General features: G+C 67.3%; 51 protein-coding genes and 1 riboswitch (2 of these 52 cut by a window edge). Of the genes, 24 read left to right on the forward strand and 27 right to left on the reverse strand.

The genetic code is table 11. From position 1 onward, the window contains the following. Positions 1–181, forward strand: partial view of a 3-hydroxyisobutyrate dehydrogenase gene (mmsB, locus tag AS25_RS01950; protein WP_035960824.1) — the 3' portion only. 740 nt of this gene lie to the left of the window's left edge; only the last 181 of its 921 coding nucleotides appear in the window; its start codon lies beyond the left edge, outside the window; the stop codon is at positions 179–181. Positions 182–260: 79 nt separating this feature from the next. Here mmsB and AS25_RS01955 read toward each other — a convergent pair whose 3' ends face one another. From AS25_RS01955 to AS25_RS01980, 6 genes are all read right to left on the reverse strand, one after another. Continuing rightward, positions 261–1655 (reverse strand): short-chain fatty acid transporter, encoded by a 1395-nt coding sequence (locus tag AS25_RS01955; RefSeq protein ID WP_035960826.1) that lies wholly within the window; start codon positions 1653–1655, stop codon positions 261–263. Further along, positions 1652–2533 (reverse strand): cytochrome c oxidase assembly protein, encoded by an 882-nt coding sequence (locus AS25_RS01960; RefSeq protein WP_084117953.1) that lies wholly within the window; start codon positions 2531–2533, stop codon positions 1652–1654. Before AS25_RS01960 ends, AS25_RS01955 begins: the two co-directional genes overlap by 4 nt. Further along, positions 2533–3057 (reverse strand): DUF2243 domain-containing protein, encoded by a 525-nt coding sequence (locus AS25_RS01965; RefSeq protein WP_035960827.1) that lies wholly within the window; start codon positions 3055–3057, stop codon positions 2533–2535. Before AS25_RS01965 ends, AS25_RS01960 begins: the two co-directional genes overlap by 1 nt. Before the next feature lie 140 nt (positions 3058–3197). Continuing rightward, on the reverse strand, positions 3198–4388 hold the full coding sequence (locus AS25_RS01970) for an acetyl-CoA C-acetyltransferase (RefSeq protein WP_035960829.1): 1191 nt from the start codon (positions 4386–4388) through the stop codon (positions 3198–3200). Continuing rightward, positions 4385–5062, reverse strand: a complete 678-nt coding sequence (locus AS25_RS01975) for a CoA transferase subunit B (RefSeq protein WP_035960831.1) — start codon at positions 5060–5062, stop codon at positions 4385–4387. The genes AS25_RS01970 and AS25_RS01975 overlap by 4 nt, the downstream gene beginning before the upstream one ends. Next, positions 5059–5853 (reverse strand): CoA transferase subunit A, encoded by a 795-nt coding sequence (locus AS25_RS01980; RefSeq protein ID WP_052160624.1) that lies wholly within the window; start codon positions 5851–5853, stop codon positions 5059–5061. The genes AS25_RS01975 and AS25_RS01980 overlap by 4 nt, the downstream gene beginning before the upstream one ends. A 154-nt stretch (positions 5854–6007) precedes the next feature. Between AS25_RS01980 and AS25_RS01985 the strand changes: the two genes are divergently transcribed. After that, positions 6008–6811: an IclR family transcriptional regulator gene (locus AS25_RS01985; protein ID WP_052160625.1), complete on the forward strand. Its 804-nt coding sequence runs from the start codon at positions 6008–6010 to the stop codon at positions 6809–6811. A gap of 118 nt (positions 6812–6929) precedes the next feature. Here the strand turns inward: AS25_RS01985 and AS25_RS01990 are convergent, their stop codons facing one another. Beyond that, the gene (locus AS25_RS01990) at positions 6930–7679 is read right to left on the reverse strand and encodes a 3-hydroxybutyrate dehydrogenase (RefSeq protein WP_035960832.1); all 750 of its coding nucleotides are present in this window, start codon (positions 7677–7679) and stop codon (positions 6930–6932) included. Positions 7680–7954: 275 nt separating this feature from the next. Further along, positions 7955–8041: riboswitch (SAM riboswitch) on the forward strand. Positions 8042–8055: 14 nt separating this feature from the next. Here AS25_RS01990 and AS25_RS01995 point away from each other — a divergent pair. The 6 genes from AS25_RS01995 to AS25_RS02020 all read left to right on the forward strand — a co-directional run bounded on the left by AS25_RS01995 (position 8056) and on the right by AS25_RS02020 (position 15172). Then, positions 8056–9267 carry a cobalamin-independent methionine synthase II family protein gene (locus tag AS25_RS01995; protein ID WP_035960833.1) on the forward strand — a complete coding sequence of 404 codons (1212 nt, stop codon included), beginning with the start codon at positions 8056–8058 and terminating at the stop codon, positions 9265–9267. 355 nt (positions 9268–9622) lie between these two features. Further along, the gene (locus AS25_RS02000) at positions 9623–11050 is read left to right on the forward strand and encodes an MFS transporter (protein WP_035960834.1); all 1428 of its coding nucleotides are present in this window, start codon (positions 9623–9625) and stop codon (positions 11048–11050) included. 198 nt (positions 11051–11248) lie between these two features. Beyond that, a complete protein-coding gene (locus tag AS25_RS02005) occupies positions 11249–12472 on the forward strand; it encodes a thiolase family protein (protein WP_035960835.1) in 1224 nt (407 codons plus the stop codon). A 79-nt stretch (positions 12473–12551) separates the two neighbouring features. Then, the gene (locus tag AS25_RS02010) at positions 12552–13271 is read left to right on the forward strand and encodes an enoyl-CoA hydratase/isomerase family protein (protein ID WP_052160646.1); all 720 of its coding nucleotides are present in this window, start codon (positions 12552–12554) and stop codon (positions 13269–13271) included. Beyond that, positions 13268–14134 carry a 3-hydroxyacyl-CoA dehydrogenase family protein gene (locus tag AS25_RS02015; RefSeq protein WP_035960837.1) on the forward strand — a complete coding sequence of 289 codons (867 nt, stop codon included), beginning with the start codon at positions 13268–13270 and terminating at the stop codon, positions 14132–14134. Before AS25_RS02010 ends, AS25_RS02015 begins: the two co-directional genes overlap by 4 nt. Positions 14135–14365: 231 nt before the next feature. Then, positions 14366–15172, forward strand: coding sequence for a hypothetical protein (locus AS25_RS02020; RefSeq protein WP_035960838.1), 807 nt, complete (start codon positions 14366–14368; stop codon positions 15170–15172). A 91-nt stretch (positions 15173–15263) separates the two neighbouring features. On the opposite strand, the gene rraA is transcribed toward AS25_RS02020, so the two are convergent. Both rraA and AS25_RS02030 read right to left on the reverse strand, forming a co-directional pair. Beyond that, entirely contained in the window at positions 15264–15731 is a 468-nt protein-coding gene (rraA, locus tag AS25_RS02025; RefSeq protein WP_035960839.1) for a ribonuclease E activity regulator RraA, read from the reverse strand. A 153-nt stretch (positions 15732–15884) separates the two neighbouring features. Beyond that, positions 15885–17354 (reverse strand): XRE family transcriptional regulator, encoded by a 1470-nt coding sequence (locus tag AS25_RS02030; RefSeq protein ID WP_035960974.1) that lies wholly within the window; start codon positions 17352–17354, stop codon positions 15885–15887. Positions 17355–17720: 366 nt separating this feature from the next. On the opposite strand from AS25_RS02030, the gene aceA reads away from it, so the two are divergent. Then, on the forward strand, positions 17721–19007 hold the full coding sequence (gene aceA / locus AS25_RS02035) for an isocitrate lyase (RefSeq protein WP_035960841.1): 1287 nt from the start codon (positions 17721–17723) through the stop codon (positions 19005–19007). Positions 19008–19340: 333 nt separating this feature from the next. Here the strand turns inward: aceA and AS25_RS02040 are convergent, their stop codons facing one another. Continuing rightward, complete coding sequence (locus tag AS25_RS02040) at positions 19341–19823, reverse strand: hotdog fold thioesterase (RefSeq protein WP_052160626.1); 483 nt, start codon at positions 19821–19823, stop codon at positions 19341–19343. 184 nt (positions 19824–20007) lie between these two features. On the opposite strand from AS25_RS02040, the gene paaZ reads away from it, so the two are divergent. Then, entirely contained in the window at positions 20008–22134 is a 2127-nt protein-coding gene (gene paaZ / locus AS25_RS02045) for a phenylacetic acid degradation bifunctional protein PaaZ (protein WP_052160627.1), read from the forward strand. A gap of 310 nt (positions 22135–22444) precedes the next feature. Here the strand turns inward: paaZ and AS25_RS02050 are convergent, their stop codons facing one another. The 4 genes from AS25_RS02050 to AS25_RS02065 form a co-directional block, all read right to left on the reverse strand. After that, positions 22445–22858, reverse strand: a complete 414-nt coding sequence (locus AS25_RS02050; RefSeq protein WP_035960842.1) for a GNAT family N-acetyltransferase — start codon at positions 22856–22858, stop codon at positions 22445–22447. Between the two features lie 545 nt (positions 22859–23403). Continuing rightward, positions 23404–24024, reverse strand: coding sequence for a TetR/AcrR family transcriptional regulator (locus AS25_RS02055; protein WP_052160628.1), 621 nt, complete (start codon positions 24022–24024; stop codon positions 23404–23406). A gap of 267 nt (positions 24025–24291) precedes the next feature. Continuing rightward, complete coding sequence (locus tag AS25_RS02060) at positions 24292–25629, reverse strand: phenylacetate--CoA ligase family protein (protein ID WP_035960844.1); 1338 nt, start codon at positions 25627–25629, stop codon at positions 24292–24294. Between the two features lie 4 nt (positions 25630–25633). Next, positions 25634–26044: a PaaI family thioesterase gene (locus tag AS25_RS02065; protein WP_035960845.1), complete on the reverse strand. Its 411-nt coding sequence runs from the start codon at positions 26042–26044 to the stop codon at positions 25634–25636. Between the two features lie 243 nt (positions 26045–26287). On the opposite strand from AS25_RS02065, the gene paaA reads away from it, so the two are divergent. The 7 genes from paaA to AS25_RS02100 all read left to right on the forward strand — a co-directional run bounded on the left by paaA (position 26288) and on the right by AS25_RS02100 (position 32132). Then, entirely contained in the window at positions 26288–27325 is a 1038-nt protein-coding gene (gene paaA / locus AS25_RS02070) for a 1,2-phenylacetyl-CoA epoxidase subunit PaaA (RefSeq protein WP_035960847.1), read from the forward strand. 2 nt (positions 27326–27327) lie between these two features. After that, positions 27328–27624: a 1,2-phenylacetyl-CoA epoxidase subunit PaaB gene (paaB, locus tag AS25_RS02075; RefSeq protein ID WP_012397288.1), complete on the forward strand. Its 297-nt coding sequence runs from the start codon at positions 27328–27330 to the stop codon at positions 27622–27624. Then, positions 27621–28457, forward strand: a complete 837-nt coding sequence (gene paaC, locus AS25_RS02080) for a 1,2-phenylacetyl-CoA epoxidase subunit PaaC (RefSeq protein ID WP_035960849.1) — start codon at positions 27621–27623, stop codon at positions 28455–28457. The genes paaB and paaC overlap by 4 nt, the downstream gene beginning before the upstream one ends. A gap of 65 nt (positions 28458–28522) precedes the next feature. Beyond that, positions 28523–29044, forward strand: coding sequence for a 1,2-phenylacetyl-CoA epoxidase subunit PaaD (paaD, locus tag AS25_RS02085; RefSeq protein WP_035960979.1), 522 nt, complete (start codon positions 28523–28525; stop codon positions 29042–29044). A gap of 2 nt (positions 29045–29046) precedes the next feature. Beyond that, on the forward strand, positions 29047–30249 hold the full coding sequence (gene paaE / locus AS25_RS02090) for a 1,2-phenylacetyl-CoA epoxidase subunit PaaE (RefSeq protein ID WP_035960851.1): 1203 nt from the start codon (positions 29047–29049) through the stop codon (positions 30247–30249). Positions 30250–30360: 111 nt separating this feature from the next. Further along, complete coding sequence (locus AS25_RS02095; RefSeq protein WP_035960852.1) at positions 30361–31134, forward strand: enoyl-CoA hydratase/isomerase family protein; 774 nt, start codon at positions 30361–30363, stop codon at positions 31132–31134. Between the two features lie 131 nt (positions 31135–31265). Beyond that, a complete protein-coding gene (locus AS25_RS02100) occupies positions 31266–32132 on the forward strand; it encodes a formate/nitrite transporter family protein (RefSeq protein ID WP_035960853.1) in 867 nt (288 codons plus the stop codon). Between the two features lie 97 nt (positions 32133–32229). On the opposite strand, the gene AS25_RS15475 is transcribed toward AS25_RS02100, so the two are convergent. After that, positions 32230–33525, reverse strand: coding sequence for a DUF4232 domain-containing protein (locus AS25_RS15475; protein ID WP_084117954.1), 1296 nt, complete (start codon positions 33523–33525; stop codon positions 32230–32232). 121 nt (positions 33526–33646) lie between these two features. Then, the gene (locus tag AS25_RS02105) at positions 33647–35566 is read right to left on the reverse strand and encodes a penicillin-binding transpeptidase domain-containing protein (RefSeq protein WP_084117955.1); all 1920 of its coding nucleotides are present in this window, start codon (positions 35564–35566) and stop codon (positions 33647–33649) included. A 94-nt stretch (positions 35567–35660) separates the two neighbouring features. On the opposite strand from AS25_RS02105, the gene AS25_RS14060 reads away from it, so the two are divergent. The 3 genes from AS25_RS14060 to AS25_RS02115 all read left to right on the forward strand — a co-directional run bounded on the left by AS25_RS14060 (position 35661) and on the right by AS25_RS02115 (position 39703). Beyond that, positions 35661–36545 carry a LysR family transcriptional regulator gene (locus AS25_RS14060; protein ID WP_084117956.1) on the forward strand — a complete coding sequence of 295 codons (885 nt, stop codon included), beginning with the start codon at positions 35661–35663 and terminating at the stop codon, positions 36543–36545. Further along, positions 36542–37456 (forward strand): serine hydrolase, encoded by a 915-nt coding sequence (locus AS25_RS02110; protein ID WP_144932009.1) that lies wholly within the window; start codon positions 36542–36544, stop codon positions 37454–37456. The genes AS25_RS14060 and AS25_RS02110 overlap by 4 nt, the downstream gene beginning before the upstream one ends. Before the next feature lie 249 nt (positions 37457–37705). After that, on the forward strand, positions 37706–39703 hold the full coding sequence (locus tag AS25_RS02115) for a M13 family metallopeptidase (protein ID WP_035960983.1): 1998 nt from the start codon (positions 37706–37708) through the stop codon (positions 39701–39703). A gap of 60 nt (positions 39704–39763) precedes the next feature. Here the strand turns inward: AS25_RS02115 and AS25_RS14980 are convergent, their stop codons facing one another. Continuing rightward, positions 39764–40207, reverse strand: a complete 444-nt coding sequence (locus AS25_RS14980; protein WP_035960854.1) for a DUF4190 domain-containing protein — start codon at positions 40205–40207, stop codon at positions 39764–39766. Positions 40208–40388: 181 nt separating this feature from the next. Here AS25_RS14980 and AS25_RS02125 point away from each other — a divergent pair, with 181 nt between their 5' ends. Further along, on the forward strand, positions 40389–40781 hold the full coding sequence (locus AS25_RS02125; RefSeq protein ID WP_035960856.1) for a YidH family protein: 393 nt from the start codon (positions 40389–40391) through the stop codon (positions 40779–40781). Between the two features lie 3 nt (positions 40782–40784). Beyond that, positions 40785–41117, forward strand: a complete 333-nt coding sequence (locus AS25_RS02130; protein ID WP_035960857.1) for a DUF202 domain-containing protein — start codon at positions 40785–40787, stop codon at positions 41115–41117. Here the strand turns inward: AS25_RS02130 and AS25_RS02135 are convergent. The 6 genes from AS25_RS02135 to AS25_RS02160 all read right to left on the reverse strand — a co-directional run bounded on the left by AS25_RS02135 (position 41114) and on the right by AS25_RS02160 (position 47049). Next, positions 41114–42541, reverse strand: coding sequence for an amino acid permease (locus AS25_RS02135; protein ID WP_144932003.1), 1428 nt, complete (start codon positions 42539–42541; stop codon positions 41114–41116). The genes AS25_RS02130 and AS25_RS02135 overlap by 4 nt on opposite strands. Positions 42542–42806: 265 nt before the next feature. After that, positions 42807–43550 carry an anti-sigma factor gene (locus AS25_RS14065; protein ID WP_084117957.1) on the reverse strand — a complete coding sequence of 248 codons (744 nt, stop codon included), beginning with the start codon at positions 43548–43550 and terminating at the stop codon, positions 42807–42809. After that, on the reverse strand, positions 43540–44085 hold the full coding sequence (locus tag AS25_RS02145) for an RNA polymerase sigma factor (protein WP_253270436.1): 546 nt from the start codon (positions 44083–44085) through the stop codon (positions 43540–43542). The genes AS25_RS14065 and AS25_RS02145 overlap by 11 nt, the downstream gene beginning before the upstream one ends. Further along, positions 44082–44741 carry a class F sortase gene (locus tag AS25_RS02150; RefSeq protein WP_052160632.1) on the reverse strand — a complete coding sequence of 220 codons (660 nt, stop codon included), beginning with the start codon at positions 44739–44741 and terminating at the stop codon, positions 44082–44084. Before AS25_RS02150 ends, AS25_RS02145 begins: the two co-directional genes overlap by 4 nt. A gap of 52 nt (positions 44742–44793) precedes the next feature. Then, a complete protein-coding gene (locus AS25_RS02155; protein WP_035960860.1) occupies positions 44794–45627 on the reverse strand; it encodes a DUF4397 domain-containing protein in 834 nt (277 codons plus the stop codon). A 135-nt stretch (positions 45628–45762) separates the two neighbouring features. After that, positions 45763–47049, reverse strand: coding sequence for an adenylosuccinate synthase (locus AS25_RS02160; protein WP_035960861.1), 1287 nt, complete (start codon positions 47047–47049; stop codon positions 45763–45765). 283 nt (positions 47050–47332) lie between these two features. On the opposite strand from AS25_RS02160, the gene AS25_RS02165 reads away from it, so the two are divergent. Continuing rightward, positions 47333–51193, forward strand: coding sequence for a S8 family serine peptidase (locus AS25_RS02165; protein WP_035960863.1), 3861 nt, complete (start codon positions 47333–47335; stop codon positions 51191–51193). 117 nt (positions 51194–51310) lie between these two features. Here AS25_RS02165 and AS25_RS02170 read toward each other — a convergent pair whose 3' ends face one another. After that, positions 51311–52489: a polysaccharide pyruvyl transferase family protein gene (locus AS25_RS02170; RefSeq protein ID WP_035960865.1), complete on the reverse strand. Its 1179-nt coding sequence runs from the start codon at positions 52487–52489 to the stop codon at positions 51311–51313. 208 nt (positions 52490–52697) lie between these two features. Here AS25_RS02170 and AS25_RS02175 point away from each other — a divergent pair, with 208 nt between their 5' ends. Beyond that, entirely contained in the window at positions 52698–54191 is a 1494-nt protein-coding gene (locus AS25_RS02175) for an amino acid permease (protein ID WP_253270437.1), read from the forward strand. 94 nt (positions 54192–54285) lie between these two features. On the opposite strand, the gene ald is transcribed toward AS25_RS02175, so the two are convergent. From ald to AS25_RS02190, 3 genes are all read right to left on the reverse strand, one after another. Further along, the gene (gene ald, locus AS25_RS02180) at positions 54286–55374 is read right to left on the reverse strand and encodes an alanine dehydrogenase (RefSeq protein ID WP_035960867.1); all 1089 of its coding nucleotides are present in this window, start codon (positions 55372–55374) and stop codon (positions 54286–54288) included. A gap of 188 nt (positions 55375–55562) precedes the next feature. Then, complete coding sequence (locus tag AS25_RS02185) at positions 55563–55985, reverse strand: DUF3151 domain-containing protein (RefSeq protein ID WP_035960868.1); 423 nt, start codon at positions 55983–55985, stop codon at positions 55563–55565. Between the two features lie 111 nt (positions 55986–56096). After that, positions 56097–57248, reverse strand: the 3' portion of a protein-coding gene (locus tag AS25_RS02190; RefSeq protein WP_035960870.1) for an AbgT family transporter. It continues 483 nt past the right edge of the window; the window shows 1152 of its 1635 coding nt (coding positions 484–1635); its start codon lies beyond the right edge, outside the window; the stop codon is at positions 56097–56099.

A 57248-nucleotide genomic window follows, 5' to 3' on the forward strand; every position in this document is an offset into this window, starting at 1 on the left:
CGTGGGGCTCGCGCTGTCCGCCGGTGAGCAGACGGGCGTGGACCTCCCCGCGGCCGAACTCGCGGCCCAGCGCTTCCAGCGCCTGATCGACGAGGGCTACGGGGACCTGGACTGCAGCCTGATCGTGAAGTACGCGGCCCCGGACGGCAAGGTCCAGGGCTGGAACCCGGACGAGGTCTGACACCCCGGCCACCTCAGCGAGGTGACGTCGAGCGCCGTCGTGCTCCGGGACCGCAGTGCGCCCGGAGCACGACGCGCACTCAGACCCCCGCGCCCACGACCAGCATGGTGGCGGCGAAGACGATGCCGGACACCAGCAACACCACGGTCGTGTAGCCCAGGATGTCCCGGATCTTCAGTCCCGCGATGGCCAGCAACGGCAGGGCCCAGAACGGCTGGATCATGTTCGTCCATTGATCGCCGTAGGACACCGCCATGATTACCACGGCGGGGTCCACGTCCAGGCGGGCGGCGGCATCCAACAGGATGGGCGCCTGGATGGCCACCTGTCCGCCGCCGGACGGGACGAAGAAGTTGACCAACCCGGCGGACAGGAATGCCAGCAGGCCCAGCGTCTGGGGCGATGCCACGGCGACGATCGAGTCGGAGAGCACCTGGATCAGCCCCGTGGCGGTCATGATGCCCATGATCCCGGCGTACAGGGGGAACTGCAGCAGGATGTCACCCACGTTCGACGCGGCGTTCTTGATGAGGCCCATGACCTCGAACGCATTGCGGGACAACAGGAAGATCAGCCCCAGGAACATCCAGTTCACGATGTTCAGGGTGACCGTTCCACCCCCGGCGAAGTGGATGATCAGGTAGGCCACCAGTGCCAACCCCACGAGGGTCGTGGGGATGCGGGAGGCATCCAACCGATCGGCCGGGGCCTCGATCACCGGGCGCTCGATCTCCTGTTCGGACTGGGCGAGTGCCTCGGCCGTGACCGTGTGGGACTCGGGCACGCTGCGCGGTGCCACGAGCCAGAGCGCCAGGGCCACCAGGATCAGGGTGACGACGATCGCGCTGAGATTCCACCACGAGAAAATGGTCTCCCCGATGGGAATGACGTGGCCCACCTGCTTCTCGATGAACGAGCCCGGGGTCGCAGCGGTCAGCGGGCCGGAGCCCGAATACCCCATGTGCCACACCACGAACCCGGAGAACCCGGACGCCACGAGCATCGGGAAGCTCACGGCCTGGCACCTGCGCGCGAACTCTGCGGCGACCTCCCGGGCGAGCAGACCGCCGACCACCAGGCCGAAACCCCATGTGATGAGCGAGGCCACCGCAGCGATGACGAACACGAAGACGTAGGCGCGCAGGGGTGAGCGGGGCACCGAGGCCAACTTGCCGAGACCGGCGCGCACGGGCCGGGTACTGGCCAGGGCATGACCGAGCAACAGCACCAGCGCCATCTGGGTCATGAACTCCAGCAGCCCAGACAGTCCCGTGCCCCATCCCTGGATCACGGCCACGGGCCCGGAATCGGTCAGCAGCAGGGCCATGAGGGCCACCAGGACGGTGAGGACTATGGCGAAGATCAGCGCCGAGGGGATGAACCTCTCCACGGCGGTGTTGAGCGGCCGCATCACGCGGGCCAGCGGCGGTTCGGACCGGGCGGCGGTGGCCTGCGGGGTTCCCGGGGTGCTCATGACAACGGCTCTCGATGGTGGCGAGACACGGGTGGTTCTCCGATCTGGGTCAGGGTTGGGGACATGCGATCGGTTGCCGGGCGCGGGCGCGTGGCCCGGTGGTGGCCCAGGAACAGCAGGACGATCAGCAGGACGTCCACGACGTCGCCGCCGTAGTACATGACCTGCGCGCCCACGTGGGCGTCGTGGGGCGCGACTCCCGCGGGCGGATGCGCGTAGAGCCACTTGGCCAGGACCGAGTGCGCCGCGATGAAGAGCACCAGGACCACGGCGCGCGCCCGGAAGGACGAACGATGCGGATCGGGGTCCGGTCCGGCGATGGCCGCCGTGAACACGTAGCCGGCCAGGAAAATGTGGGTGTGGACGAGCGCGTGGCCCCACGCGGAGGCGTGCATCCAGTGGAACAGCGCGGTGGTGTAGAGCAACCACAACCCTCCGGCATTGAGGACCGCCGCCACCACGGGGTGGGTGACCCAGCGGATGACCGGGAACCGCAGCACCCGCGTGACCCGGCGGGCCCCGGCGGTGGACAGCCCGCGCAGCGCCACCCGCACGGGCGAGCCCAGTACGAGCAGCAGGGGTCCGAGCATCCCCACCAGCAGGTGCCCCACCATATGGGCGGTGAAGCTGGTGTGCCCGGCGTGGGCGAGGGGTCCCATGAGGCCCGCTCCCACGCACAGCAGACCGACGTAGAAACTCACGGGACGCCACGGACCCGGCCCCGTCCTGTGACGGCCCGACCACAGCAACCACCCGTACCCTGCGGCGGCCAGCACCAACACCACCACGACCAGCCACTCGAACACGGGCCATTCGACGGAGGCCGCGGTCTCCGCGTGGTGCATGTGATCCGCGTGGTGGGCGTGGTCCGAGGACATCAGCGGGCCCGGTAGGCCCGCGCGCCGCGCCGCAGCACCAGGAACCCGATGAGCATGAGGATCACCGCGGTGCCGTTCCACACCAGGTCGTACGGCAGGATGTCCACGCCGTAGCGGATCTGGTGGATGCCCAGCAGCTTGTGGTCCACGATGCCGTCGAAGAGCTGGAAGATCCCCACGCCCAGGATCACGGCCCCGATCCAGTGGGGCCAGTGCACCCCACCGCGGCGGCGCACGTCAGCGAGCAGGAACAGACCCCAGATGGTGATGAACCACCCGAAGGCGTGGAAGAACCCGTCCGTCACGAGGGCCACCTCGTGTGTGGAGAGGTCGTAGAAGTGATGCCACTGCAGGCCCAGGTGGAAGATGAACAGGTCGATCATGGAGGCCGCGATACCGCACCCGAACAGGAACCCGGACAGCGCTGCCCGCTTACGGGTGCGCCGGGGGTCCGGCGCGGGCCCGCCCGCTGATCCAGGGCCCTCCGACGATGTCGAGTCCGGTGTGGATGCCGTGTGCGCCATGGTTCCTCCTGAATCGATCCGATCAGCCGGTCCGCTCGCCCCGGCTAGCACCTGGGCCGGTCAGCCGGCTCGAGCCGGGCCGCCCCTGGTGCGGGTCACGCCCGCCCGGGTCCGGGACGGGCGTGGCCCACCTGCAGGGCTCAACGGCTCAACAACAACGCCTCACCCTGACCGCCGCCACCGCACAGGGACACGGCGGCCTTGCCGGAACCGCGCCGTGCCAGCTCCATAGCTGCATGCAGCGCGATCCGCGCACCCGAGGCCCCCACGGGGTGGCCCAGGGCGATCGCGCCACCGTGGATGTTGACCTTCTCGGGGTCCACGCCCAGGTCGCGCACCGACTGCACGGCCACGGCCGCGAAGGCCTCGTTGATCTCGATGAAGTCCAGATCCTCCAGGGTCCAGTCGGACCGCGAGAGCGCGTGCTCGATGGCCCGGGAGGGCTGGGAATGCAGGGAGGTGTCCGGGCCGGCCACCTGACCGGGCTTGCCCACCACGGCGAGCCACTCGAGTCCGTGCTCCTCCGCGTAGCCGCGCGTGGTCAGCACGAGAGCCGCAGCGCCGTCGGAAATGGGGGACGAGTTGCCCGCGGTGATGGCGCCGTCCTTCGTGAAGGCGGGGCGCAGCTTGCCGAGGCCCTCCGCGGTGGAGTCCGGGCGCACGCCCTGGTCCTCGGACACCGTGATCGGGTCGCCCTTGCGCTGGGGCACCTCGATGGGTGCGATCTCGTCCGCGAAGATCCCGTCCTGCTGGGCCTTGCCCGCGAGCTGGTGGCTGCGCGCGGCCACCGCGTCCTGCTCGGCGCGGTCGATCTGGCGCTCGCCGTTGCCGGACTCGGTGAGCTCGCCCATGGGCACGCCTTTCTCCACGTCCACGAGACCGTCGTGCGCGAGCGAGTCCGCGAGCCGCATGTCCCCGTAGGGCTTGCCCTTGCGGGCGCCCAGGGCCAGGTGCGGCGCGTTGGTCATGGATTCCATCCCGCCGGCCACGACGACGTCCGCCTCACCCAGGCGCAGCATCCGCGCCGCTTCCGTGACGGCCACCAGACCGGACAGGCACACCTTGTTCAGGGCGGCCGCCGGGACGGTCTTGGGCAGTCCTGCCTTCACCGCGGCCTGCTTGGCCGGGTTCTGCCCGGTACCCGCCTGCACCACGTTGCCCATGTAGACGTAATCGACGTCCTCGGGGGAGATCCCCGCGCGCTGCACGGCGTGCTTGATCGCGTGCGCGCCCAGGTCCACGGCGCTCAGGTCCGCGAGCGCGCCCAGCAGTTTGCCCTGGGGGGTGCGCGCTCCGTTGACGATCACCACGTCATTGGCGTTCTCTGTCATTTCTCCTCCTGTACGGGCACGGAGTCCGGGGTGACGTCCACGAGCTCAACCCGGTATTCGGCCTCGGTCTTGGCTGCTACTTCATCTTCGGTCACACCCGGGGCGAGGGTCCGCAACACCAGCCCGTGTTCCTCCACGTCGAAGACGCACAGGTCGGTGATGATGCGGTCCACGACCCCGACACCGGTCAGGGGCAGATCGCACTCCCGCTTGAGCTTGGCGGAGCCGTCCTTGGCGACGTGTTCCGTCAAGACCAGCACACGAGGTGCTCCGGCCACAAGGTCCATGGCCCCGCCCATTCCCTTGACCATCTTGCCGGGAATCATCCAGTTGGCCAGGTCGCCGCGCTGCGAGACCTGCATGGCCCCCAGGATCGCCATCTTCACGTGGCCACCGCGGATCATCGCGAAGGACATCGCGGAGTCGAAGATCGCGGCCCCCGGCTGCAGGGTGATCGTCTGCTTCCCGGCATTGATCAGGTCCGGGTCCTCGTCCCCCTCGTACGGGAACGGGCCCATGCCCAGCGCCCCGTTCTCGGTCTGCAGCACCACGCTCACGCCCTCGGGCAGGTTGTTCGCCACGAGGGTCGGGATCCCGATGCCCAGGTTCACGTAGTCGCCGTCATGCAGTTCCGACGCCGCAATGGCCGCCATCTCGTCACGCGTCCAGCTCATGCCACCGCTCCTTCCGCTCCGCCGTTGCCCGCGCCCCGGGCGGCACCACCGCCGGTCCGCTCGTCCGTTCCGCCCTCCGACGACGACGCCGCGGGCCTCGGTCGCGTGGTGCGCTGCTCGATCTCCTTGGGCGCCCCCGAGTACTGCACCACGTGCTGCACGAAGACCCCGGGGGTCACGATGTGGTCCGGGTCCAACTCACCCGGGGCCACGACCTCCTCGACCTCCGCGAACGTGATCCGCGCGGCCGTGGCGCACACCGGGTTGAAGTTGCGCGAGGTCCGTCGGTAGATCAGGTTGCCGTCCGTGTCCCCGCGCCACGCGTGCACCAGGGCGATGTCCGCGACGATCCCGCGTTCCAGGACGTAGGTGCGCCCGTCGAACTCCGCGGTGGGCTTGCCCTCGGCCACGAGTGTGCCCACACCGGTGGCGGTGTAGAACGCGGGGATCCCCGCACCGCCCGCGCGCAGCCGTTCGGCGAGCGTGCCCTGCGGGTTGAACTCGACCTCGAGCTCCCCCTCCAGGTACTGGCGGGCGAACTCCTTGTTCTCCCCCACGTACGAGGACAGCACCTTGCTCACCTGCTTGTTCTCCAGCAGCAGGCCGAGTCCCTTACCGTCCACGCCCATGTTGTTGGACACCACGGTCAGGTCCTTGGCCCCGTTGTCCCGGACCGCTTCGATGAGGTCCCGCGGGATCCCGGACAGCCCGAAACCGCCCACCGCCACGGTCATCCCGTCCCGCAGCGTCTCGGCGAGCAACTCGGCCACGTTGTCCCTGAGTTTGGACATGGTCACCCCTCAACTGTGTGTGATCTGCCTCTCAGGCTAGGAAGTGACCACATCCTGGTCAACGCTTCATCCGTAATGGGCGGTGAAGGAATCACAATCTGGAAAACTATCGCTAGTCTGTCCATATTGTGAACGCCTCGACGCAGGAGCCCGCATGACCCCGCAGAACCCCCGGAACCCGCAGCCCTCCCCGCAGGGCACGCAGGTGGTCTCCCGGATCGCCGCGATCCTCCAGGCCGTGGCGTCCGGGGAGTCGGCCGGATCCACCGCGGCCATCGCCCACCGCACGGGGCTGACCCGGCCCACCGCGCACCGGTTACTCGCAGCACTCGCCGCCGAGGGACTCGTGGACCGTACGGAGGACGGCAACTGGGCTCTGGGCCCCGAACTGCACATCCTGGGAACGGTGGCCGCCCAGCGTTATCCCGCCCAGGACCTCGCGACCCCGTGTCTGCAGCGGCTCGCGGAGGCCACGGGCGAGTCCGCGTTCTTCTCCGCCCGCCGTGGCAACGAGGTCATCTGCCTGGCACGGGTGGAGGGAGCGTTCCCGGTGCGCTCGCACGTGCTCTACGAGGGCCTGCGGTTGCCGCTGGGTGTGGCCTCCGCGGGGCTCGCGATCCTCGGTCACCTACCCCCGGACCAACTCGAGAACGCCCTCGCGGACACCCGGGAGGAGCGGACGCGGCTCGGCCCACAGCACGACGACGCCCACGTCCGCCGCCTCGTCGCCCAGGTCCGGGAGGACGGCTGGTCCCTGAACCCCGGTCGGATCGTGGAGGGCTCGTGGGGCATGGCGGCCGCGGTGTTCGACGCGACCGGCCAACCCCGCTACGCGCTCTCCCTGACGGGGATCGAACCCCGGTTCACCGCGGAACGCAGGCCCCGCCTCGGGGCGGCATTGCTGGACCAGGCCCACAGGCTCTCCACGGCGCTGCGCACGGGGGCCACGACCGTGTGAACCGGGCGCAGCGGCGTCCCTGAGGGCCTGGGAACATCTGTGCTTCGATACGCACCGTTTTCGGCGATTTCCTGTGCGTTCCGCAGCAGGGATGTTCACCCGGTGCGGCGCCCGCGGGTCAGGACGCCGTCCAGCCACCGTCCATCGTGTAGGCCGCACCCGTGACCATGCCCGCGGACGGGCCGGCCAGGAACGCGATGAGCTCGCCGACCTCCTCGGGTTCCACGAGGCGCTTGATCGCGGACTCGGTGAGCATGATCTTCTCGATCACCTGGTCCTCGGGGATCCCGTGGGTCGCGGCCTGGTCCTTGATCTGCTTGTCCACGAGCGGGGTGTGCACGTAGCTGGGGTTGACGCAGTTGCTGGTCACACCGTGCTCGGCACCCTCCAGGGCCACGGTCTTGGACAGCCCCTCGAGCCCGTGCTTGGCCGTGACGTACGCGGATTTGTACGCGGAGGCGCGCAGACCGTGGATCGAGGAGACGTTGATGATCCGACCCCACCCGCGCTCGTACATGTGCGGCAGTGCGGCGCGGATCAGCAGGAAGGGGGCCTCGAGCATGAGCGTGAGGATGCGGTGGAAGTCCGCCGGGTCGAAGTCCTGGATGGGAGCCACCTTCTGGATCCCCGCGTTATTGACCAGGATGTCCACGTCCAGGCTCAGTTCGGCGAGCGCGGCGGTGTCCGAGAGGTCCACGACCCAGGCTTCCCCGCCCACCTCGGTGGCGGTTTTCTGAGCGGCTTCCTCATTGATGTCCGCGACGACCACATGGGCGCCGCGGTCCGCGAACGCCTGCACGGCCGCACGGCCGATCCCGCTGGCCCCACCGGTGACCAGTGCCTTCTTCCCCTCGAGTGATTGCTCCATGACAGCCTCCTTGGGCGTGGACGGTTCTCCTACCGCGTCACGCTACGCCCAGGGGGCCACCGGGTCACGGCCCGACCCGGGTGACCCCACCGAACCGCCCGGTCACGATTCGGAACGGGTGGCGCGAGCGGTTGCGTGTCGCCGGAGCCCCCGGTGACCCCAGCCCGAGGGGACGGGGCCCGAGGAACCCGGGGAGCGGCGTCGTCGTCCGACACGTCACGACGCCGCGCGCCACGAATGGCGTCCGCTCCTCACGATGCTGTTGGATGGAGCAGTACCCATCCAGAGCGGCCGAGAGATCTGGCTCGTGGAAGCCGCAGCAACCGGGGTGACACCGGTGCTAACGCCAGAACCGATGGAAAGGAACAGCACAGCCATGCCCTTGAACACCGATCGCATCCAGACCACCCACGTGGGGTCCCTCCCCCGCACACCGCAGTTGCTCGAGGCCAACAACCGCTTCCAGGCCGGGGAGATCGACCTGGCGCAGCTGGGTGAGGCGCTGGACGCCGGGGTGATCGACGTCGTGCGCAAGCAGCGGGAGATCGGCCTGGACATCGTCAACGACGGCGAGTACGGCCACACCACGTCCGGCGCCGTGGACTACGGGGCCTGGTGGAACTATTCCTTCCACCGCCTGGGCGGACTGACCCCCACGGACGAGGACCGCTGGCAGACGGCGGAGACGCGCCGGTCGTCGCCGGGCAACATCGTGCTCACGAGCTTCCCGGACCGCCGCGACCGCTCCAAGTTCCGGGAGGCCTACGAGGATCCCACGGCCGGGGTCCTCGCCCACCGCGCAAGCGTGTCCCAGCCCAAGATCACGGGGCCGCTGACCTACACGGGTCAGGACGCCGTGGCCGGCGACATCCGCCGGATCAAGGACGCCATGGCCGAGACCGGTGCCACGCAGGGGTTCGTGGCGGCGCTGTCCCCCGGTTCGTGCGCCCGCGTGAAGAACGAGTACTACAAGAGCGACGAGGAACTGGTCTACGCGTGCGCGGACGCGATGCGTGAGGAGTACAAGGCCATCACGGACGCCGGGTTGATCGTGCAGATCGACGACCCCTCGATCGCCGAGTCCTGGGACCAGATCAACCCCGAGCCCACCGTGGAGGATTACCTGGCCTTCACCCAGCTGCGCGTGGACGCCCTGAACTACGCGCTGCGCGACCTGCCCGAGGAGCAGATCCGCTTCCACCTGTGCTGGGGATCGTGGCACGGCCCGCACACCACCGACCTCGAGTTCAAGTACCTCGTGGACCTCATGCTCACCATCCGCGCGCAGGGCTACAGCTTCGAGGCGTCCAGCCCGCGCCACGGCCACGAGTGGAAGGTCTGGAAGGACCACCAGCTGCCCGAGGGCAAGGTGGTCTACCCCGGTTTCGTCTCCCACTCGACCAACGTGGTGGAGCACCCCGAGCTCGTGGCGGACCGGATCGAGCAGTACGCGTCCGTGGTGGGCAAGGAGAACGTGATCGCGTCCACGGACTGCGGTCTGGGCGGTCGGTTGCACCCGCAGATCGCCCTGGCCAAGCTCGAGTCCCTCGTGGAGGGTGCGCGGATCGCGTCCGAGCGCCTGTTCTGATCAGGCCGCGCGGCTGATCCTGCCGCTTTTAGTCCCACCGCGTCGCTGGCCGTTCCGGTTCCCTGAGCTTCCCGGACGACGACGCCGCCCGCCCCCTTCCGCTGCACCCGCACCTTCCACGGTGCTGCACGGCGGGAGGGGGCGTCGTCGTGTCATGAACGCGTCACAACGGCCCACATGCCGCCCGCCCGGGTGAACGGCCCGGAAAAAAATATACGATTTAATACACGAAACGCGTGACGCGCTTCACATTCTCTCGTACACTTCTTTCAAGACCAATCGGTCGGTTATTCCCCTGATCCACTCCGCCACTGGCACCCCACGGACCCCGCGTCCGCCGATCCTGGAGACCCACATGGCATCCACCACCTCAGCGCCCGCTCAGCCGGCGCACACCATGACCCGAGAAGAACGCAAGGTCCTTGCGGGCACGCTCGTGGGCACCACCATCGAGTGGTACGACTTCTTCATCTACGCGCAGGCGGCCGCCTTCATCCTGGCCGCCCACTTCTTCAACCCGTTGGGTGAGGAGAACGCGCAGCTCGCACAGATCGTCGCCTGGGCGTCCCTGGGCATCAGCTTCCTGTTCCGCCCCCTGGGCGCGATCGTGGCCGGTCACATCGGTGACAAGTACGGCCGCAAGATCACTCTGGTCATGACCCTGTTCGGGATGGGTGCAGCCACCACGTTGATCGGCCTGCTGCCCACGTACGAGCAGATCGGTATCGTGGCCCCCATCTTCCTGATCGTCCTGCGCATCCTGCAGGGTTTCTCCGCGGGTGGTGAGTGGGGCGGTGCGGCCCTGATGTCCGTGGAGCACGCGCCCGTGAACAAGCGCGGCTTCTTCGGCGCCTACCCCCAGATCGGCGTGCCCCTGGGCATGCTGTTGGCCACCCTGTTCATGTTCGGCCTGAGCACCATCCTGACCCCCGAGCAGTTCGAGTCCTGGGGCTGGCGCGTTCCGTTCCTGTTCTCCATCGTGCTGATCTTCGTGGGTTGGCTCATCCGCCGCTCCGTGGACGAGTCCCCCGTGTTCCTGGAGATGCGCCAGCGCGCCAAGGAGTCCTCCGCTCCCCTGGGCCAGCTGTTCCGGACCAACTCCCCGCAGGTCATCCTGGCCGCGCTGATCTTCGCCGCCAACAATGCCGCGGGCTACCTGGTCATCGCGTTCTTCGCGTCCTACGGCACCAAGGCCCTGGGGATGTCCCGTCCCGAGACGCTGATCGCCACGCTCGTAGGCGGCGTCGGGTGGCTCATCTTCACGATGTTCGGCGGGTGGATCTCGGACAAGATCGGGCGCAAGCTCACGTTCCAGATCGGCTACGGCATCATCATCCTGTGGGCCATCCCCATGTGGTGGATGCTCAACACGGCGTCCCTGCCCCTGTTCGCGGCCGCGATCTTCATCCTGACGATCGGCCTGGGCCCGTCCTACGGTCCGCAGTCCGCCATGTACGCCGAGATGTTCCCGGCCCGCATCCGCTACTCGGGTGTCTCGATCGGTTACGCCCTGGGTTCGATCATCGGTGGCGCGTTCGCCCCCATGATCGCCCAGCTGCTGCTCAACCGCACCGGTGCGGCGTGGACCATCGGCCTGTACATCTCCTTGATCTCGCTCGTGTCCTTCATCGCGGTCTCCTTCGTCAAGAAGTCGGACCAGGGCAAGGACCTGCACGTCGCGGAGGTGCACCAGGAGTACGTCCGGGCGCACCCGGACGAGATCGTTCCCCCGGTGGCCGGCGAGCCCGAGACCACCGCTCCTGCGCGCACCCGCCGCCACTGATCCGCGGCACACGAACCGTCCGTCCCGGCCTCTGATTCGTCGGAGGTCACGACGGCGCACGGCGGGCCCGGCAGCCACACGGTTGCCGGGCCCGTCGCACTTTTCCCCGCGTGACCGTCATCAATTGACGTGGCTCACATGATCGGGGAACCTTTGCAGTGAACGATCGGTCAGTTATTGCCCCACTTAGGAGTTGCCATGTCCTCGATGCCGCAAGCCTTCCTCGTCGGAGGGGCGCGAACCCCCGTGGGTCGTTACGGCGGTGCCCTGTCCTCGGTGCGCCCGGACGACATGGCCGCACTGTGCATCCGTTCCGTCGTGGAGGACGCCGGCATCGATTCCGCGCTCGTCGACGAGGTGATCCTGGGCAACGCCAACGGCGCCGGTGAGGAGAACCGCAACGTCGCCCGGATGGCGTGGCTGCTCAACGGTTACCCGGACACGGTCCCCGGCATCACCGTCAACCGGTTGTGCGCCTCGGGGATGTCCGCGATCACGATCGCGTCCCAGATGATCAAGTCCGGGGCCGCGGACATCGTGGTCGCCGGTGGCGTGGAGTCCATGTCCCGCGCGCCCTGGGTCATGGAGAAGCCCCGCACGGCGTTCGCCAAGCCCGGGGAGGTCTTCGACACCTCGATCGGGTGGCGGTTCGTGAACCCCGCGTTCGTGGAGGGCCCGCTCTCGCGGGACGGCAAGGCCACCTACTCGATGCCCGAGACGGCCGAGGAGGTCGCCCGGGTGGACGGGATCTCCCGCGAGGACGCGGACGTCTTCGCCGCCCGGTCGCACGAGAAGGCCCTGGCCGCGATCCGCGCCGGTCATTTCGATTCCGAGATCGTGCCCGTGGAGGTCCACGGGCGCAAGGGTGCGGTCACGGTCGTGGACACGGACGAGGGCCCCCGCGAGGGATCCACCCCCGAGGTGCTCGCCAAGCTGCGCCCCGTGGTCAAGGGCGGTTCCGTGGTCACCGCAGGCAACTCGTCGTCGCTCAACGACGGTGCCTCCGCCGTGATCGTGGCCAGCGAGCGGGCCGTGACGAAGTACGGGCTCAACGCCCGAGGCCGCGTGGTCGACGGCGCCTCCGCCGGTCTCGCCCCCGAGATCATGGGCCTGGGCCCGGTGCCCGCGTCCGAGAAGGTCCTGGAGCGCGCCGGTTGGAGCGTGGGCGATCTGGGATCCGTGGAGATCAACGAGGCGTTCGCGACCCAGTCGCTCGCGTCGATCCGCCGGCTCGGCCTGGACCCGGAGATCGTCAACCGGGACGGCGGGGCCATCGCCCTGGGTCATCCCCTGGGTTCCTCGGGTTCGCGCATCGTCATCACCCTGCTGGGCCGCATGGAGCGGGAGCAGACCGCCAAGGGCCTGGCCACCATGTGCATCGGCGTGGGTCAGGGTGCCGCACTGCTCGTGGAGCGGGTGTGATCCGGCCGTGACCCAGCACGACACCCCCGAGTGGGCCGCGCACTTCACGGCCCTGCGCATCACCGAGACCCCGAACCGCATGCACGTGGCCCTGGACCGCCCCGCGGTGCGCAACGCCATCGACGAGGTCATGGTGGACGAGCTGCACGCCGTGTGCGCCCGCCTGGAACACGATCCCCGCATCATGATCCTGAGCGGCACGCACGTGAACGGGAAGGGGATCTTCGCGTCCGGTGCGGACATCGCGCAACTGCGCGAGCGGCGTCGTGAGGACGCCCTGCGCGGCGTGAACTCTCAGCTGTTCGACCGGGTCGCCAAGCTGCCCATGCCCGTGATCGCGGCCCTGGACGGCTACGCGCTGGGCGGGGGCGCGGAACTCGCGTGGGCCGCGGATTTCCGGATCGGCACGCCGCGGGTCAAGGTGGGCCAGCCCGAGACCGGCCTGGGCATCATCGCCGCCGCGGGGGCCCTGTGGCGGCTGCGGGAACTGGCCGGTGAGGCGCTCGCCAAGGACATCCTGCTGGCCGGGCGGATCCTCTCCGCGCAGGAGGCCCTGGAGGCCCACCTGATCACCGAGATCCACGAACCGGACGAGCTGCTGGCCGCGGCGGACGCGCTGGCCGATCGCATCGCCGCGCAGGACCCCTTGGCCGTGCGCGTGTCCAAGCGCGTGTTCGCCATGCCGCGCGAGGCGCACCCCCACGTGGACGAACTCGCGCAGGCCATCCTGTTCGAGTCGCAGGCCAAATTCGACCGCATGCAAGCGTTCCTGGACCGCAAGAAGGAGCCCAAGAAATGACCGAGAACACCACCGCAGCCGTCCCCTCCCGCGTGGGAGTCCTGGGAGGCGGGCGCATGGGCGCGGGGATCGCCCACGCGTTCCTGATCTCCGGTGCGCGCGTGACCGTGGTGGAGGTGGACGGGCCGGCCGCGGAGAGCGCCAAGGAGCGGGTGGAATCCGATCTCGCCAAGTCCCTCGAGCGCGGGAAGATCGACGGCAACCTGGACACCTGGACCCAGAACTTCGCCGTGAGCGTGGACTACGCGGACTTCGCGGACTGCGAGCTCGTGATCGAGGCCGTTCCCGAGATCTGGGACCTCAAGGTCTCCTCCCTCCAGCGGGTCGAGGAGAACCTGTCCGAGACGGCGTGGCTGGCCACCAACACGTCCTCGCTGTCCGTGGACGGGCTCGCCGATGAGCTCCAGCGCCCCGAGCGGTTCTGCGGCATGCACTTCTTCAACCCCGTGCCCGCCTCCAAGCTCGTGGAGATCGTGATCGGGCGCAAGACCGGTCAAGAAATGAAAGAGCTGACCCTGCAGTGGGTCGCGGGCATCGGCAAGACGCCGGTCACCGTGAACGACGCCCCCGGCTTCGCGTCCTCCCGGCTCGGGCTGGCCCTGGGCCTCGAGGCCATCCGCATGGTCGAGGAGGGTGTGGCGTCCGCGGAGGACATCGACAACGCCATGGTCCTGGGCTACAAGCACCCCGTGGGCCCGCTCGCCCTCACGGACATCGTGGGCCTGGACGTGCGCCTGGGGATCGCGGAGTACCTCGAATCCACGCTCGGTCCCCGCTTCGCCCCGCCCCAGCTCATGCGGGACATGGTCGAGCGCGGCGAACTGGGCCGCAAGTCCGGCAAGGGGTTCTACGACTACTCCTGAGCGCGTGCGCGGCCGTACTCGTCGCGGGCCGGGTGCGGGTCGGCTGTTCCGGGCGTCGAACCCCTTCTGACCTGGGGTTCGACGACGCCGCGGGGCCGCCCCGGCCACCGGCCCGGTCCCCTGCGCGGCACGAAAGAGGTCACGATTCCGTCACGACGTGTTGCGAAAGCAAACGCCTTGACGAATCGTAGGGCGTGTTCGTAATCGAGAAACTTCGTAGAGGTAATTGAGATGAAGAGCACCAGGACCAAGACCCTGACCGCCGCGGTTCTCGCGGTCCCCCTGCTCGTGGGCTGCGGCCAGAGCGGCCAGAACGCGGCCGAGGCCACCACGCCCCAGGAGTCGCAGAGCGTGAGCGCCCCGGCGCAGCAGACCGCGCACGGTTCCACGGCGGCCACCGACGGCGCCACCGCGGTGGCCCAGCCCAGCCCCGCCGACACGGCCACCGCCGCGAACACCGCGGGTGCGGGCAGCACCCCGGCCGCGTCCGCTACGGCGCCGTCCCTGCCGGCCGTCGCGGACCCCTGCGCGGGAGCGTGCGACAAGACCGCGGCGATCCCGGTGCACCACCCCGTCTTCGGCGCCATGGAGATCGTGAGCTACGAACGCGTCGTGGAACCCGGCAGCGCCCCCGCGGGCAAGCAGGCCAGCTACGCCGTGTACCAGAACGGTCAGGCCGTGGGATACGTGCCGCCCAGGGAGGGCACCACGGTGGTCTCCTTCGGCCCCGCTCCCGTTCTGGGAAATCAGGAGTGGGATCTGCGCACCAACTCCAACGTGGATAAGTACGGCAACGTCTACCTGACGGACGGCCAGGGCGTGACCGTGCTGACCCCCACCGACAAGGGGTATGACTCCCACGACACCATGCCCGCCCAGCGGGGTAAGGCCAACCACCCGTTCAACTGGGCCGATCTGGTGATCGACGCGACGGGTGAGCCCACGGTCATCCAGCACGTCACGAACGAGCAGGGTAATGACTCGGGCAAGCGGGTGAACTGGACCTGGAACGGCCAGGAGTTCGTGGCCCAGAAGTAGTCACGTCACCCGGCCCCCACCGGAACGACGACGGCGACCCCCGCACCCGCGGGGGTCGCCGTCGTCTATCCGTCCAGCGGAGGTAGCGGACTCAGCGCTCCACCAGGACCCCGTCCTCGTCCGCCCACAGGGTCTTGCCCGGACGGAAGGTCACGCCGCCGAAGTTGACGATCACATCCACCTCCCCGAAGTCGTTGGGCTCCGACTTGCGGGGGTTCGTGCCGAGCGCCTTGATGCCGATGTCCAGGGTGCCCAGTTCCACGCGGTCCCGCACGGGGGCGTTGATGATCAGCCCGGCCCACCCGTTCTCCACGGCGGTGCGGGCCACGTTGTCCCCGAGCAGCGCGCGGTTCATGGATCCCTGCCCGTCCACCACGAGCACCGCGCCCTCACCGGGGGTGGCCACGAGCTTCTTGACGTCCACGTTGGACTCGAAGCAGCGCACCGTGCGGATGGGTCCCGTGAACCGGTGGGCACCACCCACCGAGATGAACTGGGTGGTCACGGACTGCAGGTCCTCGCCGTGCTCGTCGTACAGGTCGGCGGTCGCGAAGCTCATGGGTCACCTTTCGTGTCTACGGATCGCCGACGACGCTCGGGGCCCGGGCGCGCACCGTCCGGGCCCGAAAAGCCCGGAGAACGCGGCGTTCGGACACGGACGGTCCGGGCGCGACGGGGTGGCGCGGCGTCGTCGGCGGGAACGTGATGGAGATTACGTGAGGTCGTCCGCGGGGGCAACGGGGGCGTGCCGCTGCAGGAAGCGGTAGACCTCCGTCTCGTCCACCCCGGGGAACGCGCCGGCGGGCATGGCCGCGAGCATGTGGGACGCGGGGCGCGCGGAGGGCCACGACTGACCGTCCCACCGCTCGGCGAGCGCCGGGGCGGGCTGTTGGCAGCACGCGGGGTCGGGGCACGTGGAGGTGTGGCGCACCGTGGTGGCGCGGCCCCGGAACCACTTGACGTGCTCGTACGGCACGCCGAACGAGATGGAGAACTCCCCGTTCTCGGACCCCTCCACGCGGGCCGAGCACCAGAACGTGCCGTGCGGGGTGTCGGTGTACTGGAAGTGGGACAGCAACCGGTTGGTCCCCGAGAACGCCTGCCGCGCGGAGAAGAACCGGCAGGCCCTCTGCCCCTCCACCGCGCCGCTGTGGTCGGTGGGGAACTGCAACCCGTCGTTCTGCCAGGCCTTGTGGATGATCCCGGAGGAGTGCACCTTCTCGAAGTGCGTGGGGATGCCGAAGTGGTGGGTCATGAGGTTGGTCATCCGGTGCGCCGCGGTCTCGTGGGACACCGCGAACGCGTCCCGCAGGTCGTCCACGGACAGCTCCCGCTGGGACGTGGCGCGGCCCAGCAGGTCCACCGCGGAGGCCTCGGGGATCATCAGGGCCGCCGCGAAGTAATTGGTCTCCACGCGCTGTTCCAGGAACTCACCGTAATCCGCGGGGCGGTGGTGCTCGAGCAGGTGATGCCCCACGGCCTGCAGCAACACCGACCACGGCGAGCCCGCCCCGGCGGTGGCCGGTAAATAGAACCGACGATTGCGCAGGTCCGTGACCGAGCGCGTGGAATGCGGCAGGTCCGGGACCTGGTGGATCTCGAATCCCACATGCTCCACGAGCCGGGAGATGTGGTGCTCGGACAACGGCCCGCCCGTGTGGCGGATCGCGGCGAGCAGTTCCGCGGCCATGGTCTCGATGCGTTCGAAGTAGTTGTCGATCCCCCGCATGCGCGCTCGCAACTGGGTGTTAGCGCGCCGGGCCTCCTCCGGGGTAGCCGCCTGTTCCTCGAGCCGTTGGGCAAGTTGCTGCTGCAGGGCCGCGAGCGCCTCGAGGGTCTCGGTGCTCGTGCCCGGCCCCACCCGCACCGTGGGCAACCCGAGGGACGCATACATGGGTCCGCGCTGCACGCGCTCCACCTGGATCTCGAGTTCCATGCGGCGCGACGGCGCCTTGGTCCCCAGCAGTTGCTCCACGCTCATGTCCAGCGCCGCGGCGATCGCGGACAGCGCGCTGAGCTTGGGTTCGCGCTTGCCGTTCTCGATCAGCGACAGCGCCGACGCCGCCATGCCCACGGTGCGCGCGAGTTCCTCGAGCGTGATCCGCAGTCGTTTGCGGCGGTAGCGGATCCGCCGCCCCAGCACGATCGGGTCGGTCGGGTCCCCGGCCTCCTCGGGTGGCACATCGGACGACGAGCGCGCGGGCACCCGGGTGCCGGACGCGGGGTCCGTGCGCCGCGGCGTCGTCGCCCGGGCGGGCTCCGTACCCCCCGACCGCGTAGCCCGCGCGGGTTCCGAGCCGTGAGCGCTCCGCGGTGCGTCGGAGCGAGGGGGAGCGACGTCGCCGGTGCGCCGACGCCTTCGGGGGCCTGTGGTGGAGGTCATGTCACGAGTTTAGGGACAATTTCCGTAGGCGTGAAGAAAGTGGATTCTTCACTCGGAAAACCCCTTTCCGGCACCGCAGAACCGGGCAAAAGTAGAACTCATCAAGTTACCAATGCGGAACTTCCAACGAGGACCGCACGTCAGACCCCATCGAAGGAGACCGTGATGAGCATCGACGACACCAACCTGCGCAGCGCCGAGGAACTCGCCCGGGACTGGGAGGAGAACCCCCGCTGGGCCGGCGTGACCCGTGACTACGCCCCCGAGGAGGTCCTGCGTCTGCAGGGTTCCTTTCGAGAAGAGCACACCAACGCCCGCCGCGGTGCGGAACGGCTCTGGTACCTGCTCAACTCGGAAGATTACATCAATGCTCTGGGCGCTCTGACCGGTAACCAGGCCGTCCAGCAGGTCAAGGCCGGGCTCAAGGCGATCTACCTCTCCGGTTGGCAGGTCGCCGGTGACGCGAACCTCGCGGGCCAGACCTACCCGGACCAGTCGCTGTACCCCGCCAACTCGGTCCCGCAGGTCGTGCGCCGGATCAACAACGCACTCAAGCGCGCGGACCAGATCGAGCACGCCGAGGACGTCCACACCGTGGAGAACTGGATGGCCCCGATCGTGGCGGACGCGGAGGCCGGCTTCGGCGGACCGCTCAACGCGTTCGAGCTCATGAAGTCCATGATCGACGCGGGTGCGGCCGGCGTGCACTGGGAGGACCAGTTGGCCTCCGAGAAGAAGTGCGGTCACCTGGGCGGGAAGGTCCTGATCCCCACCCAGCAGCACGTGCGCACGCTCAACGCGGCCCGCCTCGCGGCGGACGTGGAAGACGTCCCCACCCTGATCATCGCCCGCACCGACGCCGAGGCCGCCACGCTGATCACCTCGGACGTGGACGAGCAGGACGCCGAGTTCATCACCGGCGAGCGCACACCGGAGGGCTTCTACAAGGTCCGCAACGGTGTGGAGCCCTGCATCGCCCGCGCCAAGGCGTACGCGCCCTACTCGGACCTGATCTGGATGGAGACCGGCACTCCGGATCTCGAGCTGGCCCGCCAGTTCGCGGACGCCGTGCACGAGGACTTCCCGGACCAGATGCTCGCGTACAACTGCTCGCCGTCCTTCAACTGGAAGAAGCACCTGGACGACGAGACCATCGCCAAGTTCCAGCGCGAACTCTCCGCCATGGGCTACCGTTTCCAGTTCATCACCCTGGCCGGTTTCCACGCCCTCAACTACTCGATGTTCGATCTGGCCCACGGCTACGCCCGCAACCAGATGACCTCGTACGTGGAACTGCAGGAGCGCGAGTTCGCCGCCGAGGAGCGCGGTTACACCGCCACCAAGCACCAGCGCGAGGTGGGCACCGGGTACTTCGACCTGGTCTCCCAGGTGGTCAACCCCAATTCCTCCACGATCGCCCTCACGGGCTCCACCGAGAGCGCCCAGTTCTGAACCCGGTTTCGGACTCGGCGCCCTGAAGACCCGCGGAGGCCGGAGCACGGTCACTGAGGCCAAAGAACTCCGGGCATCCGGTCTCCGCGTCCACCCCGTCCGCGCGGTAGAGGGGACTCCTCAGCCCTCCCGCGGACCACGAACCGCCCCGACACCGTTGCCACGCGGTGCCGGGGCGGTTCCGTGCTCCCTGCGGTGCCGGTTCAGCGCCGTCTGCCCCGCCGTGCCGGAGCGGTTCCGCGCGCCCTCCGCTGCGCCGGAGCGGCTCCGCGGACGACGACGCCGCGGTGCCCTTCCCGAGGGACGGGCGCCGCGGCGTCGTCGGACGAATACTCAGGAGCGCTTCGCAGGCTTGAGGTAATTGGTGATCCGCACGGTGCACAGGCGCTTGCCGGTGTCGATGTGGGTGATGACCACCTCGTGGTTCGTGACCCTGCGCCCCAGGTGGATCGCCGTGGCCACGCCGCGCACCCGGCCGCTCGTGGCGGAGGAGTGATGGGTCGCGTTGATGTCCACGCCCACCGCGACCTTGCCGAACAAGGACGCGTGGATCACGGCCGCCCACGAACCCAGCATCTCGCCCAGGGCCACGGACGCACCGCCGTGCAACAACCCCAGGGACTGGCGGTTGCCCTCCACGGGCATGGTGGCCACCACGCGCTCGGCGGACTGCTCTTCCACCACCACGCCCATCTTTTCGTCCAGTTCACCCAACTCGATGGTCCACGGCTCGTACGCCTCCCCGAACTCCTCGGCGGGAGACGCGGTTCGTGCGTTCTCGGCGCGGACGTCCGCGCGGGTGGGATCCTCGTGCATGCTGACTCCTCCGTGATCAGGCCCCACGCCGTGCCGGTGGGCCGCGCTGGGCGGTGCGCAGAGCGGCGTCGAACGCCGACGACGGTGCGTGGTGGCCATGGTGCCCTTGTGTGACCTAGGTTATCCTGGACCAAATACTGACCGATCGTTCGGCTGATGGCCGCGACAGTCCGGAGGACCCCGCGTGAACACCCAGACCCAGGCATCCAAGACCCAGGACCCGCAGATCCTGCCCAGCTTCGTGGTCGGGAAGTGGTGGCGGCCGGAGGACCCGCAGAAGATCGCGGACGTGCGGGACGCCACCACCGGGGAACTCGTGGCCCGGGTGAGCACGGACGGGATCGACACCGCGGGCGCCGTGGACCACGGACGCACCGTGGGCCAGGCCGCACTGGGGCAGCTGCGCATCCACGACCGCGCACTGATCCTCAAGCAGCTCGCGCAGTACCTGGGCGAGCACAAGGAGGAGCTGTACGAGATCTCCTACGCGACCGGCGCCACGGCCAAGGACCACCTGATCGACATCGACGGCGGGATCGGGACCCTCTTCACGTTCTCGTCCAAGGGACGGCGCGAACTGCCCAACGCCAACGTGATCGTGGACGGCGCGGTGGAGCAGCTCTCGCGGGACGGTTCGTTCCTGGGTGAGCACGTCTACACCCGCGTGCCCGGGGTGGCCGTGCAGATCAATGCGTTCAACTTCCCCGTGTGGGGCATGCTCGAGAAGTTCGCCCCGGCGTTCATCGCGGGCGTGCCCACCATCGTGAAGCCCGCGACCCCCACCGGGTACGTGACGGAGGCGTGCGTGCGGCTCATGCTGGACTCGGGGCTGCTGCCGGAGGGTTCCCTGCAGCTGATCTCCGGCTCAGCGCGCGATCTGCTGGACCACCTGGACGCCCGCGACCACGTGGCCTTCACCGGTTCGGCCGCCACCGCCCAGTCGCTGCGCGCACACACCAACGTGCAGGAGAAGGGCGTGCGTTTCACGGCGGAGACCGACTCGCTCAACGCCGCGATCATGGCCCCGGACGTCACCGAGGACTCCCCCGAGTTCGAGGCGTTCGTGAAGTCCGTGGTCCTGGAAATCACCGCCAAGGCAGGTCAGAAGTGCACCGCGATCCGCCGGGTCATCGTGCCGCAGGCACTCAAGCCCGCCGTGATCGCGGCCGTGCGGGAGCGGGTGGCGCAGCGCGCCGTCGTCGGCAACCCGCGCGATTCTGCCACCACGGTGGGCCCGCTCGCATCCGACGACCAGCATTTCGAGGTGCTGCGTTCCGTGCGTGCCCTGATCGACGCCGGCGCCATCGTGGAGCTCGGCGGTCCCGAGGAGCTCGCGTCCCTCCCGGAGCAGGACGCCTTCTTCCCCGTCACGGTGCTCTCGTTCGACGACGCCCGCACCCCCGCCGTCCACGAGCTCGAGGCGTTCGGCCCGGTCACCTCCGTCCTGGGGTACTCGGGGGATGTCGAAGACGCCGTGGAGATCGCCGCGCTGGGCGGCGGCTCGCTCGTGGCGACCGTGTGCACCCACTCCCCCGAGCTCGCGGCGCAGTTCGCCTCCGGGATCGGTGCGTACCACGGTCGCGTGCTCTTCCTGGATCGCGACGACGCCAAGACCTCCACCGGCCACGGCTCCCCCGTTCCCCACCTGGTCCACGGCGGTCCCGGCCGCGCCGGTGGCGGGGAGGAACTCGGTGGCGTGCGCGCGGTCAAGCACTACATGCAGCGCACCGCCGTCCAGGGCTCCCCGGACCTGCTGACCGGGATCACCGGCCAGTGGCACTGGGGTGCGACCGCCAACACCGTGACCCGCGAGGACGTGGAGAACGGCACCGGGGAGCACCCCTTCCGGAAGTCGTTGCAGACCCTGCGGATCGGCGATCAGTTCGTCTCGGACCTGCGCACGGTCTCACTCGAGGACATCCTGGAGTTCGCGGAGAAGACCGGGGACACGTTCTACGCCCACACGGACGAGGAAGCCGCCATGGCCAACCCGTTCTTCCCCCGGCGGGTGGCCCACGGTTATCTGCTGGTGTCGTGGGCCGCGGGGCTGTTCGTGGAGCCCGCTCCCGGGCCCGTGCTCGCCAACTACGGGCTGGAGAACCTGCGGTTCATCACCCCCGTCACGTACGACGACGCCATCCGGGTCACCCTGACCGCCAAGAAGATCACCCCGCGCGTCACGGACGAGTACGGCGAGGTCGCATGGGATGCGCGCCTGACCAACCAGAAGGACGAGATCGTGGCCACCTACGACGTCCTGACCCTGGTGGCCAAGCAGTGGCCCACCCCCGAAGGCGCGACCGCCGACTGAACCGGGGGCGGCGTCGGACACACGCCGATTGTTCGTGCCTCTCGGTCATCCCAAATCCCGCCTGCAACATTTGAGGCACTCCTGAGCCACTGAGCAGATCTCAGTCACGCCCAGGCCACCAAGCAGATCTCAGGCACTCCCAGACCACTGATGGAGACTTCAGGTGGCCTGGGCGCGCCTCAAATGTCGTGGGTGGCCTGAGAGTGCCCCGAATATGTTCCATGGCGCGGGCGTGCCCGGAATATTGCCGTGGTGGAAATTCGCGCCTGTGGCCTCCGCCCTCATTGGGTGGCGGGCGCACGGCGTTAGCTCAGCGCCAGATCGCGAGCGTCGTGCCCCCGAGTTCCGGGGTGGGGCGGAAGCCCAGGGAGCGGTACAGTTCCACGACGTGCTGGTTCCAGGCGGCGTCGTCCGTGGTGATATACGTCTGGCGAATGTGCGCTGTCTCTTCCAACACCATGTCGAGCAGTGACCGACCGATGCCCTCCCGCTGTCGTTCGGGGGCCACCACGAGGTCCTGGATGTAGGCCACGGTGACGCCGTCCCCCACGACGCGCACCAGACCCACCAGCTCGCCTGCCTCCCAGGCCGAAATCACCAACCACGCGTTCCGGATCATGGGTCCGAAGTCCGCGGGGTTGCGCGTGTACGAACTCCACCCGACGGCGTCGTACAGGCGGATCAGTGTGGCCGGGTCGATGTCTCGGGACCGGGAGAAATCCATGCTCGAACCATAGTGCGGCGCCCCAAATCAGACCTCCCCATCGTCTGGGTCCTGAAACGCCTGACCACACCCGAGTGACACACGCCCCGCTCCGGGAATCGGCGCAGGCCTGGGGCGGCGTCGACCCACATAGCCGGGCCCCGGGGAACGATCGACGACGGTCGCCTGACTGTCGGCGACTCAACTCCCCGCGTCCGTACGCCCCGCCACAAGATTTGGGGCGCCCCCAGGCCACTGAGCAGATCCCAGTCAATCCCAGGCCACTCAAGAGGGGGTCAGGTGGCGTGGAAGCGCCTCGAATATGGCCAATGGCGCGAGAGTGACCAAGAAATGGCGGGTGGCGCGAGAGTGACTGGAATGTGCCGAGTGGCGCGAGCATGACCGGGATGCGCAGGATGTACGCGGTGGTGGTTAGCAGAGTGCCGCGGCAGGTGATGCGTATCGCGGGCAGTGCCCCGAGGCAGGATGTGCGCGGCGGCGGCAGGTGGCCACTGCCCCAGCAGCAATGACGGGCCCCGCCCGCGGGGAGTTGAGCGGCCGGGGAGCTACGCCCGCAGGCCCGAGAACACCATCTTCACGACCGTGTCCGCGAGCTGGCCCACCGTCCCGGAACGCTCCGGCTGGTACCAGTCCACGATCGAGTTGACCATGCCCAGCATCAGACGCGGCGCCGACTTGCCGGAGATGTCCGTGCGCAGCTCGCCCTCCTCCTGCGCCTGCCGCACGAGTTCCTCCACGGTGCGTGTCAGTGTACGACGACGCTGCAGCGCCGCGAGCTCCACCTCCGAGTTGCCCCGCAACCGCAGGAGCAGGGTCACGTAGGGCATCTGGTCCACGAGCACGTGCACCGAACCGTCCAGGATCTGCTCGAGCTTGTTCACCGGCCCGCTGTCCCCCGCCAGGACCCGCTCGAACACGGCCTCCAACGCATCGAGGGCACGGTCCAGCGCCTGCTCGAGGATCGCCTCCTTGGACTCCACATGGTGATAGATCGCGGACTTGGAGATCCCCAGGTGCTTGGACAGCGTCCCCATGGACGTGGCGTCGTAGCCGTGCCGGTTGAACACGTCCACGCACACGGACAGCAGGGTCTCGCGGTCGTAGCCGGGACGGCCGCGCCGAGGCGCCACAGCGACGTCGGCGGAGGAGTTGAGCTCGGTGGGCATGGACGTGGCCTCGACCTTCTGGCGGGGACGGAATACCTCAGGTTACCCGGTCGTCGCTTTCTCACCGCCGGGAAGGTGACGGGCGGCGTCGGGCGGGAATCGGGCGACGTCGCCGGGACCAGGGACCCGGGCCGACGGCGCCCCGCCGGACGTTGACGGAGGTCCGGGCACCGCGCGGCCCCGGTTGAAGGACGACGATGCGGCGCCGCCGCCCTGCCCCACAGTGGGACTCCGCGACGCCGCCCGCAGGCGTCGCCGCGGAGAGGCCTACTTGTCGCGGTGGTCGTAGACGCGGCGCAGCTTGCCCGAGGAACGTGCCAGGGTGCCGGGCTCGGCGATGTCGATCGTGGCGCTCGAACCGATCTTCGTCTTGATGTCGTGCAACAGCTTCTTGCCACCCTCCTGGGCCTGTTCCAGGGTGGCCTCCTCGCGGCGCTCGATGTGGATGGTCATCTGGTCCATGCGGTTGGGCCGGGTGATCTCGAGCGTGAAGTGCGGGGAGAGGGTGGGGATCTGCAGCGCGAGTTCCTCGATCTGGGAGGGGAAGAGGTTCACGCCGCGCAGGATGATCATGTCGTCCGAGCGCCCCGTGATCCGGCCCATGCGCCGGTGACCCGGACGTGCGGTGCCGGGGAGCAGACGCGTGAGGTCGTGGGTGCGGTAGCGGATGATGGGCAGCGCCTGCTTGGTCAAGGCGGTGAACACGAGTTCGCCGGGGCGACCGGTGGGCAGCACGGTGTCGTCGAACGGGTCGATGATCTCCGGGCGGAAGTGGTCCTCCCAGATGTGGGAACCGTCCTTGGACTCGTAGGACTCGCCGGCCACGCCGGGGCCCATGACCTCGGAGAGCCCGTAGATGTCGCACGCGGTGATGTCGAAGGTCTTCTCGATCTCGTGGCGCATCTCCTCGGTCCACGGCTCCGCACCGAGCACCGCGTGCTCGAGGCTGGTCTCGCGGGGATCCATGCCGAGCTTGCGGAACCCGTCCGCGATCGTGAGCAGGTAGGTGGGCGTGGAGAGGATGGCCTGCGGCTCGAAGTCGCGGATCAGCTGGACCTGCTTCTCGGTCTGCCCGCCGGACATCGGGATCACCGCGCACCCCAACCGCTCGGCGCCGTAGTGCGCACCCAGGCCGCCGGTGAACAGGCCGTAACCGTAGGCGTTGTGCACCTTGTCCCCCGGCTTCACGCCGGAGAGACGGAAGCACCGGGCCACGAGGGTCCCCCACGTCTGCAGGTCGTCCTCGGTGTACGCCACCACGGTGGGTTGTCCCGTGGTGCCCGACGACGCGTGGATGCGCCGGATCTCGGACATGGGCGTGGCGAAGGACTTGAACGGGTACGCCTTGCGCAGGAATTCCTTGTCCGTGTACGGGAACTTGGCGAGGTCCTCGAGCTCCTTGAACTCGTCCGGGTGCACACCGTGCTCGTCGAACAGTTCCTTGTACGCGGGCACGTTCTCGTACGCGTAGTGCAGGGTCCAGTTCAGCCGCTCGGTCTGCAGCGCCTCGATCTGGTCCCGGCTCATGGTCTCCTCGGGATCCGGCTGGGAGGGATCGCTCGAGGGGACCGGCTGATACGGATTGGGGACGGAGCAGGAGGTCATGGGTTCACGCTTTCTGACGATTCGGCACGGTGCGGCTGCGGCCGCGGAACTGGGCGATCACGGAACCGTCCTCGGTGGAGACGGTGATGTCGCACAACCCGCTGCGCCCGGTGGTGGCGATCAGGCGGCCTTCGGCCACGAGGGTCTGGCCCGCGTGCCCGGAACTGAGGAAGTTGATGTCCACACCCTGCGCCACGGTGATGGTGGAACCGTCCGACGCGGGGTCGTTGCACGTCATCGCGAAGCAGGAATCGGCCAGGGCGAAAATCATCCCGCCGTGGACGATGCCGAAACCGTTGAGCATCTCCTCGCGCACGGGCATGGTGATGACGCTGTGCCCGGGGTCGGCTCGTTCCACCGTGATCCCGAGCCATTCGGATGCACGGTCCCCCGTGAGAACAGGATGATGTGGCACGGGCGCTCCTCAGATTATTCGAACGATCGGTCAGTATGTAATCGCAGAAATGTGACCCGTGTCAACAAAAATCAGTGCATGACGCGAGCCCCGTAAGCCCTCCCGCGAGCGCAGAACAGCCGCCAGAGTGTGTTGACGACCACACCGGGGGGCTATATCCTGAACGAGCGGTCAGTTATTATTGTCGGCAGCGTACAGAGTTCATCCTCCGCTCCCATCTCACCCGTGAACCGAGGAAACACCATGACTGAGCAGACCACCACTGCGGACCAGGCGGCCACGACCGCCGAGCAGCAGCACTTCGACCACCTCATCAGCGAGGACTCCCGCGTGGAGCCCCGCGACTGGATGCCCGAGGCGTACCGCAAGAGCCTCACGCGTCAGGTGTCCCAGCACGCCCACTCCGAGATCATCGGCATGCAGCCGGAGGCAAACTGGATCACCCGCGCCCCGAGCCTCAAGCGCAAGGCCGTGCTGATGGCCAAGGTCCAGGACGAGGCCGGCCACGGGCTCTACCTCTACTCCGCCGCGGAGACCCTGGGCACCCCGCGCTCCGTGCTCAACGAGCAGTTGCTGAGCGGCAAGGCCAAGTACTCCTCGATCTTCAACTACCCCGCGCGCACGTGGGCGGACATGGGCGCGATCGGCTGGCTCGTGGACGGCGCGGCCATCTGCAACCAGGTGCCCCTGTGCCGTGCGTCCTACGGCCCGTACGGCCGCGCGATGGTGCGCATCTGCAAGGAGGAGTCCTTCCACCAACGTCAGGGCTGGGAGATCCTCTATGAACTGTCCCACGGCACCGAGGCGCAGAAGAAGATGGCGCAGGACGCCGTCAACCGCTTTTACGGCCCCGCGCTGCAGATGTTCGGTCCCCCGGACGCCGATTCCCCCAACTCGCAGCAGTCCATGGAGTGGAACATCAAGCGCTTCTCCAACGACGAGCTGCGCCAGCGCTTCGTGGACATGATCGTCCCGCAGGCCGAGGCCCTGGGTCTGACCCTGCCGGACCCGGACCTGAAGTGGAACGAGGAGCGCGGCCACTACGACTACGGCGAGCTGGACTGGAACGAGTTCATGTCCGTGATCAAGGGCTCCGGGCCGTGCAACGTCCAGCGCATGAAGCGCCGTCGTGAGGCCCACGCGAACGGTGCGTGGGTGCGTGAGGCCGCGCAGGCCTACGCCGAGCGCCAGGCGCGCGAAGCAGCGGCGTCGTCCGAGGACGCGCAGGACCAGACCACCGTCATGGCGGGCCGCGGCTCCGCAGAACTGATCGGAGCGTGAGCATGAGCGAGAACCAGAACGGCAACTGGCCCCTGTGGGAGGTCTTCGTGCGCTCGTCGCGCGGGCTGTCCCACGTGCACGCCGGATCCCTGCACGCCCCGGACGCCACCATGGCCGTGCGTAACGCGCGTGACCTGTACACCCGGCGCAACGAGGGCACGAGCGTGTGGGTGGTGCCCGCGGACGCCATCACGGCGTCGGACCCCGATTCCAAGGGCGGGTACTTCGAGTCCGCGCAGGGCAAGAGCTACCGCCACGCCACGTACTACACCAAGAGCGAAGGGGTGAAGCACCTGTGAGCGCGTTCGCTTCCCACGACTCCGCGACCAAGCAGTCCGCGGGGGACGCGATCACCGCCGAGGAGATCGCCGAGACCGGCGGCAAGGCGTCCGAGGCGGTCGCCCGGTACGCGCTGCGCCTGGGCGACGACGCCCTCATGCTGTCCCAGCGGCTCGGCTGGTGGATCTCGCGGGCACCCGAGCTCGAGGAGGACATCGCGCTCGGCAACATCGCGCTGGACCTGATCGGGCACGCGCGGTTCCTGCTGACCTACGCGGGTTCCGCGTGGGGCAAGACCGAGGACGAGCTGGCCTACTTCCGGAACGAGGAGGAGTTCCGCTCCGTGCGCCTCGTGGAGCAGGAGAACGGGGACTTCGGGCAGACCATCGCCCGGCAGCTGCTGTTCTCCTTCTACCAGTTCGAGCTCTACACGGCGCTGCAGTCCTCCGCGGACCAGACGCTCGCGGCCATCGCGGACAAGGCGCTCAAGGAAGTGGAGTACCACCAGGACCACGCGGCCCAGTGGATCCTGCGCCTGGGGCTCGGCACGGAGGAGTCCAAGCGGCGGATCCAGGAGGGGCTGTACTACGTGTGGCCCTACCTGGACGAGCTGTTCGCGGACGAACCCCTGCACGACGAGCTCGAGGGCATCGCCGTGCGCCCGTCCACGCTGCGCGAGAAGACCATGGACCGCGTGACCGCGCTGCTGGCCGAGGCCGAGCTCGAGGTCCCGAACGTGACCCAGGCGCGGTTGTCCGCCGAACCCCGGGACGGCTCCTACTCCGAGTACCGCGGGTACATCCTCGCCGAGATGCAGTGGCTCGCCCGCCAGCATCCCGGCGCCACGTGGTGAGCACCGTGTTCTCCCGCGTACCGCCCCGTTCGTTGCCGCCCACGGGTGGCGTGGCTCCCCGCGAGGTGCCGCTGGGTCCGTCCCGGCGCCCGAGCGATCCGGACGACGCCGCCCTGTGGGACGTGGCCGCCACGGTGTGCGACCCCGAGATCCCCGTGCTCACGCTAGCGGACCTGGGTGTGCTCCGGGACGCCGTGGCCGGGCAGGACGAGACCGTGGTGGTCATCACCCCCACGTACTCCGGTTGCCCCGCCATGGACACCATGGCCGCTGACCTCGAGGCCGTGGTCACCGCCGCGGGGTACCCGAACGTGCGGGTCGTACAGGTGTTGCGACCGGCCTGGACCACGGACTGGATGTCCCCCGAGGGCATGGCCAAGCTCAACGAGTACGGCATCGCACCGCCCACCGGGCGCACCGCCGCCGGTCACAATTCCGGGCCGGTGCGGTTGAGCCTGGCCGTGAAGTGCCCGCGCTGCGACTCCCTGAACACCCGGGAGATGACCCGCTTCGGGTCCACGTCCTGCAAGTCCCTGTGGGTCTGCAACGACTGCAAGGAACCCTTCGACTACTTCAAGGTGCACTGATCATGAGCGAAACCACGGATGCCCTCACCGTCGAGGAAGCCGCCGAAGAAAGCGCGGCCGCTCCCGGCAAGCGACGCGCCACGTTCAACACGCTCACGGTGTCGGACGTGCGCAAGCTGACCTCCGACGCCGTGGAGGTCACGTTCGAGGTCCCCGAGGACCTCGTGGCGGACTACGACTACCTCCCGGGCCAGTACGTGGCCATCCGGGCCCGGATCAACGGTCACGAGGTGCGCCGCTCCTACTCGATCTGCGCGGATCCCACCCCCGGTGAGATCCGGGTGGCCATCAAGAAGGACATGGGCGGCGTGTTCTCCACGTGGGCCAACGAACAGCTCGCGGCCGGGGACACCCTGGACGTGATGAACCCGCAGGGCGCGTTCACGTCCAAGGTCAACATCACCTCCATGAACGACCCCGAGAAGCTCGCCGAGCGCGAGGTGGCCAAGAAGCGCAACGTGCACCTCGTGGCGTTCGCCGCCGGTTCCGGGATCACGCCCATCATGGCGATCGCCCGCGCGCTGCTGCGCGCCTCCGACACCGCCGCGATGGACGTCATCTACGCCAACCGTTCGTCCATGGACGTGATGTTCGCGGAGGAGCTCGGGGACCTCAAGGACAAGTACCCCGCCCGCCTGGCCGTGCACCACGTGCTCTCCCGCGAGCAGCGGATCTCCCCGCTGATGTCCGGGCGGATCGACCACGACAAGCTCGAGGAACTGCTCAACCACGTGATCCAGGTGGATTCCGCGGACGAATGGTTCCTGTGCGGGCCGTTCGAGCTCGTGCAGCTGTGCCGTGACGTGCTCAAGGAACGCGGCGTGGACGAGTCCCGCGTGCGCTTCGAGCTGTTCACCACGGGCAAGCCCACCACCCCGCAGGGCCAGCAGGGTCGCGCGGTCAAGGCGGACCCCAAGGGCGAGAACTACAAGATCGTCTTCAACTTGGATGGCACCTCCGCCCAGGTGGATTCCCCCAAGTCCGCGCAGGAGACCGTGCTCAACGCCGCCCTGCGCGTGCGCCCGGACGTCCCGTTCGCGTGCGCCGGCGGTGTGTGCGGCACGTGCCGCGCCAAGGTCACCGGCGGGGAGTTCGAGATGGAGGAGAACTTCGCCCTCGAGAAGGACGAGGTGGACGCCGGGTACGTCCTCACGTGCCAGACCCGCCCCACCTCCGATCAGTTGAGCGTGGACTTCGACGCCTGAGTCCCATGCACTCCGACGACGACGCCGCGCCGGGACCGCGCGGCGTCGTCGTCGTACCTGCCCGCTCGCCCCGCGGGGCGCACCGGAACCCCGAACCGCAAGGAGAACCCCGTGATCGACCTGACGATCGAGGACGAGATCGCCCGCGTGGTGCTCGACGCACCCAAGAAGCTGAACTCGCTGGACGAGGCCGCGCTGGACGAACTCGCCGCCGCGTACACCGAGGCCGAGCGGGCCGGCGTGCGAGCGCTCGTGCTGAGTGGCGAGGGGCGTGCGTTCTGCGCGGGCCGGGACATCTCCGCCGTGGACCCGGCGAGTGACGACACCGACGGCTACCTCACCGGCAAAGTGCAACCGTTGTTGCAGCAGATGTCCCGGTTCCCCGCGCCCACGTTCGCCGCGGTGCAGGGCGCGTGCCTGGGCGTGGGGTTGGGGCTCGCGATCGCCACGGACGTGGTGTACGTGGCGCAGGACGCGACCATCGGATCCCCGTTCGCCAATCTGGGGGCCACGCTGGACTCGGGCGGGCACGCCCTGTTCACCGAACGGCTGGGCGCCCACCGTACCCTGGACCTGATCTACACCGCCGAGATGATGACCGGCGCTGAGGCCGTGGCGGCGGGGCTGTTCTCCCGGGCCGTGCCGGCGGAGGAGCTCATGGAGTTCACGATGCAGCGGGTGTCGAAGGTGGCCCGCGGTGCCACACAGTCCTACCTGGCGTCCAAGGAGCTCGTGGCCCAGGTGCGGGACAACCGCGTGGGGTTGTGGGAGTCCATGGCAGCGGAGAACAAGGCCCAGGCTGCCCTGTGCGCCACGGACGACTACAAGGAGGGCTTCGCGGCCTTCCAGCAGAAGCGCAAGCCGGAGTTCACGGGCCGGGGCTGAACGCTTGGGCCGCAGCCGGGCCCGCTGGATACATCTGTGCTGCGATAAGACCGTTCGGGGCGGCGAAAATCGTCTTTCTGCAGCACAGATGTTCCCCATGATGGCTTCCCGCGTGGCCTACGCTGAGGCCCATGCCCACAGCGCGTGACAGCGAGTCCAAACGGCGTTCCTCCGGACGCACCGATCAGCCCCTCGAGGACGAACTGGTCGAGGAGTTCCAGAACACCGTCCAGGAAGGCACGGATCGGCTGCACCGCACGTGGCGGGCGTTGATCATCACCGGCCTTTTCGGCGGGATCGACGTGGGCCTGGGCATCATGGCCATGCTCGCGGTCATGGATGTCACCGACTCCAAACTGCTGGCGGGCATCGCGTTCGGCGTGGGGCTGCTCGCGTTGCGCCTGGCCCATTCCGAGTTGTTCACCGAGGACTTCCTGCTCCCCATCAATGCGGTGGTCGCGGGTCACGGGACGTGGTGGTCACTCGTGCGGCTGTGGGGTGTGACCCTGCTGGCCAACCTCGTGGGTGGTTGGGTGTTCATGTGGGTGGTCGTGGCGGCGTTCCCCGACTTCACGGACTCCCTGGTGGAGGTCGCCTCGGGGTACGTCGCGGACGGGATCGGGCTGGAGACCGTGTGCCTGGCCCTGCTGGCCGGTTCCACCATCACCCTCATGACCCGCATGCAGCAGGGTACGAACAACGACATGATGACCGCGGTGATCTCCCTGATCGGCGGTCTGTTGGTCGTGGGCCTGGGCATGCTCCACGGGGCGCTGAACTCCATCGTGATCTTCGGGGCCATGCACGCCGGTTGGGACTACTCCTACCTGGACTGGTTCGTGTGGTTCGCGTGGGTCATCCCGCTGAACATGATCGGCGGCCTGGTGATCATCTCCATCCCCCGCCTCATCCGCACGTGGGAACTGCTCATGGCCGAGCGCCGTGGCGAGAGGATCTCGGACGCGTCGTCCGAGGAGGAAGAGGAAGACCGACCGTGACAAATGCTCCTCGTCGACACATGTTCGGTTTCCCGTGAAGGGTTTACCCGTTTGATCAACAATCCTCTGATCGTCCTCTCGATCGCGGCTGGAAGGGTTACCCCGTCACCGAGAACTGGGTAGCCCCCGCAGGAATGGACGCCTTCGCCTGCCTTACGGGGATCCTGCCTGTACGCCCAGCAAAATCGACCATTAGTTCCTCTAGTGCAGGCCCTTCCGCTTCGGTGTTCCAGCCAATGAGTATCCGGATCTCACCCCCGACAGGCACAAACGTTTCTCGTATTCCCAGGGAGAATAGGTGCCGAGAAGGGTTCACGCTGGCCATAGTCACCCGATTCACCCGACACGGGAGGTAGCTCGGATTGTTGATCCGCAGGACAGCTTTCCAGGCGGTTTCGGAATCCACATTCGATCCGCTTTCGGATGGTTCCAACACTGCGGTTACTCTTCCGGCATCACATGTGGGCGCCACAGTTGTCACGGTGCCCTCATCACCGCGAGAAGCAGACCAGAGCGGGGCGCTCCAAGTGGATACAGTCATGTCACCTGCGCTTAATCGAAATGGCCCTCCCGTGGCGCCGTATCCGAACTGCACGAAGATCGGGTCGGAGCGGCCGAGGGTTGCTTCGAGGAATTGGTGGGGGTCGTCCACCGTGGCCGTAGGCCTCCATCGCAGCCTGGCTTGCGTCGACTGCCCCGGGAGCAGCCGGGTCACCTGAGACCCGCCGCCAGGGGACACGACCCGGGGGTGCCCCCCAGCATGGATCCTCAACCCAGGGGTTCCAATGATGTCGCAAGAGAGATCACCGGTATTGCGCGCCGAAAGCCGAGCTTCGTCATGTGGGCCCATCGACGTGAACTGGTCCACCACCATTTCGACCTGACTCGCCTCACATGCGTGGCTGAGATCGGCGGACCCAGAAGGAGCCCAAGGCACCTCGGCAACGGGGTCACCCTGCGGCAAAGCGTCTATTGGGGGTGCTTCTGCCATGTCCCGAGGACACTTGACAAGAACGGGTGCGAAGTGGGCATTCTCAATGCGGACGATCGCGCACGCATGCACCCAGCGGTCCTCCGGGCCCAAAGGCTCAGCTCCGCCCATGAACCCCCACATAGCCACGGTCGGTTCGTCGTGGCTCAGCACCTGGTATGCGAACGCACCCGAATGCGCGAGGTCGGCGGCCATTCGCGGCATAGGGGCGTCCAGAGCCGCAGCAAGGCTGACCGTTGAGCTCAGGTCACGGCCGGCGAGCTCTCGCTCCCATTGCGCCACCAGGGGATCAAAATCCCGCAGGTCACGGGAAGACGAGAAATCGGAGCAACCACTCACGGTGAACAGAACCGCACAGGCTACCGAGCAGATTCCAGCCATCAGTCGCACGTGAAGTCTCATGTCTTCCCGGCCCTGTTTCCTGCCAGCGCCCCTGGCCGGGATTCAGTAGGACTCAGTGAAACGTACCTTCGATCGTCCAGGGGCTGGATCTGCGCACCGGATCTGGGTTTATACACGCAGATCACTGAGCGGCCTCGAGAACATGACGCATGATGGGCGTGCCCGTGATGGACCCAAGGTTACCGTCCTCGACGAAGACGGCGGCTGCAAGGTCCTCGTGCCCTGCGATGACCCATGAGTGGGTCCGCGGTGGATTTTCGTTCCCGTACTCGGCCGTTCCCGTTTTTCCGATGGCAGTGTCCGGGATGAGCGACCCCAGATCTTTGAGATGACCCGTGGCAACGACCTCGCGCATGAGAATTCTCACGTTTTGCGCTTCGTCATCCGTCAGGGGCTTGGCCGGGGCTTTCGCCGCCTCGGGCCCAGCAGCCGTAAGCGTGGGATCGACAACGTGGCCTGCTTGAATGCTGGCCTGGACCCGGGCCATTCCGAGGGGGGAGACGAGAGTTCTTCCCTGCCCGAACATGGCCGCAACGTGTTCACCTGCCGGTTCGTCCCCCGGGACATGCCCTGGAAACGCTGGGACACCGGGCTCCATAGGAACGCCAATCCCCAGGGCCTGCGCAGCCTCGGCAAGGGACTGTTGATCGATGCGTTCATACTGGGCAGCGAAGACCGTATTGCATGAATGAGCGACGGCGTGACGCAACGGAACTTTACCTTCGAATTCCTTTGGGTACCCGGAAAAGTTCGCCACGCTGGTCCCAACCGCCGTGAACGTGTGAGGGCAATCGACGACAGTGTCCGGGGTATCGCCAGCACGCAACATAGCCAGGGAGGTCACAACTTTGAATGTGGATCCAGGAGCATACTGCCCGAGTGTGGCTGTCGGGTATCCCTTGGATCCCGTCCCATTGGCAACCGCGAGCACAGCACCATCGGAGGGCCGCAGCATTACCACCGATGACGGCGATTTCACGCCATTCAAAGCTTCCTGCGCAGCCTCCTGCAACCGCACGTCGAGGGTGGTTCGCAGCTCCGCGCCAGGCACCGGGGCGTGCGCCACTAGCTGGTGAATTCGACGAATGTCCACGCTGCCATCGGAGTGCAAACCAACCCGATCCACAACCACGCCCGGCTCGCCGCGTAAGGTGTCATCGAACTGCTCTTGGAGACCTCCACGGCCAATCTGGGCTCCTTGCATCAACTCGCCGTCGGACTTCTCCAGATCCTCGGCTGTAGCCTCTACGACCGTTCCGAGGATTTCGGCGGCGAAGCCCTTGGTACGAGCCAGGACACGGGTATCGTCCTTCACCAGAAGCCCGGGAATGTTTTGCATCTTCTCTGCATCCAACATCCGGAAGTCCGTCTCGCGCAGGGCGATTGCCTCGACCCATACCTTGTCTCCTGCCGCTGTGATCTCCTTCAGTAAAGGCTCGGAGTCAATGTCCACCGCCTCGGCCAATGCTTTGGCAGAACGCACACGTTGTTCCGGCTGCAAGGCACCCATATCAAGGCCGACGCGGTGGATGGGTTGTTCCGAAGCCAGTGCCACGCCTTGGGCACCCGTTATGGCTCCACGCTGGGGCTGCACGGTGCGGATACGGAGTGCTTCGGTTTCGGAGAGGCCTGGCTCCACCATCGTGGGGGCCCAGGTCGGTTGCCACCCGTTGTCTGTTCGGCGCAATTCGACCGAGGTCGAATAGCTCCAGTCCTGGTCGGTCGCTGGCAAGTCCCATGACCACGCGAGCTCGCCTCTAGCGACGTCGTCCTCAGCCTCGACCTCGGTGGCCCGCACCTGGGGTTCAATACCGCCGGTCATTGCATACGCCTTCTCGAGAGCGGCTTGGATTTCCGGCCCTGCGCCATTGGAAAAGCCGATTTGAGATACATCGGCTCTACTCAGCCCCGCAGCCAGGCCGGAGATCACATCCTGCGGGCGCTCTTCGACACTCGGCGAGCATCCGCTCAACAACAGGAGCGCGCACGCGCCCACCCCGAGCCATCGAGACGAATGAGGGCAATGTCGGTTCTCACGCATGACGTCCTCCCTTGATACGAACTTTGTCAGCGTAGAAGTCGACTCTTCGATACGTCCAAGACTTTTGAATCCCGCTTGACATACACTGGCGCCTATGAAGACTGACCGGCATGGCAATCTTTTGCGATGGGTCGAGTATTTTATCGTCGTTGCAGAGACCGGTCATGTGAGCCGTGCGGCCGAAATATTGGGCATCGCGCAACCTCCCCTCTCACAGACCATCAAGAAGCTGGAAGCGGCTGTGGGAACGGAGTTGTTCATTCGGCATGCCCGTGGGGTTTCTTTGAGCCCCGCAGGGCGGGCCTTCCTACCAAGAGCGCAGAGTCTCTTAGATGCTCAGCAGCTAGTGATGACGCTTCACCAGGACCTCGAACAGGCGCAGCACCGCGTAAACGTGCTCTTGCCCCGGACCCTGCCACCGAGCTGGGTCAGCGCCGCACTCTTGTCGCCCCCTCCAGATTTCCCACCCGCGGAGTGGGCCGGAGCCGCCTCGACCGACATCGTTCGTGCCGTACGTGAGAATCCAGCAACAGTGGGAATCGTGACTGCGCCGATCATCACAGATGAGTTGGAGGCGTGGCCTGTGGTGGCTGTCCCGCAGTCACTGGCCCCTGGGCTGGCGATGCACGAAACTCTGAACAAAGCCGGATTACGTCGTGCCGTCGGCGCCGTACTCCTGGCTCCGCCTCGCGCAGATGGGCCTGCAGCCTTCGATGTCCTGTCTGCAGAACTGGAATCAGCGGGGATCGTGACCCAGTTGCGGGAAGTGGCGGACCCATTGCGAATTGCCGCAGAAATCACCTGCGCCGCGGCAACCGTACTCGTCCCCTCCGGAACCCCCAATCTGCCCGCTTCCCCCCTCGCGAGCGGGCTTTTACCTCTGAGGTTGCGAGTACTCCATCATCCCGATGCCGCGTCCAGCGCAATCCATGTGGCGACGATGCTCCACGAGTGCCTGGCACGGACGGGCAGACCATGACAGGTGAACTGTGGAACCGGTTATCCGCCGAGGCCGCCCTGAAGGAACTTCACGACGACGTCGCGACAATGCTGCATGCTGCGGACATGACCGGGGCGGTGTCAGTACGGGTCATCGGTTCTGATCGGCTACCTTCCTTCAATTACCGGGCTGGGGTCAGGTTTCCAATGGCCTCCCTGTACAAGCTCGTTGTCATGGCGGCCTTCTGTCAGGCTGTGGACGATGGCCTCATCGACCCGGCTGCACCGGTCGAACTGGTGCCTGAGACCCGCGTTCCCGGGCCCACGGGGTTGTCGATATGCCTGGACCCCGTGTGCATGTCGTGGCGAGACCTGGTCCGATTGATGATGACCATCTCGGACAATACGGCTGGAAACGCGGTGCTATGCGCCGTGGGTCGCGATCGTGTGGCACACACTCTGAGACGTCTCGGGCTGCTGCAAACCGATATCCGGCCCTACCTACCCGCAACCGATCTGCACACGGCCGAGGTTGGCCGTGACGCCGAAAATCTGGATCCCTACCTTCTGCCCGATCCCCGGGAATACGACCCCCTGCTGGTATCGAGTACCACGACCTCCGATCTCGTAGATCTCCTTTCGTTCATCTGGGAGGACCACGCAGCCACTCCCTCCCAGTGCTCGTTCATGCGGCATGTACTGGGACAACAAGCATGGGGACACCGTTTCGCTGAAGTCTTCACGTACCCGGGTGTCCAGATCGCAGCCAAGACTGGGTCTTTGGCGGCGCTCAGCCATGAGGCTGGGGTCATTTCCCACCCCGACGAACCGCCTATCGCCGTCGCGGTCCTGACACAATCGGCCCGCAGGGAGCGGACCATTCCTCTGTCCAACACGGTGGTGGGGCAAATCGCTCGCCACTGCGTTCGTAGTTACCGCCAGTTCCTGTAGATACTCACGGATAGCGCCCATTTAGGTCATCATTGCGATACGGCGTACCGGGGGCTGCCAATCCGGCCGGTGCATCTGAGTCCCAAAAAGGCCGGTGGTGGCGGGTTCGGATGGCATTTCCGGGCCTCAGATGTTCTGCACATGACTGATCGCCCGCCCCCACGGGTACGACGTCGCCCGGTTCCGCCCTGCGGGAACAGCCCGGGCCCCGGTGTGACCCACCCCACCGCCGCTCAGTACCGTGGGGCCATGACTTCTTCCGTCTTCGACCTCGACGCCTTCGACCGCTCGGTCCGCCCCCAGGACGACCTCTTCCGCCACGTGAACGGTTCGTGGCTGGAAGAGGCCCGGATCCCGGACGACAAGGCCAGCACCGGGGCGTTCATCGAGTTGCGGGACCAGGCCGAGCAGGCGGTGCGCGAGATCATCACGGGCGCGAGCGCGGACGGCGACGCAGCGGCGTCGGACCCGGCGGAACAGAGTGCGGAGACCAAGATCGCGCTGCTGTACGCGTCCTTCATGGACACGGACCGGATCGAGGAGCTCGGTACCGAGCCGCTGCGCGAGGACCTCGAAGCCGTGGCCGCGATCGACTCCACGCGGGCGCTGTCCCGGTGGTTCGGCACGGCCATGCGCCGGGGGATCGGTGCGGCACTGGACATCGACCTGGACTCGGATCCCGGGGACCCGCAGCGCAACCTCGTGTTCGTGGGTCAGTCCGGGTTGGGGCTGCCGGACGAGGAGTACTACCGCGAGGACCAGTACACCGAGATCCGCGAGAAGTACGTGGCGCACGTCCAGAGGATGCTCGAGCTGGCCGGGTTCGAGGACGCCGCGGCGCAAGCGCAGGCGGTCATGGACCTGGAGACGCGCATCGCCGCGCAGCACTGGGACAAGGTCACGGTGCGGGACCTCACCAAGATGTACAACCCCATGGACTTCGCCGAGCTCACGGGGCAGGTGTCCCGCCTGGACTGGGACGCCGTGCTCGAGGGTGTGGGGCTCACCCCGGAGCACCTGAGCACCGTGATCAACGCCCAGCCCAGCTTTTTCACGGGCCTGGACGAGCTGCTCACCGACGACCTGCTGGACGCGTGGAAGTCGTGGGCCCGCTGGCACGTGGTCTCCGCCCGCGCCGCGTACCTGCCCCAGGCGTTCGTGGACCAGAACTTCTCCTTCTACGGGACGGTGCTCTCCGGGACGCCGCAGTTGCGCGAACGGTGGAAGCGCGGCGTCGGCCTGGTCAACGGCGCGCTGGGCGAGGCCGTGGGTGAACTGTACGTCGCGGAGAACTTCCCGCCGTCCGCCAAGGCGCGCATGGACGAACTCGTGGCGAACCTGCTGGAGGCGTACCGCGACTCGATCGAGCACCTGGACTGGATGACCGAGGACACCCGCGCGGAGGCGCTCAAGAAGCTCTCCGGGTTCACCCCCAAGATCGGCTACCCGGAGAAATGGAAGGACTACTCGGGCCTGCTCGTGCGCGGGGACGACCTCGTGGGCAACGTGGTGCGCACCGCCCAGTTCGGGGTGGCCGAGCTCGCGCGCAAGGCCGGCAAGCCGGTGGAGAAGCACGAGTGGCTCATGACCCCGCAGACGGTCAACGCGTACTACCACCCGCTGCGCAACGAGATCGTGTTCCCCGCGGCCATCCTGCAGCCCCCGTTCTTCAACGAGGACGCGGACGACGCCGTGAACTACGGGGCCATCGGCTCGGTGATCGGTCACGAGATCGGACATGGTTTCGACGACAAGGGTTCCACGTGCGACGGCGAGGGCAAGCTGCGCAACTGGTGGACGGACGAGGACCGCACGGCGTTCGAGCAGCGCACGGCCCGTCTCGTGGGCCAGTACGCGGCGCTGTCCCCCGCGCAGTTCGCGGACGACGACGCCGCTCCGCACGTCAACGGCGAACTCACCCTGGGTGAGAACATCGGTGATCTGGGCGGGCTGTCCATCGCCTACAAGGCATGGAGGACCGCGCAGGAGAAGAAAGACCAACCGGACGCCGAGAGCATCGACGGGTACACCCCCGCGCAGCGGCTGTTCGTCTCCTGGGCCTACGTGTGGCAGGAGAAGTCACGGGACGAGGCGCTGAAGACGCGCATCGCCACGGACCCGCACTCCCCTGCCGAGTTCCGTGCCGCCCAGACCCCGCGCAACGTGGATGCGTTCTACGAGGCGTTCGACGTCCAGGACTCGGACGGCATGTGGTTGCCGGAGGAGGAACGCGTGGCCATCTGGTAGCGCGTCCCCCGTATGCGGACAGGAGTCCCGCCGGTCGGACCGGCGGGGCTCCTGCGCGTCTCAGACGCTCGAACGGGATTGCTGCATGAACTCGTTCATCGCGAATCCCCAGATCGCGAAGAAGAACACGAACCACAGCACCATCAGGATCAGCAGCACCAGACCGACCCAACCCAGGACCTTGCCCGCGGTCGCCCTGCCGCCGAGTTTCTCCGCCTTCGTGGCCTGCCACAGGGCGAACGGCGCGAGGATCGGCAGGACGGTGACCCCCAGGATGCCCAGCACGAGTGAGGTCTCCGAGCTGGAGGCCGCTTGCTGTTGGCGCTGCGCGTCCTCCGGGCCGGCGGGGACGTAGTGCCACTGTCCCTCGGGCTGCGCGTAGGGACGGTGGGTATCGGCCGGCACGGACAGGGGCTGCGCATCGCGGTGGTACTCGGTCCCCGGGTATCGGGATGCTTCGTCGCGGGGCGAGGTGCCACTGCCCGGGTGGTTGCTCGTGCTCATGACCTGTTCTCCCTACGCCGGTGGTCTGCGAGTGCGACCATCTTCTCGTGCACGGCACGAGCGGACAAGGGTGCGATCCCTGCCCACGACACCGCTTCCCGTCCCACAGCGCATACCATCACCTCAGGACCCTGCTTCCCCGCCGAGAGGCGTGTACGGAGAGCCCAGCCGAAGGAGAACCGTGAGCCACCCCGAAGACCCGGCCGAGCGGCGTCGTGGATCGATCAGCCACCGTGTCCTGCGCGGCGGGACGGAACCGGACCCCCGTTTCACCCTGGCCAACGAGCGAACGTTCCTCGCGTGGATCCGCACCTCCCTGGCGTTCCTGGCCGGCGGCATTGCCATCGAAGCGTTCACCGGTGACATCTTCGACCTGGCCATCCGGAAATTCCTGGCCACGGTGCTGTTGCTCCTGGGCATGGTGTTGAGCGCGGGCGCGGCCTTCCGCTGGCTCGGGGTGGAACGGTCCATGCGTCACAAGGCACCCTTGCCGCTTCCGATCATTGCGCCACTGGTGGCCGTGGGCGGGGCCATTGCCTCCGGCGTGCTCGTGGTTGTCGTTCTGACCCGCTGAGCCATGGCACGCCCCGCGGAACGCTTCCACGAGGACCCGGGGCTACAGCCCGAACGCACGGTGCTGTCCTGGGGGCGCACCATGCTGGCCCTGTGTACCGCGGCTGCTATTTTCCTGCGGTGGCTGCCCACGCACGGCCCATTCGTGCTGGCCCTGTTCGGCCTGGCCGCATGTACCGCCATCGGCATTTACATGACTCAGCGCGCACGATACCGGCGCGGCTCCGTGGGAATCAGCAACGAACACGTGGCACCGGACGCGGCGTCCGTGGTGGTCACGTCCACCGCGGTGGTGGCCCTGGGTGTCCTGGGCCTGATCACCGTGGTGGTGTTCTAGACCAGGTCACCACTGCGATCTACGATCTGCGGATTCCGGGAGAGGTCAGCCTGAGCCGGATCCACGGCGTGGGACTTGGTCGCAAACTTGTGACCGAACCAGAACACCAGGAACAGCGGCAAGCCAATGTACGAGGTGAGCAAGGACAGCGGTGTGACGGTGTCATTGATGAACGCCTCGTAGCTCTGACCCACAATCACCAACAAGCACATGGCCAGCGCAATGATCGGCCCCGCGGGGAAGAACTTGGCGCGGAACGGCAATTCCTCGACCGAGCGGCCTTGCGCCTTGAACGCCTGACGGAACTTGTAGTGCGTCCAGGCGATGCCGGCCCACACGATGAACCCGGCCAGCGCGGAGGCGTTGATCAACCAGGTGTACACGGCGCCGTCGCCGAACCAGGTGGTGCCGAAGGCCAACAGGCCGAAGGCAGAGGTGGCCACCAGTGCGCGCATGGGGATGCCTCGGTTGTTGAGCTTGCGCAGGAACTTGGGTGCCTTGCCGTCCATGGCCAGCGACCACAACATACGCGTGGAGGCATACAGACCGGAGTTGCCGGCGGACAGGATCGCCGTGAGGATCACCGCGTTCATGATCGAGGAGGCGAAGGCCACACCGGCGTTCTCGAGCACCAGGGTGAAGGGTGAGATCGCGATGTCCTCGATATCCGAGGCGAGCAGGTTCGGGTGCGTGTAGGGCAGCAGGAATCCGATCACGGCAATGGCACCCACGTAGAACAGCAGGATACGCAAGAACACGGTGCGGATGGCCTTGGGAACCGTGCGCTCCGGGTCCTTGGCCTCACCGGCGGCGACACCCACCAGTTCGGTGCCCTGGAACGAGAAACCCGCAACCATGAAGATGGCCAGAATGGTGATGGGCCCGCCGACGAACGGCGCCTCGCCCGTGGTCCAGTTGCCGAAACCGGACGGTTCACCGCCCATGATCCCGGAGATCATCAGAACGCCCAGCCCCAAGAACACGACCACGGCGGCCACCTTGATGGCGGCCAACCAGAACTCTCCCTCACCGTAGGCGCGCGTGGACAACGCATTCAGCCCAAAAACCGTCAGCAGGAACAACGCGGACCAGATCCACGACGGAACGTCCGGGAACCAATAGCGCATCACCAGGGCTGCGGCCACGAGTTCCGCGGCCAGGGTGATTGCCCAGTTGAACCAGTAGTTCCACCCGATGGCAAAGCCGAAGGACGGCGAGACGTAGTTCGCGGCGTGATCGCCGAACGAACCGGCCGTGGGTCGCCATGCAGACATCTCTCCCAGGGACTGCATCAGCAGGTACACCATTAGGCCGATCGCGATGTAAGCGACCAATGCGCCACCGGGCCCAGCGGTGGCAATCGAGTTACCGGAGGCCACGAATAGGCCTGTACCAATCGCGCCACCCATGGCGATCATTGTCATGTGCCGAGTTTGCAAGCTGCGGCGCAACCCCTGACCCTCGGTGTGAACGCTCTCAGCCGGAGCGGTTTTGTTATACACGGACGTGCCTCTCTTTTGGCGCTACACGTTCCGGGGGTGGCTCCACAGGGGGGATTGGAGCTGAACGAGAATGACAATTGGCGATCTTACCGGACCCGATCCATTAACAGGTGATCGGCCTCAATGCAACGACGTCGCCCCAGGTCCTGCGGAGACGTCGGCACGACTCGTTGCACCCCCGGCAGACCTAGGCGCCCTTGGACTCCATGGTGCCGGCCAGGAGCGTCTCGCTGCTGTGGGTGGGGTCGCCGTCGAAATGTTCGTGAGAAACATCGACAACGGGAAACTCGTCAAGGTCGAGCCCCTCCGGCACGTCCACCGTGGTGGACCGCGAGGTCACAGCCCCCAAGGACACCAACCGTGTTGCGTTCTCATCACGTAGCCACACTTCCAAATAGCCGTCGTCGGCCAGCTCGGAAACGTCCACGTTAAGTGTGAGGTTCCCCTCCTGATCCCGTTCCATCACGGCCTCCCCGTGCAGGGTGGTCCCGCCTATGGGTTCCAAATCGGCGGTCCCCACGGTCACCAGGCTGGAGGTCGGAGCTTGGTCCGGGGTGTCGCGGAGGTTGCTGGTTGCCGTCACGGCAGCGCCACCCAGTAACGTTCCAACGGCCAAACCGGCCAGGGCGGCTCCCCAGGTAGCTTTCCGACGACGGGCCGCGTGTCTCCCGTTAGCCCGGGGTGCCGAGGCTCGTTCGGCGGTTGATTCCCGCATCGAATCTTCGACCCTGCTCCATAGCGAGTCCGGCGGCGCGAGGATCTCCACGGGTTCGGATAACAACCCCGTCACCCGCCTCAGATCCGCCACGCCGGCCCGGCATGGGGCGCACTCCGCCAGATGCTCCATGTCGCGGGGATCGGCCGTGGAACCTTCCACGGCGATTTCTGCCAGTTGCTGATCCGTGAGGTGATGTGAGCTGTCAGCCATCATGCACCTCCCACAGACGTCGCAACGTGGCCAGGCCCCGATAAATGTGTGACTTGACCGTTCCCAAGGGAATCCCGAGCTTTTCGGAGACGTCCCGCTGGGACATGTCCTGGATATAGACCATGGCCAGGATTCGGTCCTGCGGCGGTCCCAACTGGGTGAGCGAGTGATGCACCATGACACGTTGAATCACATCATCGGACAGCCCGTTCCCGGCTGCCGGTGTATTCGTTCCTGTCGCCTCCACCACCTTGCTTTGCTTGTCCTTCGCCGCGTAGAAGTCGGCAACGACCCTGCGTGTGATTCCCGTCAGCCACGCCCCCATGGCGCGTTGCGGATCATACGTGGCCCGAGACTTCCATGCTCGGGTGAACACCTGCTGCGTGCAATCTTCCGCATCATGATAGTTACCCAGGGCCTTGAGACACAGGGAGAAAATCAGCGTCGAGTGGGCCTCGTAGACGAACCGCAAGGACTCGGGCGCGCCCGCGACGAAGAGACGCGCTACATGCTGGTGATCCAGTGCTCTCTCCCTCACGTCGAAGGTTCGGCAATGACAATCACATTATCGGAATACGTGTTCGCTTCGGGCACCCACTCGCCACCGCAGGTCACCAGAACCAGACGGGGCGCTGCGTCCCGGGAAAAATAGGGCTCCAGGTTCAACACGTTCTTGTTCACATGTTCCACCGATATGACTCGATAGGTGTACTCATGACCGGCCCGGTCCGCCACCCTGATCTCGTCACCTGCACGCGAGTCACCGATTGCGTTCAAGGGCCCCACCGGGGTGGCCGGTGAACCGTTGTGCGCCGCAATGACAGTATGACCGACCGCATCCGCCGGAGCTTTTCCGTATCGATACCATCCCGCGGTCGCCGCGTCCCCGGGGATTTCCATTTGGCCGTCCTCGGTCACCCCCGTGGGAACCACGGGCATGTCGATTCCCAAGGACGGGTAGTTCAGGCTGACGGGAGGCACTTCCACAACGGCTCCGGGCGTGGCAGTCACGACCGGCACCTCATCCGAATGTGGGACGACCACGCGGGGCTGCGTGCTTGCGCCCGACTCGGATCCTGGGGTCTCGGCCACGCCGAGCACCGCGGCTCGGCCATCGATCGGCTCTTGTACCACGCCCTCTCCCACGCAGAACAGATACAAGAAAAGACCGGCTAACGGCAGGACCAGGAACATGCGGTGCCCGGCCCTGCCGAACCGGAGGGGACTGGATCCCCGATGGGCACCTCTAGACATTCGTCCGAGCCCGGCGGCGCTGGAGCATGAATGCCGCCCCCGCCCCCAGTGCCAGGACACCCGCCCCCAGTACGTACCAAACGCCCTGAGAATCGGCGGGCAACTGAGTGTCACCGGTGGGCACCCCGCCCGGAGCCGAATGCATCCCCTGCACGGTCTGGGTCGCCAGTGCCAGGTTGCCGTCCGCGGCCGAACCCCACGCGTAGACAATCGTGTTTGCACCTTCCATGACGGCTAGGTCCTGGGGCCCCAGGACCGGGTCGGTTTCACCGGCCAGGGACACCGCCGCTTGGACCTGGCCCGCAGGCACCTCCAGGCTCTCTTCATTGGGGTTGGTCAGGCTCTGCACCGCAACCTCGCCGTTGGCCCACACATCGACCGCCGGGGCGGCCGCGACATGGCGAACCGTCACGCGGCCCTGGCCGGCCTCCAGACCGGAGGTATCGTCCACGAACGCGGTTGCCGTGGGGGCGCCTTCAGCATCCAGGTGGGCCACCGCCGTATTCATGGTGCCCGCGCCCAAGGTGAGGTCCACGGGTCCGATGACGGGTGACGATGCGTCCTGCGCGTCGCTGGCGGTGATGACCACTTCGATGTCACCGGCGGGTAGCTCAAGGGGCCCCGCCAGTTGCCCCGGTGCAAAGTCGTCCAGAGTGAGCTCACCGTTGACATACACGTCCACCGGCGTATCAGGCACGGCATGCAGCACCGACAGTGACGCGGTGTTCGTCTCTTGCGCCGGGCTTTGCGCGAAAGCCGGCGCAGCACCCGCAACCAGGACCAGACTCATGGCCGCCGTCACGGCTGCCGGAAGTGATTTACGCATTGTGGGTTCCTTTCCCAAGCCCGGGGACCGGGCGTACCGAGCGTGGCGACGTGTTGTCGGTCACACTCGGTACTACTGGCCCCGCGGTGGAAAAGTTGCACCCGTCGGAAAATTGTGTGGAACAGTCCGGAAGGTCTAGTCGATCAGGTCCCGAACCACAATGGTGTCCTCGCGGTCGGGGCCCACGCCGATCGCGGAGATCCGGCAACCGGATATGCCCTCGAGCGCATTGATGTACGCGCGGGCGTTGGCCGGGAGGTCGTCCAAGCTGCGGGCACCGGTGATGTCCTCTTCCCAGCCCGGGAAGTTCTCGTAAATGGGCTCGGCATGGTGGAAGTCGGACTGGGTCATGGGCATTTCATCGAAACGCTGACCGTCCACGTCGTAGGCGACGCACACCGGGATCTCCTTGAGGCCGGTGAGAACGTCCAGCTTGGTGATGAACAGGTCCGTGAAGCCGTTGATGCGTGAGGCCTGGCGGGCCATAACGGCGTCGTACCAGCCGGTGCGGCGCGGACGGCCGGTGTTCACGCCGAACTCGCCGCCGGTCTTGCGCAGCTGCTCGCCCATCTCGTCGAAGAGCTCGGTGGGGAACGGACCGGCACCCACGCGCGTGGTGTACGCCTTCTGGATACCGATCACGCGGGTGATGCGCGTGGGGCCGATACCCGAACCGACGGACGCGCCGCCGGCGGTGGGGTTGGACGAGGTCACGAACGGGTAGGTGCCGTGGTCCACGTCCAGGAACGTGGCCTGGCCACCCTCCATGAGCACCACTTCCTCACGGTCGAGCGCTTCGTTGAGCAGGCGGGTGGAGTCCACGATCATGGGTTCCAGGCGGTCCGCGAAGCCCATGAAGTACTCCACGATCTCGTCCACCTCGAACGCGCGGCGGTTGTACAGCTTGACCAGCAGCTCGTTCTTCTGGCGCAGGGCGCCCTCAATCTTCTGCCGCAGAATTGACTCGTCCAGCACGTCCTGCACGCGGATGCCCAGGCGACCCACCTTGTCCATGTAGGTGGGCCCAATGCCGCGGCCTGTGGTGCCGATGGCCCGCTTGCCCAGGAACCGCTCGGTGACCTGGTCGAGGGTCTGGTGGTACGGGGCCACCAGGTGGGCGTTGGCGGATATGCGCAGGTGGGAGGTGTCCGCTCCGCGGGCTTCGAGGCCGTCGATCTCCTCGAACAGGGCCTGCGGGTTGATGACCACACCGTTGCCGATCACCGAGGTCGCGTTGGGGCTGAGGATGCCCGCGGGAAGGAGCTTGAGCTCGAACTTCTCACCGCCCACCACCACGGTGTGCCCGGCGTTGTTACCGCCGTTGGGTTTGACCACGTAGTCAACCCGGCCGCCCAGGAGATCCGTGGCCTTGCCCTTGCCCTCATCGCCCCACTGGGCTCCGACGATCACGATTGCTGGCATAGCTGGCTACTCCTGCCCGGGCTTGCACCCATTCGGCACGACAACGGTTGAGGAGTACGCGCGGGGCACGTACCAACCAATTCTAACGGTGACGCCCACCACCGCCGCCCTCGTCCGCCTACCCCGGTCACGGCGCGAATCCGGCGTCCGACACGCCACGGACATCGCGACTGGTGAGAGCACAGAATATTTTGATGAAACCTTTACTTTTCGGTAAGTCGCACGCAGGCTTGGGTGATTGTAATGCACCTCACGGCATCCCCCGAATGTCAAAGGACGAGACATGAACCACGAGACAAGGGCTGGTCGTGGCAGAGCCGCCAAGACCTGCCTCACGACCGCCCTGGGCCTGGCACTGGCCCTGGGCACGGCGCTGCCGGCGAGCGCCGTCGACATCACCCCGGCGCCCAAGACGGACGACCACAACACCCAGAACCCCGACCGGCTGATCGGCTCGGACCTCAAGGATGCCGAGGGCCAGGTGGCGGTCTTCGTGCAGCTGCAGGGGCCGAGCGCCTTTGAGGCCACGCAACCCGAGGGCGTGCGCTCCGGGAGCCAGGACCCGGTCCAGGCCGCCGCGCGCGTGCAGGCCATCCGCCAGTCGGTGGAGAGCATGGGTTCCACCCTGGCCTCCGCCTCCGGGTCCGACCTGCTGTACACCACGTCGAACGCCCTACGCGGTGTCGCCCTCAAGGGGGATGCCGCGCAGTTGCGTGAGTTGAGCAAGCGCTCCGACGTGGTCAAGATCTCCAAGATCGTCCCCGCCTACCGCAACAACGCGGGTTCGGTGCTGGACACCAACACCCTCAACGCCTGGACCCAGACCGGCCAGACCGGTAAGGGCGTCAAGGTCGCCATCATCGACTCGGGCATCGACTACACCCACGCGGACTTCGGTGGCCCGGGCACCGTCGACGCCTACAAGAAGGCCAAGGCCTCGAACGACCTGCCGGGCAAGGACTCGGGTCTGTACGACTCCAAGAAGTTCCTCGGCGGGTACGACCTCGCGGGCGACGCCTACGACGCCCAGATTCCCACGAGCGTGCCGAAGCCGGACAACAACCCGCTGGACTGCGAGGCCGGCGGCCACGGAACGCACGTGGCGGGCACCACCGCGGGTTACGGCGTGGGGGCGGACGGCAAGACCTACAAGGGTGATTTCACCAAGCTGACGCAGGAGCAGGTCGGCAAGATGCGGATTGGTCCGGGCACCGCACCCGAGGCGCAACTGATCGGGCTGCGCGTCTTCGGCTGCGAGGGTTCCACCAACCTGGTCCTCGACGCGCTGGATCGCTCCCTGGACCCCAACATGGACGGGGACTTCTCGGACAAGGCGGACATCATCAACATGTCCCTCGGGTCCGACTTCGGCCCGGCCGACGACCCGCAGAACGACCTGATCGACGCGCTGTCCCGCCAGGGCATCCTCTCGGTCATCGCCGCGGGCAACGCCGGGGACGTCCACGAGATCTCCGGTTCCCCGGGCAGCGCGCGTTCCGCGCTGACCGTGGCCAACTCGCAGGGCAGCACCGCCGCGCAGGACAAGGCCGAGGGCCTCTCCCCGGACAGCGCCAAGGGTGAACTGACCGGTTCCTACAGCGGCAGCTTCAACTACAGCGACGCCAAGCCCGAGCAGCTCCAGGGCGACGTCGTGGTCGGCCCGCAGGACAACCGCTTCGGTTGCGCGCCCTTCTCGCAGAACTTCGGCGGCAAGTGGGTCATGCTCGACTGGGAGGACAAGTCCGGTTTCCCGTGCGGCTCGAAGGTCCGCTTCGACAACGTCCAGGCCGCCGGCGGCAAGGGCGTGGTCCTGGAGTCCGACTACTCGGTGGATCCCACGAGCATCGCGGGCAACGCCGGTATCCCGGGTCTGCTCATGAGCAAGGAATCCGTCGCCAAGATCAAGCCGGCCGCCCAGGCCGGCGGGGCCCGGGTCAAGCTGGCCCCGGAGTGGATCGGTGCCGCCAGGGCAGAGACCGGCCAGAAGGACCAGGTCAACGATTCGACCTCCCGCGGCCAGCACGGCAGCAACGGGGTCATCAAGCCCGACGTCGCCGCACCCGGCACCAACATCGGTTCCGCCGGTGTGGCCGCGGGCAACGGCGTGTCGGTCAAGACCGGCACCTCCATGGCCACCCCGCACGTGGCCGGGATCGCCGCCCTGGTGCAGCAGAAGCACCAGAATTACAACCCCCAGAAGATCAAGGCCGCCATCATGAACTCGGCCGTGCACGACGTGCACGCCGCGAACGGGGCCACCTCCGCGGTGGACCGCGTGGGTTCGGGTCGTGTGGACGCGCTGCGCGCCGTGAACCAGGACGTGCTGGTCTACGACAAGGCCAATCCGGCCCTGATCTCCTCGACCTTCGGGGTCACCGAGATCAAGAACGGCAAGGAGATCTTCTCCCGTGAGCTGGTCGTGGACAACACCGGCGGCGCGGCGCACACCTACAAGGTGCGCTTCGACGCTTCCACCGACGTCCCGGGCGTGAGTTTCTCCACGCCGGGCTCGGTCAGTGTGGCCAAGGGCGGCAAGGCCACCGTCAAGGTGACCGCCACCGTGGATCGCGCGCAGCTGGCCAAGACCCACGACCCCTCCGAGGCCGTGACCCAGCTGGGCTTCGCCCGTCAGTTCCTGGCCTCCGAATCCGGCCGCCTGGTCTTGACGGAGAACGGCCAGGACCTGCGCGTCCCCATGTCGATCGCCCCGAAGCCTGCGGCCGACATGCGCGTGGACAACGCCACGCTGGACCGGTGGGACAAGAACGGCACGAGCGCCGTCGCCCTCGCCGGCACCGGCCTGGACCAGGGCGGCTGGAAGTCGGCCCTCGGTGCCTTCGAGCTGGGTGCCAAGTCGGGCCGCCTGGATCCCACCAAGCTGGCCGGCGGCAACTCCCAGTTCGCCGATCTGCAGTACGTGGGCGCTTCCTCGAACCTGCCGCAACTGAAGGCCGAGAAGAAGGACGCGAGCAAGGACGGCATGATCAACTTCGGTGTCTCCAGCTGGGGCAACGCGAGCACGATCAAGCCGGACGTCTCCACGGAGATCGCGATCGACACCACCGGCAACGGTCGCCCCGACTACATCGCGGCCCTGGGCCGGACGGATGGTCTGGACTACCCGGTGGTGAACCTGTACGGCTACGTCAACGGTGAGCTCAAGGTGATCGACAGCCAGCCGCTGAACGGTTCCTGGGGTGACGTGGACACCAACACGTTCGACACCAACGCCATGGTGATGCCGGTCAGCGCCGCGAAGCTGGGTATCGATCCCGCCAAGACCGACACCAAGCTGACCTACCAGGTGACCACCTTCTCCGGGAGCATCGACGGCCCCGTGGACCGCACGGGCGTGATCGAGTACAACCCGGTCACCCCGAAGATCTCCTTCCGCGGGGAACAGGTCAACACATCGCTGTTCACCGACCTGCCCGGTAAGAAGCTGACCGCGCATCGCGGTTCGGAGAGCGCCAAGGGCGAGGCCCTGTTCCTGCACCTGCACAACGCCACCGGGGACCTCTCCGGCATCCGCGCGGGTCAGGACGGCGCCAAGGCGGAGGTCAAGACCTTCCAGTCCGCCGCGAAGGCCCCCGAGACCCAGAATCCGATGTTCAAGGACGTTCCCAAGAACCACGTGTTCTACTCGGAGATCTCCTGGCTGGCCAACAAGGGCATCACCCGCGGTTGGCCGGACGGGACCTTCCGTCCTACTCAGGCCGTGAACCGTGACCAGATGGCCGCGTTCCTCTACCGGATGGCCGGTTCGCCGCAGTACACGCCTCCCACCAAGTCCCCCTTCAAGGACGTGCCCACCAGCCACGTCTTCTACAAGGAGATCGCGTGGATGAGCGAACAGGGCATCACCAAGGGGTGGCCGGACGGGACCTTCCGCCCGTACCAGCAGATCAACCGCGACCAGATGGCCGCGTTCTTCTACCGGATGGCGGGATCCCCGGCGTACACCGCTCCGAAGGCCTCCCCCTTCAAGGACGTGCCCACCAACCACGTCTTCTACAAGGAGATCGCCTGGATGAACGGGCAGAACATCGCCCGTGGTTGGTCGGACGGGACCTTCCGCCCCTACGAGCCCGTGCGGCGCGATCAGATGGCGGCGTTCCTCTTCCGCTACGACCAGCAGAAGTAGTCGCTCCCAGCGGGGTTCACCACATCGGTTGATCCTCCGCAACGGCGAGGGCCCCGTGGCACCCACAGTGTGGGTGCCACGGGGCCCTCGCCATGTACCAGTTTTGCGCCGTCTGCCCTACCGGCCGTAGAGCTGCTTCGCCTCGTCCCGCTTGGCGTGCACCGCCTCGGCGAAGCCCGCGGGCGCCGTCAGTTCTTCCAGGGCCACGGGCTCCGGGGTCTGCCCGGCATGGATCAGCGACCAGTTGGAGCCGACGTCGATCACGGACTGGTGCTTGACGTCGTAGTACCCGGGTTTGCCGCTGAGCGCGACACCCCTGGCCCCGTGCAGCGCCGCGACCAGATGGTGGTGGAAACGGGTGGTCAGCCACACCTGGTGCGGCCCGAACGTGAAATCCCCGTCCCACGCGGCCTGGAACGGGATGAACCCGTCCGGGGCCACGACATCCCGCAGCCGGTCGAAGCCCTCATGGTCGTCCCCCGGGATGGCCTCGAGGTAGCGCACGGATCCCCGGGGTAGATCCCACCGCTGCAGCTGTGCTCGGGCGAAGTCCAGCATCCGCTCGAAGGATCCCTCCGCCAGGGTGTCCGACTGCACGCACACCACCACCTCGCTCGGCGCACCCCCGCCCTCGGCGCGGGCGGCCGACCCGTCCCCCTTGTGCCCGGCCAGGAGCCCGAGGGCCCGTGCGTGGCGGGCGTCCTCCGCGAGGAGGAAGGCGTCGTCGAACCCCATGGGCACCCCGGCGACCTGGGCGCTGGGGCGGTCCCGGACGCTGAGGTGGTCCAGGTCCGTGAGCGGGTCCCCGGCGAAGGGCATCAGCCCCTGGCCCGTGGCGACGATCCGTGCCCCCGAGACCTCCCGGACCGCCCGCATCGCCTCGACGATGTGCAGGTTCGCGGCCCAGTCCCGGTGCAGCACCCCGCCGCCCAGCAAGTGCACGGTGCCCGCTTCCCGCAGCGCGAGTAATCCCGCGTCGTACTTCGGGGACCCCAGATCCTCGATCAGGCTGCGCATCGAGCGCCCCGAGCCGTGCTCCACGTCGTGCAGCGCGCGGAAGACCGTGTTGACCACGTGCAGCCGCGGGTGGATGCCGCGCAGCAGGGCGGTGACGGTCCCCGGTTCGCGGACGTCCAGCCACACGTCCGTGGTGGGCGCGACCTTGGCCAGGTAGTTGACCCAGGTGGCGGCAATCAGCTCGTCCCCGAAATTCGGGTAGCCCGCCCACGAGATCAGGTAGATCGGGGGCTTGCGAGCGGGAGGGACCCGTCGGTGGTCCTTCAGAAGATTGCGCATGGATGCAGGGTACCCACAGGCGGAACCCAGGATTCGGGGGTTGCACGGTGTCCCCATCAGCGGGGCCATCGTCGGCTCGATGAATCACCGCGCCGAAGACATCGGCCACAACAGCGCCCGGGCAACCGTCCATCCGGTCCCGCCTGCCGTGCGCAGGATGACGGACGGCCACCACCGGCGCCCGTGCGGACGGGTAATGTTTTCTCCCATGACTGCACCCCGCCCACCCCATGACGGTCCCACTGGCGCACGCGGTTCGGCCAGTGTGATCCACGGGGGATCCCGCGAGCACTCGCCGCACGCGCCGTCGCAACCGCAGCAGGGGAGCTACCTCAAGCCTCGCCACCTGGTGATGATGGCGCTCGGGTCGGCCATCGGCACCGGCTTGTTCGTGGGGACGGGTGCGGCGATCCAGACCGCCGGGCCCGCGGTGCTGATCTCCTACCTCGTGGCGTGTCTGCTGCTCGTGCTCGTGATGCGCGCGCTGGGTGAGATGGCCGCCGCGGATCCGTCCTCGGGCGCGTTCTCGACCTATGCGGGCAAGGCCATGGGACCCACGATCGGTCGCGCCCTCGGCTGGTTGTGGTGGGCCCAGATCGTGGTGGTCGTGGCCGCGGAGGCCACCGCCGCCGCGCAGCTCGTGACCGAGATGTGGCCCTCGCTGCCCCAGTGGTTGTGGGCGTTGATCTTCATGGCCGTGTTCACGGTCATCAACCTGGTGCGCGTGGGCACGCTGGGTGAAACGGAGTTCTGGTTCGCGCTGCTCAAGGTCGCCGCGGTCGTGGCGTTCCTGGTCGTGGGTGTGCTGTTGCTGATCGGCGTGCTGCCCGCTCCGAGCCCGGGGCTCTCCAATCTCACGGAGCACGGCGGATTCATGCCCAACGGCATCACGGGGGTCGCGGCCGCGCTGCTGGTGGTCGTCTTCGCGTTCGGCGGCACCGAGCTCGTGACCATCGCCGCCGCCGAGACGGAGGACCCGCAGACCAACGTGGCCCGCGCGATCCGCACGATCCTGATCCGCATCCTGATCTTCTACGTGGGCTCCGTGACCGTCATGGTCCTGGTGCTGCCGTGGAACAACGAGGGCCTCTCCTCCAGCCCGTTCGTCGCGGTCCTCACGGAGGTGGGAATCCCCGGGGCGGACGTCCTGATGAACATCGTCATCATCCTGGCCCTGCTGTCCGCGCTCAATGCGAACGTGTATGGCAGTTCGCGCATGCTCTACTCCCTCGCGCGCCGGGGATCCGCGCCGCGCGGGCTGGCGGCCACCTCCTCGCGCGGGGTTCCCCGCCTCGCGGTGACCATCTCGGTGCTCTTCGGCTTCATCGCCGTGGTGCTCAACTACCTGTGGCCCGAGACGGTCCTCAACGTCATGCTCAACGTGATCGGCTCCACGTGCCTGGTGGTCTGGGCCCTGGCGCTGATCTCCCAGATCATCCTGCGCAAGCGCGCCGACCGCGCCGGGGTGTCCTCGCCGCTGAAGATGTGGGCCTTCCCGTGGCTGTCCTACTTCGCCCTGGCCCTGTTGGCCGCGATCGTCATCCTGGGCCTCCTGGACACCGCCGTGCGCTTCCAGCTCATCGCCACGTTCATCCTGGTGTGCCTGATCGCGCTCGCGTGCAAGGTCTTCACGAGTTCGCGCGTCCGCCCCGAGGAAACTTCCTCCACCAGCGAGGCCGACGACGTCGCACCCCGGCTCTGACCCCGCGTCACGCCGACGATGGCGTGACCGAGCGCAGATCCCGAGTCGCTCGGACGACGGCGCGCCCCGGCTCCAGGGCGCGCCGTCGGCGTCCTCAGCTCGCCGCGGGCAGGTCGGGGAAGGCCGCGGCCACGCCCGGTGAGTGCAGTTGCCCGGCACGGGTCGAGAGCCCGGCAGCCAGAGCGGCGTCGTTCTCCAGGGCGGAGTCCACACCGCGCGCCAACGCCATGACGTACGGGGACGTCGCGTGCGTGAGCGACTGGGTGGCCGTGACGGGCACGGCGCCGGGCAGGTTCGCCACGCAGTAGTGGCGAATGCCGTCCACGGCATAGACCGGGTCGTCGTACGTGGTGGGCCGGGTGGTCTCGAAGCACCCGCCCTGGTCCACGGCCACGTCCACGAGCAGCGCATGGGGCTTCACGATCGACAGGTGCTCCCGGCGCACGAGCTTGGGGGCGGAGGCGCCCGGGACCAGGACGGAACCCACGACCACGTCCGCGCGCGGCAGTTCCTCATCCAGGCGGTGGGTGTCGCTCATCAGGACCCGGGCGTGGGGGAACAGCGCGTCCAGTTGTCGCAAGCGATCGCCGTTGGCCTCGAGGATCGTGACGTCCGCGCCGGCCCCCACCGCTGCGCGGGCCGCGTGTTCACCCACGGTGCCACCGCCGATCACCAGCACGGTGGCCGGAACAACGCCGGGCACCCGACCCAGGAGGATCCCGGGGCCGCCCGCGTGGTGCTGGAGGTGGTGTGCGGCGTTGGCGATCGCCAGGCGGCCCGCGATCTCGGACATCGGGCGCAACAGGGGCAGCGTGCGCCCCACCCGAACGGTCTCGTAGGCGATTCCCGTGGTGCCGCTGTCCAGCAGCGCTTCCGTCAGCGAACGACTCGCGGCCAGGTGGAGGTACGTGAACAGTGTGAGGTCCGGGCGCAGGAAGTCGTACTCGGAGGCGATCGGCTCCTTGACCTTCACCAGCAGCTCGGCCTGCGCCCACGCGTCCTCCTGGGACGTGATCCGCGCTCCCGCCGCGCGGTAGGACTCGTCCGAGAAACCCGCGCCCTCCCCCGCGTGCTCCGCGACGAACACCTCGTGGCCTTCGGCGACCAGTGCGGTGACCATGGTGGGGGTGAGGCCCACGCGGGCCTCTTCCGGTTTGATCTCACGGGGTGCGGAGATTCTCATGACGGCGCGCTCCTCTCATGGGGCACGCGTACCCGAGGAGGTGTGCTCGGGTCTGGCGATGGGCCCCGGCTGTCCTCCCATTGTGCCCTGCGTCACCCGCACCGGCACAGGGGGCGGGGACGAATATGACCCGGGCGCCCGGTCCGTTCAGGACCGGGCGCCCGGGTCATCGCCGCAGCTGGGCGGGGTCAGCGACGCGTGATCTGCCCCGCCGCCTCCGGGTCCGAATCGTGGAGGAACTTCTCGATCCGGGCGGCCTCGTCCATCTCACCGATCTGCGCGGCGGCCTGGCCCAACGCGGCCAGCGCCCGCAGGAAACCACGGTTGGGTTCGTGGGAGTACGGCACCGCGCCGTGGCCCTTCCATCCATGGCCGCGCAACGAGTCCAACCCGCGGTGGTAACCCACCCGGGCGTAGGCGTACCCCTCCAGGGTGCGGCCGTCCGCGAGCGCCTCCTCCGCGAGCATCGCCCACGGCAACTGCTCCTTGGGGAAGGCCGCCGCGAGGTCCTCGGCCTCGTCACCCGCGTCGAGGCGGGCCGTCAGCTCGGGGTTCTCGTCCAGATAGGTGGGAGCCGGTTCGTCCAGCAGATTCTTGCCGAGCAGTGCCACAGTGGGTTCCTTTCCACGCCGAGTTCAAGGGTTCGCTGCCACTCTACGCAGCGCGCACGACGCCGCTCCACGCCGTTCGCGCACGACGTCACCGAGCGCCGTCGAAGCGGCTCAGTGCGTGATCATGATGCCCACTCCCGGACCCAACGGCAGGCCGAGGAAGTAGAAGACCATGAGAATGAGAACCCACACCACCCAGAAGGGGACCACGAACGGAATCATCCTGGCCATCACCGTCCCCAACCCGGCAGAGGGTTCGTACTTACGGAGCATGGCGAGCAGCACGACCATGTAGGGGTTGAGAGGGGTCATCACCTGCGTCGCCGAGTCACCCACGCGGAACGCCGCCTGGATGAAGGCGGGCTCGAATCCCAGGATCCCGAACATCGGCACGAAGACTGCGGCCATCAGGGTCCACATGGAGGATCCCGACACGATGAACAGGTTCAGGATCGAACACAGAATGATGAACCCGATGATCACGGGGAAGCCGGTGACACCTGCGTTTTCCAGACCCGATGCGCCGGTGACCGCGATCCAGGAACCGATCCCGGACCAGTTGAACAGCGCGATGAACTGCCCCAGGATGAACGCCAGGACCAGGAAGGACGTCATGTCCTTGAGAGCTGCTCCCATCATCACCGGGACGTCCTTGAATCCCCGAACGGTCCCCGCAATCCGGCCGTAGACGTACCCGCTCACGGAGAAGAACACGAAGATGATGAAGACGATGGACGCCAGCAGCGGTGATTTGGGGAGGAAGTTCCCGTCTTCGTTGCGCCATGGTGAGCTCGGCAAGAGTGCGAAGACGGTCAGTGCCACACCGATCAGCACGAACGTCACACATGCCCACAGAAGTGCCTTTTTCTCCCTGGGGGACAATTCGGCCTCGACCTGGGGTTCCCGGGATTCCGCAACGGTTTGCTCGTCCCCCACGATGCGCATGGCGCGGGTGTCGGTCATGAGCTGACCCGTCTCCGGGTTGACCTCGTCCCTGGACACCCCCGCTCGCATGACTCGCGGTTCCACCACCTTGTCGATGACGAACCCCGCCACGCAGGAGAGTACGAGCGCCGCGACGATGTTGAAGTAGTAATTGGACAGCGGGTTGACCTCGGTGGCGTGATTCGCGAGCGCGGGCACGGTCGGGATCACGGCGTTGGTGATGCCCGCGAACAGGGCATCGAGCGACGTCGGGAAGATGTTGGTGGAGTAACCAGCACCGGCCGAAGCGAAGCCGCCGAGCAGACCTGCCACCGGGTG

This window comes from Kocuria marina (genome assembly GCF_000786655.1).
Taxonomy (GTDB): Bacteria; Actinomycetota; Actinomycetes; order Actinomycetales; family Micrococcaceae; genus Kocuria; species Kocuria marina_A.

Excerpts from the sequence above, each read along its gene's own strand:
- AS25_RS01955 (WP_035960826.1), bottom strand. The coding sequence starts at position 1,655 with ATGAGCACCCCGGGAACCCCGCAGGCCACCGCCGCCCGGTCCGAACCG.
- AS25_RS01960 (WP_084117953.1), bottom strand. The coding sequence starts at position 2,533 with ATGTCCTCGGACCACGCCCACCACGCGGATCACATGCACCACGCGGAG.
- AS25_RS01965 (WP_035960827.1), bottom strand. The coding sequence starts at position 3,057 with ATGGCGCACACGGCATCCACACCGGACTCGACATCGTCGGAGGGCCCT.
- AS25_RS01970 (WP_035960829.1), bottom strand. The coding sequence starts at position 4,388 with ATGACAGAGAACGCCAATGACGTGGTGATCGTCAACGGAGCGCGCACC.
- AS25_RS01975 (WP_035960831.1), bottom strand. The coding sequence starts at position 5,062 with ATGAGCTGGACGCGTGACGAGATGGCGGCCATTGCGGCGTCGGAACTG.
- AS25_RS01980 (WP_052160624.1), bottom strand. The coding sequence starts at position 5,853 with ATGTCCAAACTCAGGGACAACGTGGCCGAGTTGCTCGCCGAGACGCTG.
- AS25_RS01985 (WP_052160625.1), top strand. The coding sequence starts at position 6,008 with ATGACCCCGCAGAACCCCCGGAACCCGCAGCCCTCCCCGCAGGGCACG.
- AS25_RS01990 (WP_035960832.1), bottom strand. The coding sequence starts at position 7,679 with ATGGAGCAATCACTCGAGGGGAAGAAGGCACTGGTCACCGGTGGGGCC.
- AS25_RS01995 (WP_035960833.1), top strand. The coding sequence starts at position 8,056 with ATGCCCTTGAACACCGATCGCATCCAGACCACCCACGTGGGGTCCCTC.
- AS25_RS02000 (WP_035960834.1), top strand. The coding sequence starts at position 9,623 with ATGGCATCCACCACCTCAGCGCCCGCTCAGCCGGCGCACACCATGACC.
- AS25_RS02005 (WP_035960835.1), top strand. The coding sequence starts at position 11,249 with ATGTCCTCGATGCCGCAAGCCTTCCTCGTCGGAGGGGCGCGAACCCCC.
- AS25_RS02010 (WP_052160646.1), top strand. The coding sequence starts at position 12,552 with ATGCACGTGGCCCTGGACCGCCCCGCGGTGCGCAACGCCATCGACGAG.
- AS25_RS02015 (WP_035960837.1), top strand. The coding sequence starts at position 13,268 with ATGACCGAGAACACCACCGCAGCCGTCCCCTCCCGCGTGGGAGTCCTG.
- AS25_RS02020 (WP_035960838.1), top strand. The coding sequence starts at position 14,366 with ATGAAGAGCACCAGGACCAAGACCCTGACCGCCGCGGTTCTCGCGGTC.
- rraA (WP_035960839.1), bottom strand. The coding sequence starts at position 15,731 with ATGAGCTTCGCGACCGCCGACCTGTACGACGAGCACGGCGAGGACCTG.
- aceA (WP_035960841.1), top strand. The coding sequence starts at position 17,721 with ATGAGCATCGACGACACCAACCTGCGCAGCGCCGAGGAACTCGCCCGG.
- AS25_RS02040 (WP_052160626.1), bottom strand. The coding sequence starts at position 19,823 with ATGCACGAGGATCCCACCCGCGCGGACGTCCGCGCCGAGAACGCACGA.
- AS25_RS02050 (WP_035960842.1), bottom strand. The coding sequence starts at position 22,858 with ATGGATTTCTCCCGGTCCCGAGACATCGACCCGGCCACACTGATCCGC.
- AS25_RS02055 (WP_052160628.1), bottom strand. The coding sequence starts at position 24,024 with ATGCCCACCGAGCTCAACTCCTCCGCCGACGTCGCTGTGGCGCCTCGG.
- AS25_RS02060 (WP_035960844.1), bottom strand. The coding sequence starts at position 25,629 with ATGACCTCCTGCTCCGTCCCCAATCCGTATCAGCCGGTCCCCTCGAGC.
- paaA (WP_035960847.1), top strand. The coding sequence starts at position 26,288 with ATGACTGAGCAGACCACCACTGCGGACCAGGCGGCCACGACCGCCGAG.
- paaB (WP_012397288.1), top strand. The coding sequence starts at position 27,328 with ATGAGCGAGAACCAGAACGGCAACTGGCCCCTGTGGGAGGTCTTCGTG.
- paaE (WP_035960851.1), top strand. The coding sequence starts at position 29,047 with ATGAGCGAAACCACGGATGCCCTCACCGTCGAGGAAGCCGCCGAAGAA.
- AS25_RS02100 (WP_035960853.1), top strand. The coding sequence starts at position 31,266 with ATGCCCACAGCGCGTGACAGCGAGTCCAAACGGCGTTCCTCCGGACGC.
- AS25_RS15475 (WP_084117954.1), bottom strand. The coding sequence starts at position 33,525 with ATGAGACTTCACGTGCGACTGATGGCTGGAATCTGCTCGGTAGCCTGT.
- AS25_RS02105 (WP_084117955.1), bottom strand. The coding sequence starts at position 35,566 with ATGCGTGAGAACCGACATTGCCCTCATTCGTCTCGATGGCTCGGGGTG.
- AS25_RS14060 (WP_084117956.1), top strand. The coding sequence starts at position 35,661 with ATGAAGACTGACCGGCATGGCAATCTTTTGCGATGGGTCGAGTATTTT.
- AS25_RS02110 (WP_144932009.1), top strand. The coding sequence starts at position 36,542 with ATGACAGGTGAACTGTGGAACCGGTTATCCGCCGAGGCCGCCCTGAAG.
- AS25_RS02115 (WP_035960983.1), top strand. The coding sequence starts at position 37,706 with ATGACTTCTTCCGTCTTCGACCTCGACGCCTTCGACCGCTCGGTCCGC.
- AS25_RS14980 (WP_035960854.1), bottom strand. The coding sequence starts at position 40,207 with ATGAGCACGAGCAACCACCCGGGCAGTGGCACCTCGCCCCGCGACGAA.
- AS25_RS02130 (WP_035960857.1), top strand. The coding sequence starts at position 40,785 with ATGGCACGCCCCGCGGAACGCTTCCACGAGGACCCGGGGCTACAGCCC.
- AS25_RS02135 (WP_144932003.1), bottom strand. The coding sequence starts at position 42,541 with ATGACAATGATCGCCATGGGTGGCGCGATTGGTACAGGCCTATTCGTG.
- AS25_RS14065 (WP_084117957.1), bottom strand. The coding sequence starts at position 43,550 with ATGATGGCTGACAGCTCACATCACCTCACGGATCAGCAACTGGCAGAA.
- AS25_RS02150 (WP_052160632.1), bottom strand. The coding sequence starts at position 44,741 with ATGTTCCTGGTCCTGCCGTTAGCCGGTCTTTTCTTGTATCTGTTCTGC.
- AS25_RS02155 (WP_035960860.1), bottom strand. The coding sequence starts at position 45,627 with ATGCGTAAATCACTTCCGGCAGCCGTGACGGCGGCCATGAGTCTGGTC.
- AS25_RS02160 (WP_035960861.1), bottom strand. The coding sequence starts at position 47,049 with ATGCCAGCAATCGTGATCGTCGGAGCCCAGTGGGGCGATGAGGGCAAG.
- AS25_RS02165 (WP_035960863.1), top strand. The coding sequence starts at position 47,333 with ATGAACCACGAGACAAGGGCTGGTCGTGGCAGAGCCGCCAAGACCTGC.
- AS25_RS02170 (WP_035960865.1), bottom strand. The coding sequence starts at position 52,489 with ATGCGCAATCTTCTGAAGGACCACCGACGGGTCCCTCCCGCTCGCAAG.
- AS25_RS02175 (WP_253270437.1), top strand. The coding sequence starts at position 52,698 with ATGACTGCACCCCGCCCACCCCATGACGGTCCCACTGGCGCACGCGGT.
- ald (WP_035960867.1), bottom strand. The coding sequence starts at position 55,374 with ATGAGAATCTCCGCACCCCGTGAGATCAAACCGGAAGAGGCCCGCGTG.